General features: G+C 47.8%; 57 protein-coding genes and 1 tRNA gene (2 of these 58 only partly in view). 38 read left to right on the top strand and 20 right to left on the bottom strand.

All coding sequences use genetic code 11. The annotated features are described in order from the left end of the window. Window positions 1-625 carry the 5' portion of an amidohydrolase family protein gene (locus ICL80_RS04310; protein ID WP_194214884.1) on the bottom strand. Its footprint begins 617 nt before the window's first position, so the window shows 625 of its 1,242 coding nt (coding positions 1-625); it begins with the start codon at window positions 623-625; its stop codon lies beyond the left edge, outside the window. Further along, a complete protein-coding gene (locus tag ICL80_RS04305; protein ID WP_194214883.1) occupies window positions 622-1,998 on the bottom strand; it encodes an amidohydrolase in 1,377 nt (458 codons plus the stop codon). The genes ICL80_RS04310 and ICL80_RS04305 overlap by 4 nt, the downstream gene beginning before the upstream one ends. 229 nt (window positions 1,999-2,227) lie before the next feature. Here ICL80_RS04305 and ICL80_RS04300 point away from each other — a divergent pair, with 229 nt between their 5' ends. Together ICL80_RS04300 and ICL80_RS04295 are read left to right on the top strand one after the other, a co-directional pair. Beyond that, window positions 2,228-2,854: an FMN-binding negative transcriptional regulator gene (locus ICL80_RS04300; protein WP_194214882.1), complete on the top strand. Its 627-nt coding sequence runs from the start codon at window positions 2,228-2,230 to the stop codon at window positions 2,852-2,854. A 70-nt stretch (window positions 2,855-2,924) separates the two neighbouring features. Continuing rightward, window positions 2,925-3,680, top strand: a complete 756-nt coding sequence (locus ICL80_RS04295; RefSeq protein WP_194214881.1) for an AraC family transcriptional regulator — start codon at window positions 2,925-2,927, stop codon at window positions 3,678-3,680. 27 nt (window positions 3,681-3,707) lie between these two features. On the opposite strand, the gene ICL80_RS04290 is transcribed toward ICL80_RS04295, so the two are convergent. The 3 genes from ICL80_RS04290 to ICL80_RS04280 all read right to left on the bottom strand — a co-directional run bounded on the left by ICL80_RS04290 (window position 3,708) and on the right by ICL80_RS04280 (window position 6,952). Next, window positions 3,708-4,778 (bottom strand): PepSY-associated TM helix domain-containing protein, encoded by a 1,071-nt coding sequence (locus ICL80_RS04290; RefSeq protein WP_194214880.1) that lies wholly within the window; start codon window positions 4,776-4,778, stop codon window positions 3,708-3,710. Window positions 4,779-4,902: 124 nt separating this feature from the next. Then, window positions 4,903-5,931 (bottom strand): histone deacetylase family protein, encoded by a 1,029-nt coding sequence (locus ICL80_RS04285; RefSeq protein WP_194214879.1) that lies wholly within the window; start codon window positions 5,929-5,931, stop codon window positions 4,903-4,905. Between the two features lie 34 nt (window positions 5,932-5,965). Next, complete coding sequence (locus tag ICL80_RS04280) at window positions 5,966-6,952, bottom strand: alpha/beta hydrolase (RefSeq protein WP_194214878.1); 987 nt, start codon at window positions 6,950-6,952, stop codon at window positions 5,966-5,968. 346 nt (window positions 6,953-7,298) lie between these two features. Between ICL80_RS04280 and ICL80_RS04275 the strand changes: the two genes are divergently transcribed. The 6 genes from ICL80_RS04275 to ICL80_RS04250 all read left to right on the top strand — a co-directional run bounded on the left by ICL80_RS04275 (window position 7,299) and on the right by ICL80_RS04250 (window position 16,181). Continuing rightward, a complete protein-coding gene (locus ICL80_RS04275; protein ID WP_194214877.1) occupies window positions 7,299-9,539 on the top strand; it encodes a TonB-dependent receptor in 2,241 nt (746 codons plus the stop codon). Between the two features lie 367 nt (window positions 9,540-9,906). Beyond that, a complete protein-coding gene (locus tag ICL80_RS04270; RefSeq protein ID WP_194214876.1) occupies window positions 9,907-11,157 on the top strand; it encodes a thiamine pyrophosphate-dependent enzyme in 1,251 nt (416 codons plus the stop codon). A gap of 5 nt (window positions 11,158-11,162) precedes the next feature. Further along, window positions 11,163-12,179 carry an alpha-ketoacid dehydrogenase subunit beta gene (locus ICL80_RS04265; RefSeq protein WP_194214875.1) on the top strand — a complete coding sequence of 339 codons (1,017 nt, stop codon included), beginning with the start codon at window positions 11,163-11,165 and terminating at the stop codon, window positions 12,177-12,179. Window positions 12,180-12,192: 13 nt separating this feature from the next. After that, window positions 12,193-13,485: a dihydrolipoamide acetyltransferase family protein gene (locus ICL80_RS04260; protein WP_194214874.1), complete on the top strand. Its 1,293-nt coding sequence runs from the start codon at window positions 12,193-12,195 to the stop codon at window positions 13,483-13,485. 1 nt (window position 13,486) lies between these two features. After that, on the top strand, window positions 13,487-14,905 hold the full coding sequence (lpdA, locus tag ICL80_RS04255; protein WP_194214873.1) for a dihydrolipoyl dehydrogenase: 1,419 nt from the start codon (window positions 13,487-13,489) through the stop codon (window positions 14,903-14,905). 19 nt (window positions 14,906-14,924) lie between these two features. Further along, window positions 14,925-16,181: a valine--pyruvate transaminase gene (locus ICL80_RS04250; RefSeq protein ID WP_194214872.1), complete on the top strand. Its 1,257-nt coding sequence runs from the start codon at window positions 14,925-14,927 to the stop codon at window positions 16,179-16,181. Here ICL80_RS04250 and ICL80_RS04245 read toward each other — a convergent pair whose 3' ends face one another. Continuing rightward, window positions 16,182-17,156, bottom strand: coding sequence for an MBL fold metallo-hydrolase (locus tag ICL80_RS04245; protein WP_194214871.1), 975 nt, complete (start codon window positions 17,154-17,156; stop codon window positions 16,182-16,184). It lies immediately after the preceding gene. A 498-nt stretch (window positions 17,157-17,654) separates the two neighbouring features. Here ICL80_RS04245 and ICL80_RS04240 point away from each other — a divergent pair, with 498 nt between their 5' ends. Further along, complete coding sequence (locus ICL80_RS04240) at window positions 17,655-19,886, top strand: TonB-dependent receptor (RefSeq protein ID WP_194214870.1); 2,232 nt, start codon at window positions 17,655-17,657, stop codon at window positions 19,884-19,886. Window positions 19,887-20,216: 330 nt separating this feature from the next. Here ICL80_RS04240 and ICL80_RS04235 read toward each other — a convergent pair whose 3' ends face one another. The 3 genes from ICL80_RS04235 to ICL80_RS04225 form a co-directional block, all read right to left on the bottom strand. Next, window positions 20,217-20,927 carry a hypothetical protein gene (locus tag ICL80_RS04235; RefSeq protein WP_194214869.1) on the bottom strand — a complete coding sequence of 237 codons (711 nt, stop codon included), beginning with the start codon at window positions 20,925-20,927 and terminating at the stop codon, window positions 20,217-20,219. 156 nt (window positions 20,928-21,083) lie between these two features. Continuing rightward, the gene (locus ICL80_RS04230) at window positions 21,084-22,238 is read right to left on the bottom strand and encodes a FecR family protein (protein ID WP_194214868.1); all 1,155 of its coding nucleotides are present in this window, start codon (window positions 22,236-22,238) and stop codon (window positions 21,084-21,086) included. Then, window positions 22,235-22,768, bottom strand: coding sequence for an RNA polymerase sigma factor (locus ICL80_RS04225; RefSeq protein ID WP_194214867.1), 534 nt, complete (start codon window positions 22,766-22,768; stop codon window positions 22,235-22,237). The genes ICL80_RS04230 and ICL80_RS04225 overlap by 4 nt, the downstream gene beginning before the upstream one ends. Before the next feature lie 236 nt (window positions 22,769-23,004). Between ICL80_RS04225 and ICL80_RS04220 the strand changes: the two genes are divergently transcribed. The 5 genes from ICL80_RS04220 (at window position 23,005) to ICL80_RS04200 (ending at window position 30,089) form a co-directional block, all read left to right on the top strand. Further along, a complete protein-coding gene (locus ICL80_RS04220) occupies window positions 23,005-25,590 on the top strand; it encodes a TonB-dependent receptor domain-containing protein (protein WP_194214866.1) in 2,586 nt (861 codons plus the stop codon). Between the two features lie 84 nt (window positions 25,591-25,674). Beyond that, window positions 25,675-26,748 (top strand): alpha/beta hydrolase, encoded by a 1,074-nt coding sequence (locus tag ICL80_RS04215; RefSeq protein WP_228073809.1) that lies wholly within the window; start codon window positions 25,675-25,677, stop codon window positions 26,746-26,748. Between the two features lie 34 nt (window positions 26,749-26,782). Next, window positions 26,783-28,264 carry a serine hydrolase domain-containing protein gene (locus ICL80_RS04210; RefSeq protein WP_194214865.1) on the top strand — a complete coding sequence of 494 codons (1,482 nt, stop codon included), beginning with the start codon at window positions 26,783-26,785 and terminating at the stop codon, window positions 28,262-28,264. A gap of 423 nt (window positions 28,265-28,687) precedes the next feature. Next, complete coding sequence (locus ICL80_RS04205) at window positions 28,688-29,698, top strand: hypothetical protein (RefSeq protein WP_194214864.1); 1,011 nt, start codon at window positions 28,688-28,690, stop codon at window positions 29,696-29,698. 103 nt (window positions 29,699-29,801) lie between these two features. Continuing rightward, window positions 29,802-30,089, top strand: a complete 288-nt coding sequence (locus ICL80_RS04200; protein ID WP_194214863.1) for a type II toxin-antitoxin system HicB family antitoxin — start codon at window positions 29,802-29,804, stop codon at window positions 30,087-30,089. Window positions 30,090-30,230: 141 nt separating this feature from the next. Here ICL80_RS04200 and ICL80_RS04195 read toward each other — a convergent pair. Beyond that, window positions 30,231-30,315, bottom strand: a tRNA-Leu gene (locus ICL80_RS04195). Window positions 30,316-30,465: 150 nt separating this feature from the next. Between ICL80_RS04195 and ICL80_RS04190 the strand changes: the two genes are divergently transcribed. Genes ICL80_RS04190 through ICL80_RS04180 form a run of 3 tightly spaced genes read left to right on the top strand, consistent with a single transcriptional unit; the run spans window position 30,466 to window position 32,121 of the window. Next, window positions 30,466-31,047 (top strand): YqaA family protein, encoded by a 582-nt coding sequence (locus ICL80_RS04190; RefSeq protein ID WP_194214862.1) that lies wholly within the window; start codon window positions 30,466-30,468, stop codon window positions 31,045-31,047. 14 nt (window positions 31,048-31,061) lie between these two features. Further along, window positions 31,062-31,538, top strand: coding sequence for a disulfide bond formation protein B (locus ICL80_RS04185; RefSeq protein WP_228073808.1), 477 nt, complete (start codon window positions 31,062-31,064; stop codon window positions 31,536-31,538). A gap of 4 nt (window positions 31,539-31,542) precedes the next feature. Next, complete coding sequence (locus ICL80_RS04180; RefSeq protein ID WP_194214861.1) at window positions 31,543-32,121, top strand: demethoxyubiquinone hydroxylase family protein; 579 nt, start codon at window positions 31,543-31,545, stop codon at window positions 32,119-32,121. A 46-nt stretch (window positions 32,122-32,167) separates the two neighbouring features. Here the strand turns inward: ICL80_RS04180 and ICL80_RS04175 are convergent, their stop codons facing one another. After that, window positions 32,168-32,617 carry a hypothetical protein gene (locus ICL80_RS04175; protein ID WP_194214860.1) on the bottom strand — a complete coding sequence of 150 codons (450 nt, stop codon included), beginning with the start codon at window positions 32,615-32,617 and terminating at the stop codon, window positions 32,168-32,170. Between the two features lie 69 nt (window positions 32,618-32,686). Next, window positions 32,687-33,262, bottom strand: a complete 576-nt coding sequence (locus tag ICL80_RS04170; protein ID WP_194214859.1) for an HNH endonuclease — start codon at window positions 33,260-33,262, stop codon at window positions 32,687-32,689. Window positions 33,263-33,505: 243 nt separating this feature from the next. Between ICL80_RS04170 and gluQRS the strand changes: the two genes are divergently transcribed. The 8 genes from gluQRS (at window position 33,506) to ICL80_RS04130 (ending at window position 38,998) form a co-directional block, all read left to right on the top strand. Next, entirely contained in the window at window positions 33,506-34,369 is an 864-nt protein-coding gene (gene gluQRS, locus ICL80_RS04165; protein WP_194214858.1) for a tRNA glutamyl-Q(34) synthetase GluQRS, read from the top strand. Window positions 34,370-34,600: 231 nt separating this feature from the next. Further along, a complete protein-coding gene (locus ICL80_RS04160) occupies window positions 34,601-35,044 on the top strand; it encodes a MerR family transcriptional regulator (RefSeq protein WP_194214857.1) in 444 nt (147 codons plus the stop codon). 78 nt (window positions 35,045-35,122) lie between these two features. Then, window positions 35,123-35,335 carry an alkylphosphonate utilization protein gene (locus ICL80_RS04155; RefSeq protein ID WP_194214856.1) on the top strand — a complete coding sequence of 71 codons (213 nt, stop codon included), beginning with the start codon at window positions 35,123-35,125 and terminating at the stop codon, window positions 35,333-35,335. A gap of 50 nt (window positions 35,336-35,385) precedes the next feature. After that, the gene (locus ICL80_RS04150) at window positions 35,386-35,586 is read left to right on the top strand and encodes a twin transmembrane helix small protein (RefSeq protein WP_194214855.1); all 201 of its coding nucleotides are present in this window, start codon (window positions 35,386-35,388) and stop codon (window positions 35,584-35,586) included. Between the two features lie 2 nt (window positions 35,587-35,588). Beyond that, a complete protein-coding gene (locus ICL80_RS04145) occupies window positions 35,589-36,164 on the top strand; it encodes a cob(I)yrinic acid a,c-diamide adenosyltransferase (protein WP_194214854.1) in 576 nt (191 codons plus the stop codon). 160 nt (window positions 36,165-36,324) lie between these two features. Further along, window positions 36,325-37,071: an electron transfer flavoprotein subunit beta/FixA family protein gene (locus ICL80_RS04140; RefSeq protein WP_194214853.1), complete on the top strand. Its 747-nt coding sequence runs from the start codon at window positions 36,325-36,327 to the stop codon at window positions 37,069-37,071. Then, on the top strand, window positions 37,071-37,997 hold the full coding sequence (locus ICL80_RS04135) for an electron transfer flavoprotein subunit alpha/FixB family protein (protein ID WP_194214852.1): 927 nt from the start codon (window positions 37,071-37,073) through the stop codon (window positions 37,995-37,997). The genes ICL80_RS04140 and ICL80_RS04135 overlap by 1 nt, the downstream gene beginning before the upstream one ends. A gap of 125 nt (window positions 37,998-38,122) precedes the next feature. Next, window positions 38,123-38,998 (top strand): 3-hydroxybutyryl-CoA dehydrogenase, encoded by an 876-nt coding sequence (locus ICL80_RS04130; RefSeq protein ID WP_194214851.1) that lies wholly within the window; start codon window positions 38,123-38,125, stop codon window positions 38,996-38,998. An 80-nt stretch (window positions 38,999-39,078) separates the two neighbouring features. On the opposite strand, the gene ICL80_RS04125 is transcribed toward ICL80_RS04130, so the two are convergent. Then, window positions 39,079-41,040: a tetratricopeptide repeat protein gene (locus ICL80_RS04125; RefSeq protein ID WP_194214850.1), complete on the bottom strand. Its 1,962-nt coding sequence runs from the start codon at window positions 41,038-41,040 to the stop codon at window positions 39,079-39,081. A 189-nt stretch (window positions 41,041-41,229) separates the two neighbouring features. Between ICL80_RS04125 and ICL80_RS04120 the strand changes: the two genes are divergently transcribed. Then, complete coding sequence (locus ICL80_RS04120; protein WP_194214849.1) at window positions 41,230-41,892, top strand: hypothetical protein; 663 nt, start codon at window positions 41,230-41,232, stop codon at window positions 41,890-41,892. A gap of 68 nt (window positions 41,893-41,960) precedes the next feature. On the opposite strand, the gene ICL80_RS04115 is transcribed toward ICL80_RS04120, so the two are convergent. Then, on the bottom strand, window positions 41,961-42,773 hold the full coding sequence (locus tag ICL80_RS04115) for an FAD:protein FMN transferase (RefSeq protein ID WP_194214848.1): 813 nt from the start codon (window positions 42,771-42,773) through the stop codon (window positions 41,961-41,963). A 205-nt stretch (window positions 42,774-42,978) separates the two neighbouring features. On the opposite strand from ICL80_RS04115, the gene ICL80_RS04110 reads away from it, so the two are divergent. Then, window positions 42,979-43,653, top strand: coding sequence for a glutathione S-transferase family protein (locus ICL80_RS04110; RefSeq protein ID WP_194214847.1), 675 nt, complete (start codon window positions 42,979-42,981; stop codon window positions 43,651-43,653). 10 nt (window positions 43,654-43,663) lie between these two features. Here the strand turns inward: ICL80_RS04110 and ICL80_RS04105 are convergent, their stop codons facing one another. Continuing rightward, entirely contained in the window at window positions 43,664-44,245 is a 582-nt protein-coding gene (locus ICL80_RS04105) for a TlpA disulfide reductase family protein (protein ID WP_194214846.1), read from the bottom strand. Between the two features lie 24 nt (window positions 44,246-44,269). Between ICL80_RS04105 and argH the strand changes: the two genes are divergently transcribed. Genes argH through lysA form a run of 3 tightly spaced genes read left to right on the top strand, consistent with a single transcriptional unit; the run spans window position 44,270 to window position 47,133 of the window. After that, on the top strand, window positions 44,270-45,742 hold the full coding sequence (gene argH, locus ICL80_RS04100) for an argininosuccinate lyase (protein ID WP_194215760.1): 1,473 nt from the start codon (window positions 44,270-44,272) through the stop codon (window positions 45,740-45,742). Next, window positions 45,739-45,846 carry an LPS translocon maturation chaperone LptM gene (lptM, locus tag ICL80_RS18120; protein WP_228073806.1) on the top strand — a complete coding sequence of 36 codons (108 nt, stop codon included), beginning with the start codon at window positions 45,739-45,741 and terminating at the stop codon, window positions 45,844-45,846. The genes argH and lptM overlap by 4 nt, the downstream gene beginning before the upstream one ends. Before the next feature lie 18 nt (window positions 45,847-45,864). Beyond that, window positions 45,865-47,133, top strand: a complete 1,269-nt coding sequence (lysA, locus tag ICL80_RS04095) for a diaminopimelate decarboxylase (RefSeq protein WP_194214845.1) — start codon at window positions 45,865-45,867, stop codon at window positions 47,131-47,133. Here the strand turns inward: lysA and ICL80_RS04090 are convergent. The 3 genes from ICL80_RS04090 to ICL80_RS04080 are packed head-to-tail and all read right to left on the bottom strand — an operon-like array spanning window position 47,130 to window position 49,236. Further along, the gene (locus ICL80_RS04090) at window positions 47,130-47,522 is read right to left on the bottom strand and encodes a response regulator (protein ID WP_194214844.1); all 393 of its coding nucleotides are present in this window, start codon (window positions 47,520-47,522) and stop codon (window positions 47,130-47,132) included. The genes lysA and ICL80_RS04090 overlap by 4 nt on opposite strands. 39 nt (window positions 47,523-47,561) lie before the next feature. Beyond that, window positions 47,562-48,116, bottom strand: a complete 555-nt coding sequence (locus tag ICL80_RS04085; RefSeq protein ID WP_228073805.1) for a phosphoribosyltransferase — start codon at window positions 48,114-48,116, stop codon at window positions 47,562-47,564. A gap of 1 nt (window position 48,117) precedes the next feature. Further along, window positions 48,118-49,236: a zinc-ribbon domain-containing protein gene (locus ICL80_RS04080; protein WP_194214842.1), complete on the bottom strand. Its 1,119-nt coding sequence runs from the start codon at window positions 49,234-49,236 to the stop codon at window positions 48,118-48,120. A 124-nt stretch (window positions 49,237-49,360) separates the two neighbouring features. Here ICL80_RS04080 and ftsE point away from each other — a divergent pair, with 124 nt between their 5' ends. From ftsE to ICL80_RS04060, 4 genes are read left to right on the top strand one after another with little or no spacing between them, the layout of a single operon-like run. Then, complete coding sequence (ftsE, locus tag ICL80_RS04075; protein ID WP_194214841.1) at window positions 49,361-50,047, top strand: cell division ATP-binding protein FtsE; 687 nt, start codon at window positions 49,361-49,363, stop codon at window positions 50,045-50,047. A gap of 2 nt (window positions 50,048-50,049) precedes the next feature. Further along, complete coding sequence (locus ICL80_RS04070) at window positions 50,050-50,928, top strand: cell division protein FtsX (protein WP_194214840.1); 879 nt, start codon at window positions 50,050-50,052, stop codon at window positions 50,926-50,928. An 8-nt stretch (window positions 50,929-50,936) separates the two neighbouring features. Beyond that, window positions 50,937-51,503, top strand: coding sequence for a YdcF family protein (locus ICL80_RS04065; protein WP_194214839.1), 567 nt, complete (start codon window positions 50,937-50,939; stop codon window positions 51,501-51,503). A gap of 17 nt (window positions 51,504-51,520) precedes the next feature. Continuing rightward, window positions 51,521-52,495 carry a DUF2125 domain-containing protein gene (locus tag ICL80_RS04060; protein ID WP_194214838.1) on the top strand — a complete coding sequence of 325 codons (975 nt, stop codon included), beginning with the start codon at window positions 51,521-51,523 and terminating at the stop codon, window positions 52,493-52,495. Between the two features lie 19 nt (window positions 52,496-52,514). On the opposite strand, the gene ICL80_RS04055 is transcribed toward ICL80_RS04060, so the two are convergent. Beyond that, the gene (locus ICL80_RS04055; protein WP_194214837.1) at window positions 52,515-53,432 is read right to left on the bottom strand and encodes a prephenate/arogenate dehydrogenase family protein; all 918 of its coding nucleotides are present in this window, start codon (window positions 53,430-53,432) and stop codon (window positions 52,515-52,517) included. 4 nt (window positions 53,433-53,436) lie between these two features. After that, window positions 53,437-54,519: a histidinol-phosphate transaminase gene (gene hisC, locus ICL80_RS04050; protein WP_194214836.1), complete on the bottom strand. Its 1,083-nt coding sequence runs from the start codon at window positions 54,517-54,519 to the stop codon at window positions 53,437-53,439. 141 nt (window positions 54,520-54,660) lie between these two features. Here hisC and metX point away from each other — a divergent pair, with 141 nt between their 5' ends. The 4 genes from metX to ICL80_RS18235 form a co-directional block, all read left to right on the top strand. After that, complete coding sequence (gene metX / locus ICL80_RS04045; protein WP_194214835.1) at window positions 54,661-55,794, top strand: homoserine O-acetyltransferase MetX; 1,134 nt, start codon at window positions 54,661-54,663, stop codon at window positions 55,792-55,794. Next, the gene (gene metW / locus ICL80_RS04040; protein ID WP_194214834.1) at window positions 55,794-56,399 is read left to right on the top strand and encodes a methionine biosynthesis protein MetW; all 606 of its coding nucleotides are present in this window, start codon (window positions 55,794-55,796) and stop codon (window positions 56,397-56,399) included. Before metX ends, metW begins: the two co-directional genes overlap by 1 nt. Before the next feature lie 76 nt (window positions 56,400-56,475). Continuing rightward, on the top strand, window positions 56,476-56,889 hold the full coding sequence (locus tag ICL80_RS04035; protein WP_194214833.1) for a helix-turn-helix domain-containing protein: 414 nt from the start codon (window positions 56,476-56,478) through the stop codon (window positions 56,887-56,889). A 159-nt stretch (window positions 56,890-57,048) separates the two neighbouring features. Next, a protein-coding gene (locus ICL80_RS18235; protein WP_316242969.1) for a flagellin crosses the window boundary here: on the top strand, window positions 57,049-57,671 show its 5' portion. It continues 565 nt past the right edge of the window; only the first 623 of its 1,188 coding nucleotides appear in the window; the start codon lies at window positions 57,049-57,051; its stop codon lies off the right edge, out of view.

Below are 57,671 nucleotides of genomic sequence, written 5' to 3'. Positions count from 1 at the left end.
TTGTTGCCGCATCCGAGTTTTCTTCTACTTTCCCGGCCTTTTCAAAGGCACTATAGAGGTTCACCCATACGGCGCTGCGCGACTTATTGCTCGCCCCAACACCGCCAACCTTGGCAACAAGCATGGCTTTTGCTGTGCCCAGAATATTAAACCCGGCATTTAAATGCAGTAAAACCCCCATACCCGCAAAGCCTGACGCATCAGCAGTTGTTGGCATAACTGCCGCCCGCACAAGCCCTTCTGTTCTGGCAACATCCAGCAAAATGGAATTAGGGTTAAGCCCGTACTGAACATCAAAGGCGGCCCCGAGATTATCCCCCGAGCCATTTATATCGACAGTTTCTTTGGCAGAATTCACCTCAATCAAGCCCAAATCGGTTGCTGAGTTCATAAGGCCTGACGTCACAAACCTACCTGCTGCATCAATCACCGTTGCATTTTCAGGCACAGCAACATCTGGCCCTACAGCTTCAATCAACCCATCTTTCAATAAAATGGAAACTGGTTCGCTACCTTCTGCTGCCCCAAAAACAGCCGCATTCGTGACAACATATGTTTCTGCTTTTGTGGCACTCGACATAACCATACACGCACTCAGGAAAAGGCCTATAAGCTGTTTTTTCATGGCTTGTCCTCCGCTGCGGGCTGGCCCGTCATCATATCTGTTACCGGCCTGCGCTTGGGGTCTAGCCTGTCATATACAACAGCCCCATCAATGAAAACCTGATCAGCCCTGCTGTATATGCTGAAAGGGTCCCCTGACCATAAAACCACATCTGCATTCTTGCCTGTTTCAAGCGAGCCAATCTGATCCTCAAGACCCAGTATCTTAGCAGGGTTACTGGTTATCCAAGTCAGCGCGTGCGCAGTGCTAATTTCAAGACCCGCACGCCTGCCTGCCGCAATAGCTTTTGCGGTTTCAATGGGAAGCATTTGCCCAACAGAGGCAAAATCAGAGTGCATAGCAACACAAGCCCCAGCAGCATCCAGAAAAGCAGCATTTTCCTGAATCCCGTCTAATGCCTCAAGCTTATAACCCCACCAATCGCTCCATACAGCGCTGCAAGCACCATTTTCTTTCAATAGAGCTGAAATTTTATATGCTTCAACTGCATGGTGAAAAGCAGCGATTTTAAAACCAAACTCGTTGGCCATATCCATCATGGTTGCCATATCATCTGACCGGTAACAATGCACATGAACCTTAACATCGCCCTTCATAGCGGCGACGAGAACCTCAAGCCCCAAATCGCGCTGTCTTTTACCTGCCCTATACTCCTGCTCATATGCTTGTGCATCAAGCCAGGCTTGGCGCTGCATCGCAACATTGCCCATACGGCTGCCCGGCTCTTTGCCTTCATCGCCGTACCCCTTAGGGTTTTCGCCGCACGCCATTTTCAAGCCAAACGACGCACCCGGAAATTTCATTGCTTGCGCCGTGGGTGCTGGTACATTTTTCAGCACAACACCAAGGCCGCCAAAAAGGTTCGAGGAGCCGGGCAGTACCTGAAGTGTTGTAACACCACCTGCAAGGGTTGTTGCAAAAGACGGGTCCTGAGGCCAAATTGCATGCTCTGCCCTCACCTCAGGCTTTACTGCGCCTGTGGCTTCATTCACATCCCAGTTGCTTACATCGCCAGTAGAATACGGCATCGTGGCCGTGCCCAAATGGGTATGTATATCGATAAGACCGGGCGTTACATATTTTCCAGTACCATCTATCGTTAGCGTGCCATCGGGCACCTGAATGCCTTCGCCAATAGATTTTATCTTACCGCTCTCTAAAAGAATATCCGTATCCTGTGTCACACCCCCTAATCCGTCATAGAGAGTAGCGCCCCGAATAACGATTGGGCCAGAAGCGATAGGCTCATATCTACTGGGGTTTACATCCAACTGCGGTAGAGCTTGCTTCTGCTGAAAGGGCAACCCTTCATAAACCAGATAGGTACATAACGCACCTATTACAAAAACTGCTAGATATGTAATTTTATTCATAGGTTGCGCCCTGTCATAACTACCCTGCCCGTATTTGTATTTATTTATACTAACCGTACTCTTCGTATCGATTGCCTGCTTTTGACAAATGGTCATTAAATAGTGCAATTGGGCCAGACATTTTGGCCCAAAAAAGATAGTTATTGTCCTTTTATTAAAATCAGGACACGCCTCACCTATGATAGTATGATATTATTATATCCATAATTCATTTAGCAGGAACTCGTTTATGTACGCCCCGTCCCCCTTTTATTCTGAAGACCCGAAAATAGCCAAAACACTGGTCGATATGATTGTGATGGGCACATTGGTTACAGCAGAGATCTCCCTACAGGGTAGCCCGCTCCCTTTTATGATAGATATTGATAATACTGGCAACGGACGCTTGATTAGTCATATGGACAAGCGCAACCCGCTGTGGAAAGACCTTGAAAGTGGCAAGGAGGTTTTGGTCATATTCTGGGGGCCTAACGCCTATATTTCCCCCGCGCTTTACACAACAACCCCGCGCGTACCAACGTGGGTTTATGCAACAGTTCATATCAAAGGCACACCGCGCCTTATAAAAGATGCAGAAGGTGTTGACAAAATTGTGACAGACCTTTGTAATTATATGGAAAAACCCGATTCCGGCTGGAGCATCGAGCAGGTATCAGGGTATAAAAGCAGAATATTAAACGGCATTGTTGGTTTTGAAATAGATATAGCCGCTACTATGTCACAGGTAAGGCTGGCACAGCAAAATGACCAACCAGACATTGAAGCCTTATACAAAGGCCTTGCTTCTGGAAGCTCTGGTGACCGCCAAGTAGCTGAATTGATGAAGAAAATGAGTATTGTGGAAACAACCTTATAACAAGGCGCCTTCTTGCAAATATGGTTGGTAGAGATATTTCAAACCAGGCTTGATATAGGATGACTGCACGATGAAAAGTAGCGCAGCGCTAGATGTGATAAACAGGCCAGTTACCGCTTTAGAGGATGAATATCCCAAAGGCTATATCGATATCTGGCATCACCATAAACGCAGCCAGCTTGTTTATGCAATAAAGGGCATTCTCACAATTATAACAGATGACGGCAGCTATATTCTGCCGCCGCAGCGAGCACTGTGGATACCAGCCGGGGTTGAGCACATGGCAACCTGCCGCAGCGATGTTTCTATTCGAACACTTTATATAGAACCAGATGCGCGGGCAAACCTACCTAAAAAGTGCCGCGTCATTGAGGTTTCAGAGTTACTGCGCTCGCTTATTTTACAAGCCATGAAAATTCCTGCTGAATATAACCATGATAGCCGTGAAGGCCGTATCATGCGCCTTATTCTTGATGAAATTGAACTAATGCCCATCGAACCGCTTTTAATTCCTATGCCACAAGACAAGCGCCTATCAACGATATGCCAAAACTTTGTAAACGACCCAACGCAAAATCAGGCGCTTGAATATTGGGCTAAATCTGCTGGCATGAGCCTGCGCACTTTCACACGCCTGTTTCGGCAGGAAACCAACATGAGCTTTTCCACATGGCGCCAGCACGCGCGGCTTTTAGAGGCGCTCTCCCGCCTCTCTGTTGGTGAACCCGTTACCACTGTTGCCTTCGATGTAGGCTACAACAGCTCCAGTGCTTTTACCTCTATGTTTCATAAAACATTTGGTGTGCCACCTAGTAAATATTTCTAGGCAGCAACACCTCTCGCTCTTCAGTGCCTATGCTCTTTGTGGACGTCGTTTCCACCACAGAGCAATACCAACACCTGACATCACAAGCAAAATAATCCCTGTCACAAACGCCAGTATCCGCCCCGGCAGCCCAATGGCATTGCCAAGATGGATTGAAAAGAACGAGCTTAAAATGCTCGCCCTAACAGGAGCATTAAGCTGGTCATAATTTGCCAAAATGCTGCCATCAACAGCACTGATATATATTTTGGTATTACCAAAAATCTCTCGGATTTCACCGTCCTGCAATAGCCTTATCATATAATAAGGTTCCTCAACTGAGGGCGTGGATAGGATTGAAAGCCGCGCAGCCGGATATGTTTTCAAGGCAATGTGCATTGCATCTGCAATTGAGACAGTTTGCTTGCTTGCAAGATCAGGCACAGCGGGCACAACCGGGTCTGCCCACGGGTCACCAACCGCGCCCTTAACCTCTTCAAACCAGATAAGGAGCACACCCGTTGCAACAACAAGCACAGCTGGCACAGCAACGCACAAGCCCAAAAGCCGGTGCCAGTTATAAAGCTTGATACGAATAGGTACACCTAGAGAAAGCTTGAAAAAGCTGCCCCATTTTTTACGCTGCGGCCAAATCATCTGGATACCCAGAATAAGGTTAGTCAGCAGAAAAATGCCGCTAATACCAAGGATTGTAGGACCATATCCATCAATCAACAGGGATTCGTGTATATTAAGAATGAAGCTAAAAAAGTCATCCTTCATCATGCGGTCAGCCACAATTTCACCGTCTCCGTCAATGCGAACGGCACGGTACCCCAAATCATCAGATACCGTATTATGGAAATACACATCAAACCGGGTTGATTCCCTACTTGTTGTAAAGATAAAACCCGGCTCCCAGTCAGGATGCGCTTTATCAAAAGCGTTAAGACTTGCTTCAAATGCCTCAGGGTTTAAAGCTGCAAGCGGCTTGTCAATTTTTGCAGCAGTCATCTCTGGCGCAAAGACTGCAACCACCCCTGTAAGGATTTGCACGAGCCAAAGAACAGCAAGTGTTAAGCTGACATATTTATGAATTTTATAAGCCGTAGAACGCATACACCTCTCCTGAGTATGGAATTTGGTACATTCTAGTTTGCTGCGGCTATTTTGCTTGTTGTTTCGGGTCCAACTGCTTTGCGATTGAGCCAAAAAGTGGCCCAATATAACAAAGCATACAGATTTACGCCGTTTCAGCCTTAAAGCCACGGATAAAAGAAACCAGATTAAGTGGTAGTTGTTCTGTTAAATATCCACCCTCCTGAACCAACAGAGTGGGGTAGCCAGCCGCAGCAATTTTACGGGCAATCCGGTTAAATCCTTCTGTGGTTATTTTCAGCACACCGATAGGATCATGTTCGCTAGCATCCAAACCAAGAGCAACCACAAGTGCCGATGGCTTGAAATCCCTTATTCGATCAAGTGCTTTCTCAAGCGCCGCAAGATAAGCATCATCACCTGTTTTGTGGGCCAATGGCATGTTCACATTTGCGCCTTTACCAGCCCCTTCACCTGTCTCCTCCGCATATCCTGCATAATAAGGGAAGTAATTGGAAGGATCGGCATGGATGGAAACAGTGAGCATATCGCCGCGATTATAAAAAATACCCTGCGTGCCATTACCGTGATGGACATCAATATCAAGGATCGCCACCGGCCCGTTTTTTTGGGCGCCAATATAATGCGCTGCAATGGCCGTATTATTTAGATAGCAAAAACCGCCGGAACAATCCGCGTAGGCATGGTGCCCAGGCGGGCGGCACAGCGCATAGGCAACCCCGGTTGCCAGCATTTCGTCAGCAGCGGAAAGCGCAACCTGCGCTGCACCGTAAACTGCGTCCCACGTGCCTGCCTGAATTGCTGTTGAAGTATCTGCACTATAATAGCCAAGCAACCCTTCCAGACCAGTTGGTTTATGGTGCATGTGCAGACGGGGGAAATGGGTTGGAATAAATTCCGTACTGTCAGCGTTTATCTCTGCCCGCTTTGCCCAAAAGGTAGACAAAAAATCTACATAGTCTTTGGTATGAACCGCCAGAACAGGCGCAAGGCCATAGTCCTTTACCGGTCCTTCAGAAAAGCCAGCCGCCGTAAGCGCATCATGTAAAATCGTTGCCCGTATCGCACGTTCTGGGTGCGTAATTACCGTGCCTTTACGATAAAATGTTTCAGGGTCATACTTTTTATTAGTGTCAGAATAGAAAAAGCGCATACAAAAACTTCCAAAACGCTCGATAAAAGCGACCTTACATACCCAGTCTGTTTTTTAACCAATCAGCGGTTTCTTGCAAAGCAACATTTGCAATACCACCCAAGCTTGCTGTCTCCAAAAAGCCGTGTATGGCACCTTCATAAACAACAGCTTTTACATCAACACCACTTTCTTTAAGGCGCTTTTCCATCCGCAGGTTATCGCCGCATAGTATATCGCAGCCTGCAATCGCCATATAGACCGCAGGCATTTTGGTCAGATCAGCAAGCATAGGGGAAACAAACGGCTCAATACCGTCTTTTTGAATATCACCCAGATAGTTATGCCAAAACCAGATCATTTCCTCGGTTGTCAACAGGTATTCCACTTCTTGCGGCCTTACAACAGGATCAAGTGCTATCGCACTATCTACCACCGCATAGTTCAAAATCATTGCTTTAATCAGGCTTGCTTTACCTTGTTCCTGAAGCTTTAGGCATGTTGCCATACTCAGGTTACCACCTGCGGAATCACCGCCGATCGCCAGCTTGCCAGCATCAATACCAAGGTCTTGTGCATGCTCTGCACACCACAGAACGGCGGCCACGCTTTCATTAACCTGCGTAGGGTACCGGCTTTCCGGTGCAAGGCTATAATCAATACCAATAACACACACACCAGCGCGCGCTGCATACTCGCGCATTAGTCTATCGTGGGTATCAAGGCTGAACATAACCCAGCCACCCCCATGTAAATAAAACAGGCACGGCAATGTTTCATCCGTCGTTGGACGGTGCATTCTGATACGCACTTTTTTATCACCAGACACTGGCACAAACTGCTCGGTGGTTTTAACCATTTCGGGGCCACCACTTGAGAAGGGCTCACGTACCTGCGCAACAATATCGCGAACTTCTGAAAACGGAACACTATCCAAATCAGGGAACTGCGCGTAACGCTCCTTCATAATAGCCTGAAACTGCTCCATTTCCGGCGTGAGCATATTTTGTTTGACTTTCTGGCCCTTTAGGGGAGCTGACATACACAATTCTTTCTTCATTTAACAGACTATACCTACCAACAAGAAAGTGTCATGTTACCTTCTCCCCGGTGTGGCTCGGCACTATAATTACCTCGGCAACATACCTTTAGGCTGCACGAGATGGGCCTATGTCTATTTAGAATGGGCCACAATCTGGCCTTTCAAAATCCCGCATAATGCTACTTGGCCTGATTGAGCAACTAATTGACCCTAGAAAACGCTTTTTCGGCCAGAAGATAGCCTACTATATATGCACCAAGCGGCAGAGAGGGCGAATCAAACTCAGGCCCCGCAGTGCCGAATAAAGTAAATTATATTTACAATTAACAAACGGGAGGACAAAGCGATGCTTTGCTCAACAAACTGGAAAAAATTCTTGATGACTGGTGGCGCCTTGCTCGGTTATGCAGCAACAATACCAGCCACTATCGCCGCTGAAGCGGGAAAAGAAGACACTGTCTTTGAAGAGATTATCGTAACAGCCAACAAACGTTCTGAAAGCCTAAGGTCTGTAGCGGGCGCTATTAGTGCGGTTACTGGATCACAGCTTTCTGACATGGGCGCCGAAAGCCTGTCTGATTATATCACAACCCTGCCTGGCGTACACTTTAATGACTACCAGCCGGGTGTATCAGAAGTTATTATTCGCGGTGTATCTGCCTCTACATACCACGAGCAGGGCCAAACAACCGTTGGTTACTACATCAACGAAATACCGCTCAATGAAGCTGGTTGGCCGATCGTTATCCCTGACGTTGACACCTTTGACCTTGAGCGCGTTGAAGTTCTTCGTGGCCCACAAGGGTCCTTGTACGGTGCTGCAGCCCTTGGCGGCCTTGTAAACTATATTGCCAAAGAAGCAGATCCATCCGAATTTGATGCTGCGTTTGAAGCTTCTATCGGTAGCACACGTAATGCTGGCGAGCCAAACTACACAGCCAAAGGCATGTTTAATGCCCCCATCATTGAAGACAAACTTGCAGTGCGCGTTGTTGCCCTCGAGCGCTTTGATGCAGGCTTTATTGACAACATCGGCACTGGTCAAGACGGCGTAAACGACCTGTCTGTACGCGGTCTGCGCGGTTCTGTTGTGTTCACACCAAGTGACAAAACGAAGATCTCATGGATGACCATGTATCAGGAAACAAATCTTGATGATGCAACATACCTGACTGTCCCTACACTGACACGTAACACAGTTGTCGCTGAACCACACGAAACAGAAATGCTTTTGCACAGCCTTAAGATCGAACAAGACCTTGGCTTTGCGGACCTCACTGTGCTCGGCGCTCTAGCGAGCAAAGAAAGCTATATTGTTTTTGATTATTCAACATCAGGGTATCTGGTGGCTGGCGAGCCAACTTGGTCTGATGGCTTTGCTGAATCCGACAGCAAACATTTTGAAGCACGTCTAGCATCAAAAGAAAATGATAGCCGCTTTAGCTGGTTAGTGGGCGTTTCATATGCAGAAAGCACCAAGGATTCAAACGACGCTGTTTATCAGGCAGGGGCTGCTGATTACATTGATGCAAACCCTGACCTTTTCGGCGGCGTTTCCGGTTCCCTCGTGGCACCAAATGATTATATCAGCCAGTATGTCGTTGATCAGGAAAACGAAGACTTCGGCATTTTTGGTGAAGTGACTTTTGATGTAACAGACGCAATCAGCATCACAGCTGGTGGCCGCTATTTTGATGCATCCAGTGAAACACAGGTTATCATCCCACCAAGTGCTGCCTTTATCGGCTCAGTTGACGCAGTTGGTACACAGTTTGGTGGCCCTGAAAGCGCAGATGGCTTTACACCAAAAGTCACTGTGAAGTATCAGCCAAATGATGATTTCATGATCTTCGCACGCTATTCTGAAGGCTTCCGTATCGGCGGTGTAAACCCTAACGCAGGACGGTTACCTGCTGGCACGGTTGATGCAGCTTATGCACCCGATAATCTTGAAAACTATGAGATCGGCACCCGCTTTGATCTGATGGAAAACAGACTTAAGATTGACCTAACCGCCTTCCACCTCAAGTGGTCTGACATGCAGGTACGTCTGTTCACCCCGGCACCTTTCTTCTACTCTTATGTGGTGAACGCTGGCGGTTCAGAAATCAACGGTCTCGAGCTTTCTGCTATGTTCCGTGCTAACGAAGTCGTTGATTTCAGCACAAACATCACGTATCTGGATGCTGAAGTAAGCGAATTTGTGCCTGATACATTCGCCGCAAACGGCCTTGGTGGTTACCCTGAAGGCACAACACTGCCGGGTGCCTCAAAGTGGTCAATTGCCAACACGTTGAACTTCAACTTTGCTGATGTGGCCCTTGCGCCGCGTGTTAGCATCTCGCACACCTACCTGTCGTCTGCGCCTGTTGCCTTTGGGTCAGTGACACAGCGGGGCGGCTATCACCTCGTTGATGCACGGGCAACCTTGCAAGTGCAGGAAAATGTGGAAGTAGCCTTCTATGTAGAGAACCTGTTTGACAAATACGGCATTCTCAACGCGCCGTTCGGTGACTTTTATCCACAACCTCTTGGATCGATCACACGCCCACGTTCAATCGGTTTCAAGTTTAGCTGGCACATGTAAGGCTATTCACAAATAGCATATAAAATCACTCTATAAAAAGGGGGCCAATCGGCCCCCTTTTTTATGCCGCGCTATACCACCTTTCAGGCAGCCTTAATCTTAACCCCTCCCCACAGAAACACTCATGCCCGCGCGCCAGAGTCGCGCTTCCATATATTAAATATATAATGCTATATATTTTTATAATGTGTATTATTTATATAATTAAATAAATTATATAGTATTATATATACAATAATACCTCTCGAAACCTCACACTACGAATACTTTATTCTCGCGTTTTTCTCTATAATTACACAGACAGAAAACAGGCTACGAAACGCCTAGGCGTTCGCCTGTCACGGTAATGTTATGGGAGAATACCGCGATGACTGAAACAGACCAAAAAGCTGAGCCGGCATACAAAAGCCGGCTGTTTGTACCAAAGGCATCGTCACGGCCCGGCAGCCCTCCCGATTTCAGCACTTTAAACATTCCCGCAGCAGGTGCAGCCCCCAAGCCAGACATTAACTGCAATGCGCTGGATATTCAGGATCTAGCCTACAGCCTTATTCGTGTTCTTGACGACAAAGGCTGTGCAGTTGGACCGTGGCAGCCTGAAATACAAACGGACGAACTGCTTAAAGGTTTGCGTCATATGGTACATGTCCGTGCCTACGATGATCGCATGTTCCGCATGCAGCGACAGGGCAAGCTTTCCTTTTACATGAAATGCACCGGCGAAGAAGCAATCGCCGTGGCACAGGCAATGGCACTTGAAAGCGGCGACATGCTGTTTCCATCCTACCGGCAGCAAGGGCTGCTGTTTGTTCGCGAACGGTCGCTAGTCGACATGATGTGTCACTGTATCTCGAACGCGCGCGACAACCTTAAAGGCCGCCAGATGCCAGTTTTCTATAGCTGGAAAGAAGGTAACTTTTTCAGCATTTCCGGTAACCTTGCCACCCAGTATAGCCAAGCCGTAGGTTGGGCGATGGCCTCCGCCTATAAAGGGGAAAGCCATATTGCCAGTGCGTGGGTGGGCGATGGCAGCACAGCAGAAGCTGATTTTCACCACGCGCTTTTGTTTGCCGCCACCTATCAGGCACCGGTTATTCTGAATGTGGTCAATAACCAGTGGGCTATTTCTACCCCGCAGTCTTTTGCCTCAGCAGGTACAACCTTTGCCGCGCGCGGTATTGGCTTTAATATCCCGAGCCTTAGGGTAGACGGCAATGACTTTCTGGCCGTTTACGCTGTTACCAAATGGGCAGCAGAGCGTGCGCGCCTTGGGTACGGCCCAACCTTCATTGAGCAGTTTACATACCGCACGGAAGGCCATTCAACCAGCGATAATCCAGACGCTTACCGCGCTGCTGGTGAGGGCAAAGCATGGCCGCTTGGCGACCCGATTGAGCGCCTCAAGCAACATCTCATTAGCCTTGGTGTCTGGAGCGAAGAACAGCATACAGCACTCGCCGAAGAACTGGCCGCCTCCGTCACAAAAGACTGGAAAGAAGCAATTTCCTACGGCTCGCTGGATGAAGGCCCCCATTGGCCCATACCCACCATGTTTGAGGATGTGTTCAAGGAAATGCCAGACCACCTACGCAAGCAACGTCAGCAAATGGGGATATAGATAAAATGGCTAAAATGACAATGGTACAGGCCATCAACTCAGCGCTTGATTGCACAATGGCAAAAGACCCAAATGTATTTGTAATGGGGCAGGATGTTGGGTACTTCGGCGGCGTTTTCCGGTGCACAGAAGGCCTTTATAAAAAATACGGTGCGCACCGCGCAATCGACGCACCTATCGCAGAAGGTGGCATTGTAGCTGCTGCAATCGGTATGGGTGTGAACGGCCTACGACCTGTTGTTGAAATGCAATTCGCCGATTATATCTATCCAGCAATAGATCAGATTATCAGCGAACTAGCGCGGCTGCGGCACCGTAGCGGCGGGGAGTACTGGGCACCTGTCACCGTAAGGGCACCTTGCGGTGGCGGCATTCGCGGTGGCCAAACCCACTCGCAAAGCCCAGAGGGCATCTTTACCCATGTATGCGGCCTGAAAACAATTATGCCAGCCACGCCTTACGACGCAAAAGGCCTGTTGATTAGCGCAATCGAAGATGATGACCCGGTTATCTTTTTTGAGCCAAAACGCATTTATAATGGGCCTTTTTACGGCCATGGTAGTGTTGATCAGAAAAGCTGGAATGCCCACCCTGCTGGCGAAGTACCTGAAGGCCACTATACTATCCCGATTGGTAAAGCCTCTATCTGGCAGGAAGGGAGCGATGTGACGGTCCTTACCTACGGCACCATGGTGCATGTCGCAGAGGCTGCCATAAAGGCAAGCGGTATTAACGCCGAACTCATTGACCTTCGGAGCTTGCTCCCTCTCGACACAGAAACCATCACCGCCTCGGTTGCCAAAACGGGCCGCTGTGTCATCATCCACGAAGCAACCCGCACAAGTGGCTTTGGCGCTGAACTGGTCGCTGAAGTGCAAGAAGCGTGTTTCTGGCATCTAAAAGCCCCGATAGAGCGTGTCACCGGCTGGGATACACCCTACCCCCATGCTTTCGAATGGGAATATTTCCCCAGCCAAACCCGCATCATTGAAGCGCTACAGCGCACCCTTGAAACAAATTAAGAGGATAACAGCAATGGGACACTTTAGTTTTAAATTGCCTGACCTCGGGGAAGGTATTGTTGAATCTGAAATTACCGCATGGCACGTAAAGCCCGGTGATACAGTTGAAGAAGACCAACATATTGCTGATGTTATGACCGACAAAGCCAATGTTGAGGTTAGCTCCCCCGTGAGCGGCACAGTTGTTTCGCTTGCCTGTGTGGCGGGCGAAATTTTGGCAGTTGGCCGCGAAATGATCTGCTTTGAAGTAGAGGGCGACGGCAATGTTTCTGCTCCTGAAAAACCTGAGCCATCCACCAGCAAGCCTGCCGAACCTGATGTAAAGCCAGAGCTTGCCGCAGCACCTGCCCCAGTGAAACAACAAGCTATGCATCAAGAGGCAGCGGCTACAAAACCCGCAGGCCGCAAAACCCCTGAAACCGTACTGTTCGGCACCGGCGTGCTGGCTTCCCCCTCTGTTCGGCAACGTGCCCGCGATGAAGCGATTGATCTTGCCGCAGTGCCCGGCAGTGGCCCGGCTGGTCGTATAAGCCATAAAGACCTGGATGCTTTCATTGCAGCCGGCGGGGCGCTTGCTGTCCGGCCCGGTAAAACCAAACGCCAAGGCCACACGGATGTAAAAATCATTGGCATGCGCCGTTTGATCGCACAAAAAATGCAGCAGTCCAAACGCACTATTCCGCATTATTCTTATATTGAGGAAATAGACGTGACAGGGCTTGAGGAGCTGCGACAGCATCTTAATGCCACCCGCGCAGAAGGCCTACCAAAGCTGACGCTATTACCCTTCCTAGTACAGGCACTTGTTAAAATTCTGCCACGTTTCCCGCACTGCAACGCACGCTACGACGACGAAGCTGGAGTATTAGCTCAGTTTGAAGCGGTCCACGCCGGCATTGCAGTTATGACAGATGCAGGCCTGATGGTGCCCGTTATAAAGCATGCTGAAAGTCTGAGCATTTGGCAAGTTGCCGCAGAAATCGCCCGTGTGTCAGATGCCGCCAGAAATGGCACCGCCAAAACCGATGAGCTAAGTGGCTCAACCATTACCATCACCAGCCTTGGGGCGATTGGCGGCGTTGCCACAACACCTATTATCAATGCCCCTGAGACATCCATTATCGGCGTTAACAAAATACAGGAAAGGCCCGTCGTGAAAGACGGCACGATTGTCATTCGCAAAATGATGAATCTGTCTTCATCATTTGACCACCGTATTGTCGACGGGTTTGACGGTGCACAGCTGGTGCAGGCTTTAAAGCACATTCTTGAAACCCCCGGTGCCATCTTTGTTGAGGAAGCATGATATGAGTAATAAAAAATCCTGCACATTACTGGTGGTGGGCGCTGGCCCTGGCGGGTATGTTGCCGCCATTCGTGCTGGCCAGCTTGGCCTTGATACCATTATTGTTGAAGCAGACCGCGCGGGCGGCACCTGCCTGATACGGGGCTGTATTCCATCAAAAGCTCTCATTCATGCTGCAACACGGTTTGAAGAACTCTCCAGCCATGCTGACAGCGCCAAGCTTGGTATATCGCTTGAAAGCACACCAAAGCTTAATGTGGAACAGTTGATGGACTGGAAAAGCGGCATTGTTGACAAACTAAATGGCGGCGTTGAGGCCCTTCTTAAAAAAGCAGGTGTTGAACTGGTTAAAGGCTGGGCAACATTTTCTGACGCCAAAACCTGCACTGTTGAAACACCTGAAGGCCCCCTGACGATTGAGGCTGAACACGTGTTGCTCTCGAATGGGTCAAGCGCTGTTGAATTGCCAAACATGCCTTATGGTGATGCTGTTATTTCATCCACCGAAGCGCTAAGCCTTGCAGCACTACCAGAACATCTGGTTGTTATTGGTGCTGGTTATATTGGGCTAGAGCTTGGCATTGCATATAGAAAACTGGGGGCGAATGTCACCTTCCTTGAAGGCAGGGATCGTATTTTGCCGCTGTACGACAAGGAAATGACCCGCCCGATCGAGGCATGGCTCAAAAAACATAAAACCCCTGTTCTGGCAAATGCCAAAGTACAATCTGCCAAAACAGAGAATGGCAAAGCCTCTGTGGTTTATACCGGTGCCGACGGTGTGGAACACACCCTTGTTGCAAATAAAGTGCTGGTTACCGTCGGCCGTGCGCCAAACACCAAAGGCTGGGGCCTAGAGACCATGTGCATTGACATGAACGGTGCCTTTATCAAGGTTGACCAAATGTGCCGCACTGCCATGAAGAATGTATGGGCAATTGGCGATTTGGTCGGCGAACCCATGCTGGCACACAAGGCATCAGCACAAGGCGAAATGGTTGCAGAGATTATTGCAGGCCACCGCCGGGCATTTGATCCGGTTGCCATACCCGCCGTATGTTTCACTGAACCCGAAATCGTAGGTGTTGGCCTGACACCTGACGAAGCAAAGGCCGCCGGGCATGATGTCATTGTTGGCAAGTTCCCATTTGCCGCTATTGGCCGCGCCCTCACAATGGAAGCTGGTACAGACGGCGGCTTTGTACGCATCACCGCCCGCAAAGAAGACCATGTTATTTTAGGCATCCACGCAGTTGGGGCCCATGTATCAGAACTAAGTAACGAATTTGCTTTAGCTCTTGAAATGGGCGCACGCCTAGAGGACCTTGCCCACACCGTTCATGTGCACCCCACGCTCGGCGAGGCAACGATGGAAGCATCACTTGCAGCCCTCGGTAAAGCCATTCATATAACAAACTGACGCAACAAGGATATTCGCTGTGAAACTTTCAGCTTTTGGTAAAAAATTCACTAGCCCATCTGGCACTGTTGAATTGATGCTTGATCTTGGTACTGCCCTTAATGAAAACCCGGATATGATTTTTATGGGCGGCGGCAACCCCGGTCACATTAAGGAAGTTGAAGCTGCATTCCAGCAACGACTTGAAGCCATTCTTGCCAACCCCAAACAAAGGCATAGCTTGCTGGGTATTTACCAGTCTCCCCAAGGGGACAAAGAGTTCAGGCAGCAGATTGCTGCGTTCCTTAACAGCCAGTTTAACTGGGGCCTTACCGAGCATAATATTGCAGTGTCAAATGGCAGCCAGTCGGCTTTTTTCATACTCTACAATATGTTTGCTGGCACCATGCCAGATGGACGTAACACCTCCATCCACCTGCCTCTTACACCAGAATATCTCGGGTATGCTGATACCGGACTTTCGGAAAGCTTTTTCACGGCAACAAAACCAAATATTGAGCTACTCGATGATGCACTGTTTAAATACCGGGTAGACTTCTCCAGCCTAAAACTCGATGCAAGCACCGCTGCCCTCTGTGTATCACGCCCGACAAACCCAACAGGTAATGTACTAACAGACAATGAAATCCTGCATCTTGATGCCATGGCAAAAGAACAGGATATTCCCTTCATTATTGATGGGGCATACGGCCTGCCATTCCCTAATATTATGTTTACCGATGCCACCCCTTACTGGAATGACAATATCATTCTGGCACTGAGCCTTTCTAAGCTTGGCCTGCCGGGTGTGCGTACCGGCATTGTTGTTGCCCGTGAAGACATCATTCAAGCCTTCACAAACGCCAACACTATTGTAAACTTGGCGTGCGGCACACTGGGGCCTGCACTTGCTAAAGCCATGTTTAAAACAGGCGAAATTCTGTCGCTGAGCGAAAAATATATCACCCCGTTTTACAAAGACCGCGCAAGCCAGACAGCGAAATGGTTTAGGGAAAGTCTTGAGGGGCTGCCTTTCCGCATTCACAAACCTGAAGGCGCCATCTTCCTGTGGCTTTGGTTTGAAGGGCTGCCTATTACCAGCCAAACACTCTATGAGCGCCTTAAAAAACGCGGCGTCCTTATTGTGCCGGGCCATAACTTTTTTGTTGGCCTCGGTGACGACTGGGCGCACAAGCATGAATGTATAAGAGTATCCTATGCGCAAGACCCACACATTGTGCAGGAAGGCATTCGCATCATCAAAGAAGAAGTGGCGAAAGCCTATGAAGAGGGCTGATTAAGGGGCTGGATCTGGTGCATGTTGCACAATAATAGTATCACCCACAATAATTTGCATCAGGTCATAACCAACCTCAACAGCACCGCCGTAACCTTTGCGGGTTTCATCAAGAAGGGTTTGGGCAAAAGCACCGTCATTTCTGGTGTGATAATATACAGCAAGTCGCGGGCGGGTTTGGGCAAATAGCTTTGCCGCTTGCCCTGCTGTTGTGTGGTAACCAACAATTCTTGCAACCTGTTCCGGTTTAAAGTGGCTTTCAAGATACGCTATCAGAGCTGGTGACATCACCTCCTGCACAATAACATCAGCCCCTTTCCCGTATGTATATAAACTATCTGTAAGCGTGGTATCGCCTGAAATCATAACCACCTTACCCTTATATTCAACACGGTACCCCCATGCAGGCTTAACAGTCGAGTGGTCTACCTCAAAAGCTATTACCCTTAACCCGCCGTTATCATACACAGTACCATTATGGGTAATATCAGCAAAAGCGTCATCAAGGCCAGAACGGGTTGCTGGCACACCGTCTTCATAACGCTTGTTGATATCATACTGAAATGTCTTCGCCATATTATGCATCATCTCTGTGGTTCCCTCAGGTCCCCAAATGGCCAAAGGTGCCGTTCTGCCCTGCACCCAACCATTGAGCCACAGGTCATCTATGCCCACAATATGGTCTGAATGTAGGTGCGTTACAAACAGGTGGTTAACTTTTGGAATTAAAGCCGGGTCAACCTCAGCGAGGCGGGTGGTGCAGCCACGACCACAATCAAACAACAAGGCCTGATCCCCAGCCTGCACCAAAATAGCAGTACCAAACTGCGTAGCGCTGGGAACCGGTGTTCCTGAGCCTAAAATTGTGAGGGTAAGACCTGCCTTTTCTTCCTCGCCTGCATGCACCCTTAAAAGGCCAGACGCACAACACAAAAAAGCCAAAACCTGAAAAATAACTAAAAATGCCACACGCATAGTAATGAACCCGTTCTATCTATAACCACCTTAGCCACACCTTTTATACGACATGACAAAGGTGTAGGCATTATAAACCATGTTTTACAAAAAGTGTATTCACTTTATAAAAATAACTTACCCGCCGCACCCAACGCACAACTCCTTATAATGATAATCACACTGCCAACATAACGCCATTAATTACTGTATATAAAGGATTTATTGTAAAAAAAATGAAACGTCAGACTATGATGATGGTGTTTTTTCAATGAATAAATTAAACTTAATCAAACCACATTCATAAAAACTGTATCCATTTATTGCTTGACTAAATATGTAAATAGAGTATCTACTAACAGCAAGGATACCTGAAAGCCCTCTATCGTTATGAGGGGTTATCAAAAGAGTGCATGATAAACCTTGGGGAAGAGGTAATGCGCTTGAATTCTTGGGGAAGAAACTGCGCGAAAAACTTAGGCATGAATTGAGCCCGTGCATCCAGTTTAGGGGAAAAAAATGAGAATGAGCATCCGTCCAAGTGTTATGGTGTTAGCGCTGCTAGCGCCTGCTACTTTACAGGCACAAGACACTGGGTCCAAGGCCCTTTTCAGCATTGAAGAAATTGTTGTGACCGCCGAAAAACGCGAAGCCAACCTGCAAAATACAGCTGTAGCAATTTCAGCCTTCAGTGGCGAAACACTGGAGCGCCGGGGCATCGATGATGTATCAAATCTGCAGTCTTATATTCCAAACCTGCATGTCGGGCAGGAACAGGACGGCTTCAAAATTGCCATGCGCGGTATTGGCCTTCAGGGTACAACATCCATCTCTGATTCAGGCGTTGCCTTCTATAACGATGGCTTCTATATCCCGCGTCCTGCTGGTGGTAGCGCTGTGTTTTATGACATTAGCCGCGTTGAGGTTTTGAAAGGCCCACAAGGCACCCTTTATGGCCGTAACGCAACCGGCGGTGTGGTGAATGTTATTTCCAACGCGCCCAGCGACGAGTTTGAGGGCGAAATGGGCTTTAGTTACGGCAACCGCGATCTTGTTGAAATGCGCGGCATTTTAAACATACCGCTCAGTGAAACTGTATCCAGCCGCTTCTCCCTCGTACATACAGAAGAAGATGGTTACGTTAAAAACAACTCTGGCGCGCCCGGCACAAGGCCTTTTTATGGCACAGACGGCGACCTGACTATGCGCGGGCAGCTACAGTATGATAATAAAGAAGATCTCAAGATACTTTTGGCACTGAACTATAGCAAACTGAACGGCACAGGTATTGCCATGAAGTACCTTGAACGTAACATAGGTGGCCCCGGCCCAACACAGGCCCTACTGGCAACTGTACCAACAGACCCTGCTGATCCACTTGTAAACAACAGCGAAATTTCGGGCTATAATGATACCGAAACCACCTATGGCTTCCTGCGCGTTGAAAAGTCTTTTGGCGGTGTGGATGCCTTCCTGCAGGCCGGTAAATTCTGGCAGGACACAAACATTCTGCAAGACTTTGACGGTTCCCCTGTGGAGGTGAGCCTCTTTAACAAAGATCAGGAAAACGAAGCAGAAAGTGTTGAGTTCCGTTTAGCGTCGAACACAGACGGCCCCCTTGAATGGATGCTGGGTGCTTATTATTTCTCTGAAGACACCTATATTTTCCGCCGTGTGCGCCTAAACGGCCTTGTCGGCGGCGGCACTGTTTTTATCAACCTGCCAGATTTTTTACTCGATGAATACGGTTCAGGCTCAACAAAAGCCGCCTTCAGTAATGTAAAATATGCCCTATCAGACACATTCCGCCTGTCAGGCGGTATTCGCTACACGAAAGATAAAAAAAGCGGCTCTAAAATTACCCGTGGTAACTTTGGGGCGCCGTTCCCACCAGACCTGATCGATGTTGAAGTTGATTTCTCGCAGGTCACATGGAAAGCAGGCATTGAATGGGATGCCAGTGAAGATGTCTTTGTGTATGCCAGTGCTTCAACAGGCTATAAGGCTGGCGGCTTTAATATTTCGTCAAGCGGCGCACCATACGACGCTGAAACGGTCGACGCTTATGAAGTAGGCATTAAATCCAACCCCTTTGACGGACGGATGCAGATCAACGCTGATGCCTTCTATTACAGCTATAACGATATGCAGCTCACCACCCTTACAACGGTGAACAATGCTCCCGGCCAGCTAACAACAAACGCTGCAGGCAGTACCTTATACGGTCTGGAAATTGACACCCAGTTCGAGATTACAGAAAACCTGCTGATGAATGCGGCCTACTCATACATTAGTGCCAAATTCGACGAATATTATAATACTGATCCCCGTGACCCTAACCCGGTTTTCAACCCGGGTGACCCAGAGGGCTTGGGCCGGACAGACCTTGCAGGTAACACAGTTCCATATGTGGCCAATCACACAATCAGTGTTGGCCTACAATACGGTATTGAACTGGGTGATAAAGGCAGCATTGTTGCAGCGATCAATTCATCATGGCACAGTGAGCTCTTTATGCGCGAATATAATGATCCGCTTATTGACCGGCAGGCCCCTAACACCAAAACCGATGCTACAATAACCTATTATGCTGGCGATTCTGGGCTATCCATTACTGGTTATGTCACCAACATTGAAAATGATACCGAACTGAATAACATTTTCGTAAGCCCCGGCTTTGTTGGCCTTAGTGCGACAGCATCTTACACCAAACCAAGAAGCTTTGGCGTGCGGCTGGATTACGAGTTTTAATTATACCTTGCTTTCCTCCCTATTCACCCCGCCGCGTATCAAGCGCAGGCGGGGTGTTTTTATGCCACGTTTAAAAACACCTGCACGAAAACCTAGTCGACCTGAAAAGAGACAACGCCTTTATGGTGCCGTGTGGACTCAGTATCTCACTGTATCATTGGGAATAGCATTTTCGGGGAACACCCCTGATAAGAAGGTGCGGCCACAAAGCGCACGATTGGGGGTCGAGTAGTAAAACTACTGCTCTGTGACCGCATTCGGTATATGTATACTCAGTGGAAACAATTCAAGCCTCGGCGTATAATATGGCCCTTGCACCCCAAAGACAGCTCAATAAAACGGGCAGGTATACTTAAGGTCATACAATTTCATAAGAGCATTGAAGGCCTCGACCTTATTTTGCCGACAATAGCTGTTCGCCAAATTTAAAATAATGGGCATATTCTCGGCGCTGTCCGGCCCCATTAGCTCTTTGCTAAGATCTAGCATCTCAAGTAACGTCTGCTCTTCAAGGCTACGCTGCTGCAACAGGCCATAAAGCGAAAAAAGCTGCTCCATATAATGGAGGCGTTTAAATTTGTCATCTTCGCTATCAGAAAGCAGCGCAATATTTTCCTGAACAACCACCACCGCCGCGCTATAGTCTTTCTTGGCAATGAGCAGTTTGTAATACAGCAGCCTGCTAAGTTCTGAAATATGATGCCGGGGGCCAAGGCTGGTTTTAGAAAGCTGGTAGGCTTTTATAACTTGATCGCTAACTTCAAGCAGGCGGCCTGCTTTATCATAATACCGATTAAGGGTTTTCAATCGGTTTAAATAATCTTCGTCAGTCTCTCCATATAAGGCAGAGGCACCCTCCAGCATTTCCTCACCGTAGCGGATAGCTTTTGTCCAGTTTTTCTGCGTTGCAGCCCGGTCAGCCTTAACCGCCAAGCGGCCAACTTTTTCTTCAGACCAGTCAGGCTGGCCGGCCACTACTGTTACGGAGCAACAGCATAAGAGAAGACATAGAAATGGAAGCCGCAGCCATCCTTTTTGCACAATCACATACCCTAAATATGTTCAAAGCCCTGTGGCACTTTAGGGATTTTATTCCGTAAATAAAAGCGGTTACTCAGGTAGAAGCTACGATAAAACTTTAGCCGACATACCAAAACAACGAATAGTAAATGCAAGGGCACACTCAAAACACCGATGCTAAACCTTTTGCTCGGCCACCTTAGGTTTTAGCATTTTTCGAAGCTGTATCTCATGTTCAGAGGTGCGCACGGCTTCAATACTACCTGTTAACTTCAAAAAGCGGATAAACGCTTCCGGGTCATCGGCGTCAAAAACACCATCAAATTCAACCTTCGAGATAAGCGGATCAGCAATAACAATTTTCACTTTGTTATACCGGTTGAATTCCCGCGCGATTGCTTCAAGCGGAGCCGCTTCAAACACCAATCGCCTGTTGCGCCACGACATAATATCATCTGTTGCTCGCATTCGAACTGGCGCAATTGTGCCGCTTAAACCAACGGCGGCTTCTTGGCCCTTTGTAAGATACAGCTTTGCCTGATGTTTTTTTGCAGACCCGATTTTATCAAAATCCTGCATACTTTCAGAATCTATAGTCTGCGCTGATGCGGTTTCACCAATAGGCGAAACTGCAACCCTGCCTTCCACAACCGCAACATCTGTTTGGTCGTGCCGCCTGTATACATTAAAAGTAGTGCCAACTGCTTCTGCGATCGCACCACCCGCATAAACCCTGAAAGGCCTAGTTGGGTCATGTGTAACCTTGAACAGAGCCTCGCCTTCAATCAGCTGTATAGCACGTTCATTATCCTTATAAAGAACAGCAACTTTTGAGTTTGTATTCAGATAGATTACCGAACCATCGATGAGAGAGACACTGCGCTGCTCACCTACCACCGTGCTATAGGCAACTTCCTGCTCTGCTATATCCGGTGCTGTTTGCCAAAACGTGGTGGCCGACACAGCAACAAATAACAAAGTTGCTGCAATAAGCGCCAAGGGTTTCCATACCTTGCTAAAAGAACGCACCGGCACTGCATCCTTATGATCAAAAATCTGTTCCTCTGCGCTTTTACGGAACAGCGGTACGACACTGGGTGCTTTCTCGGCAAGAAGCAGATCAATAGGTAATCGCTCTGATGTTTCAATATCTGCAAGCGCGTGAAAAGTGGTTGCCGCAAATAGGAACTCGCGCACATTTTCAGGGGAAGCCTGAAGCCAATCAGCCAGTTCTTTTTGCTCCGGCACACCAAGCGGTGCGCCATCAAGCCGCACAACCCAGTCGCTTGCTTCTTCAATTATAGCTCGCTGTTTTGTGGATATTTTGCTCATTGGTTTTTCTCCACCCAGCGAATTCGGCATTCGGTTAACGCGCGTGTCAGATATTTATGGACGGTATGGGGTGAAATCTCAAGCCGTTCGGCAATTTCAGCATGACTAAGGCCATCTCGTTTACGGAGCATTACTACTTCTCTATATAGCGGGGGGAGTTCGGCAAATATATCTTCTAGGTTTTTGAGTTCCTGCTTTATGTAAACAGTATGCGCAAATGCACCCTTGTCACCTTCTTCATTGGTCTCAGCGATATCCTCAATCGCCACTTCTTTTGGCGCCTGAGCCTTTTTAAGGAACATTTCACCAACCAGATTAGACGCTATGCGAAACAGATACGCTTCAGGGTGCCGCACCAGTTCAGGCTTTTCAATACGAATAAGGCGCAAATAAGCCTCTTGCATCAAGTCCTGCGCTTCATCATGGCTGGATAGTTTAGACATGAGAAACCGGTGAAGCCGCGGTGCATAGGCTTTCCATACCGGCCAGTGTGGGTGCATTTTCTGGCTTATGTTCCGCGTTTTTGACACGTCTTCCTGCTCCGGCCTCAACTGTTATAGCAAACTCATAACATCCTTCTTAGTGAAAGAGCGGTCCCTTGGCCTAACTTGGGTACTTTTTTGATCAATAAGTTTTCCGCGCCCAGTCTCGCTAGTCGCCATCCAAAAATTATTATAGGCTTTTTGTACCCATTTTTCCATCACCGCCTGCTCTTTCATCCTAAGGCGCATAAGGAAGCGCCAGAACATATTAGGAGAGGAAGAAAATGAAGAAGCTTAGAAAATTTAGCGCGGTGAGTTTGGCCGCTATATCTATTGCGCTGGGGGCAGCATCTGTACAGGCTGTACAAACAAAACAGTCAATCCCGCTTAACATGCAGCAACAACCCCTCATGACAGCGCTGCAAAACCTATCCAGTGAATATGGCATACAAATCGCTTCATTTTCTGAGGATGTCGCCGGAAAAACCGTTGGCACCCTGTCTGGTAACTACACGCTGACCAGCGCCCTTTCAGCTGTTCTTAAAGACAGCGGCCTACGGTATATTCAGGTTGATGACCGCACCATTGCTGTTGGTACACTAGCGCGCCTCACTGACCAATATTCAAGTTCCTCTATCCAGACAATCGCCTTTAACACTGCTGCTGATTATGAAGAAGGCCTTGCCGTTTCTGATGATGATGAGAGTATGGACACGGTTACCAATAGCCATATCCAGTTTGAAGAAATTATGGTTACAGCCACACGGCGGTCCACGGGTGTTCAAACAACAGCCTTAACCATCAGCGCCTTTGGCGGTGAGGAACTTGAAAAAAAAGGGTATAATAGTATCAGCCAGTTTATTGATACTGTACCGGGTGTAACAGCTACAACTGAAGGCCCCAATAGAAACCGGGTCATTATCCGCAACATTGCAACATCCACACAGGAAAGTGGTAGTTCAACCATTGCGACCTATTTTGACGACTTTGCACTTAGTGCCGTATCCGGTGGTGCCGCGGAAATACGCCTTGTTGATATGGAGCGCGTAGAAGTACTGAAAGGCCCACAAGGCACCCTTTTTGGCAGAAGTGCCATGGGCGGTATTGTTCGCTATATTTCTAACAAGCCCGACCCAAAGGAGTTTGCGGCCGGATTTGATATGTATCTCTCTGATGTAAATGACGGCGGCGAAAACTACGGTGGCCATGGTTATGTTAACGTGCCTTTGTCTGACAAAATGGCACTTCGCGCGGTTGGTTACTATTACGACAATGCCGGTTTCATTGATAATGTGGAATTAGGGAATAAGGATGCCAACGATGAGGAAACATACGGTGGTCGCCTTGCGTTCCACTGGGACATTACAGACAAGTTTTCCACAGATCTAACATATCTTTATCAAAAAATTGATGCCGGCGCGAGTTTTGTAACCACAACACGAGACCCCGGTGACCTGAGCATAGCAGGTGATGAAGGGCCTGATATTCCCTTTGATGTAGAAGCCCGCACAGGTATTGGCGGTATTGACCGCAGACACACTGACTCTCAGGAATTTTTAAATCTGAAGCTGGAATATGATTTTGATGCCTTTATCACAACATTACTCGCAACCAGAAATACCCTAAAAACAGGCTTCGCCTTTGACCAAAGAGAATTTGTTGATATTCGGTCTGGGTGCGTATGTGATTATCTTGACCCAGATTCCGGCAGAGTATCTGGTGACGCACAAACAGACATTCTGGAACTGCGCCTAGTTTCGTCAAATGACACAAAAATAAACTGGATTTTAGGTGCTTACTATGAAGACAGTGACACCTTGGCAAACCAGCTCATAACCTATTATGGCCCGACCCAGTATCTATATGGTTTTATTCCTATTCTGGACGGCGAAGAAACAATTGACTATACAGCCACCGCCCACAGCAATGAAAAAGCTGTGTATGCCGAAGTAGGCATGGACCTAACAGCCAAAACCAGTTTCAAGGTTGGCTATCGTCGGTCCCACATTAAATATGACACCATTGATCTCAAGCAAGAAGGCAGCTTTGTTGTTCTTACGGGCGCAGATGCGCTTCTGGGCATTCCCTTTGAAACAAAAGAAAATGTAAACACTTATAAGTTCAGCCTTGAGCACCAAATAAACGACGATATTTTTGCCTATGCACTGGCTACATCGGGGTACCGTCGTGGTGGCTTTAACAAACCTACAATTATTAGCCCTTTTTCAACCTATAACTCAGATAGCCTGTGGAATTATGAATTGGGCCTGAAAACCAAATGGTTTGATGGACGGCTGGTTGCAAACCTGTCTGCTTACTTGATTGAATATACCGATATCCAGCTTGTAGTTCAGGACCCGGTAACATTTGCACGGTCCACCCAAAATGCCGGAAAAGCTGAAATTCCGGGTATTGAACTGAGCCTCGCATATCAAGTAAATAACTATCTGGATATTGCCTTTAATGGTTCCCTAAGCGACCCGAAATTGAAAGAAGATGTGCCCGGCGGGGTCACAGGTAAAAAAGGCGACCGGCTACCCGGTTCCGCAAAAGAGAACTTCTCAGTGTCTTTAAACTGGGAAAGCCCCATCTTCAGCCAGCATACTCTCTTTAGTAACCTTACCTACAAATATACTGGCGAGCGTTATAACGACTTTAACCTCGACCTTGACATAGCACTGCCTTCTTATGATCTGGTTGATTTCCAGATAGGCCTGCGCAGTGATGAGGGGTACAGTGTATCTCTGTTTGCTCACAATCTGTTTGATGAGGCCTATATTGGTTATATTGACCGTCAGGGTACAAGCTTTGAATCTGCCTCAACAAACACACCAAGAACTATTGGCCTGCGGTTGAAATACGACTTCTAAATATTGCCGCTGTCTGACGAAGGAAATTGCTTGCCCCAAACAGGCAATTTCCTTTTTCTTCAATACACAAGGGGGAACATAGTGATGATGAATAGATTTATAAAATATCCTGTGGTGATTGCCGCACTCTTATTGCCTAATATGACACAGGCCCTTAGCGCCGCAGAAGCCTTTGCAGACACACCCGAAAACCACAATATTGTAGAGCAAAGCTATGCTGCCTATCAGCGCATTAGCAAAGAACACGGCAAATTTATCGATGTGAACGGCATTCAGATGCACTATCTGGAGTGGGGCGACGAAACCGGCATTCCGCTTATTTGGTCACATGGGTATACAAGCAGCGGGTATGAGCTTGCAGGCGTTGCAGAGGGACTCGTTAAAGCTGGCTATCATGTGTATGCCATCACATACCGGGGGCACGGCCAAACGCAGGTACGTGACTATAATTTCTCACTCGACACTATCGCAGATGATATTGCCGCGATGATGGATAAGCTTGGCATTGACAAAGCTGTCATTGGCGGACTGTCGCTTGGCGGCGGCGTTACAACGGCATTTTATGACCATTACCCTGAGCGCGCGCTTGCAATTGTTTTGGAAGACGGCGGCGCCGATGCTGTACAGGCACGCTCAGAAAAAATGTACCCTATTATGAAAAAGCTTATAGATGACAACCCGGCACCGCCTGAACCTGTTTTCGACACACGGTTTAGCGCCTTTCAGTATGTTGCTAATATATATGTACCCGGGTGGGGCGGTAAAATACCTGAAGGCATAGCGCCAGCTTTTCATAGCTGGATCATGAAAAATGATGCCGGCAAATTTGTGCCGCACTATAAGGATGCCAAGCTTTTAGACTTTACAAACCCTGCCGCAAATGATCCCAGTGCAGGCTATAAATTACCGCTTCTTGCTCAGTCGTGGCGCCGGGTAAATCCTTTCATTACATACCGTAATCTCAGCGTTCCCATGGTTATCATTAACCCAACAGGCGATATGTTTGACCCTTCAGATGATTTTGAAGCACTGCGCGCGCAGCACCCTAGCCTTATCACCGTGATTGATTATCCCGATACCCCTCATGCAGCGCACCCTATGCGGCCAAACTGGTTCATTCGGGATTTAACAGCGCTCAAACAGAAATTTATAAAATAATACCACGCAGCATTTAAGGAAGGACCATACAAAAATGTCCAGGAACACGGGCAATCAGCCCACTTCATTTTATAAAAGCTTATTAGTCTTCGGGCTTCTTGCTGGTTTGGCTTCAGGCCCTATGGCCCTTGCTGCGCCAGAGGCTCAAGAAAGGGGGCCCCAAGCCGCTTTTTCCCTTGATGAAATGGCCGCCGGCGCAGCGGCTAAATTAGCCTGCTCTGGTGTTTTTGTTATGGGGCGCACGGAAGCAGATGTCATTGCCCGCGACCTGAGGCCTTTTGAATACCCCCTTTTAACCAAAACAGAATTCGAATTTGATAAAGACCTGAAAACGGCCAGTGCAATTTCAGGGACCGCTAAACGAACTGCTTTATACCGGCCCGGCCTAGGCTGTACATTAATGGTTGATACAGACAGGGATACCCTTCTAGCCCAATCAGCTGACATTGAAGTAAAGCCTGTGCACTATACAAATGAACCTTGGCCCGCAGGCGACCAGGTTGTGATCAGCCAAAAAGACCCAGCTATTGACTGGGTACAGCTCGATCAGGCAGTATCTGATGCGTTTACAGATACAACAGAAGGCCAAACGCTGGATACCCGCGCCGTTCTGGTTGTGTATGACGGCAAGATTGTTGCTGAAAAATATGCTGATGGCTTTGACAGCAACAGTCGGTTTCTTGCATGGTCAGCCAGTAAAAGTGTTACGAGCGCCCTTATTGGTACCATGGTAACAGACGGGCAGCTAGCGCTTGATGCCCCCGCCCCGGTTGCAACATGGTCAAACCCAGATGACCCAAGGCATGCCATTACCCTGCATCATTTACTGAATATGGCAAGCGGCCTCGAGTTTTCTGAGCCATATACACTGGGCCACGACAGCACCACCATGCTTTTTAATAAAGCTGACATGGGTGGCTATGCCGCAGACAAGCCGCTTGAGCACGCGCCAAATACAAAATGGTACTATTCCTCTGGCACAACAAACCTGCTTGCAAAAATTCTATCTGAAAAAGCGGGTGGCTCTGTAAAGGCGCTTTACGATTATTCTTGGGAGCAGTTTTTTGGCCCAGTGGGCATGCACAGTGCCATTTTTGAGCCAGATGTGAGCGGTAGTTATGTTGGGAGCTCCTATTTCTATGCCACAGCAAGGGATTGGGCGCGCTTTGGCCTGCTTTACCTGAATGAGGGCCGTGTGGGTGGCCAGCAAATTCTATCAAAAGAATGGGTGGAAGCTACTAAAACACCAACACCCCTCGCGCCGCGCCATCAGTACGGCATGCAGTTCTGGAACAATGGCGGTACGCCCATGCCGGCAGAAGGCAGAATGTTCCCTGACCTTCCCGCCGATACCTTTATGGCTCTGGGTCATAATACACAGAGCATTGCCATGATACCGTCCAGAAAAGCTGTCATTATCCGGTTTGGCTGGACAACAGGAAAAGAACCATATGGGATGAACTCTCGCTTTGCAGCCATTTTGAAAGCACTACCAGCTGCAAGCAACGCAGAGTAAAGCGCGGCAGAATAAACAACCGCTAAAACAGGTAGGGCAAGCCCTATATCAACCACACTATAATCTACATTATAGTGTGGTGATCCCTGCGATATATAAGGCAGGCGCTGCGATAATATTAGAAAAGTGGTGCCCCCGGTCGGCACCCTGAATTTCTTATATATCAATGAGTTACACTATACCATGGCACAATCTTGGCACACAGGATTTTTGAAATTATCTTTATATTTCAATACGTTAATTTATTCGCAGCTTTTTCTATTTTTAAAACCTTGATACAAACTGTGACTTAAGAACTATTTACAGAAGTATAATTAACGTTCGATTCTTAAATGACGGCACCAAATATCTAGCTTTACTTATTGCTAAAGTTGAATTTACTCTCTTATCCAATATTTTACTTAACGATGGGGGAGAGTAGAATTGGTTAGAATTCAGTCCGAAGAAGAAGCATTCAGACTTCTCGATGAAATATTATCCGGCAAACGTGATAAGCTGCCATCAGTATCAGAACTCAAAATAGATGATTGGGCCACATCGCGTATATATATGCCGAAAGTTCCAATAGATGGCTCTCTTAATGCACCTATGATGGCTGCATGCGTAGAATATCAGCAAGCAATATACAGAATTGTTGCAGACGCCAAGTATAACACAAAAGACTTAAGGTATCTTCACACTCGCGAAAAAGCAGCCTTTCAAGTCACTTTTGCAGTAGGGGCTGGAAGCACAAGCATAAGAGATAATCTAAATGAGCTAATTAATAATTTAGGATCTGAGGTAATTAAGAATATGGACTCTGAAGATATTCTCATTCTCATCCTTGGTGTTGCCCTTATTTTTGGAGGGTACAGTGCCTTTAAGCTATGGTTAACATGTAAAAGCGATATACAAAAAGAGACCTTAAAAGATAATCAAGCTGTCAAACAACTTGAAACTTTCACTCGACTCTCAGAGCAAGAGACTAAAAGAGCTGAAATACTGGATCGTGCACTCCAAAAATCACGTGTGTTAAGAGATACTAATGAAGAGGCCGAACGTGTTCGTGATGAATACCTAAAGGCTATTGAAGCCACAGAAGATACTGAAATTCAAGGCACCATGATTTCCAAATCCCAAGCGCACACCTTGCGTAACCCAACAAAGCGCACAGCTGAAAAATATATGATGACAGATGTCTTTAGGGTTTTAGTGCTAGACACGTCAGATCCAGATACTACTAGCGTGAAGATCGAAAGTGTAAAAACCGGTCAAAAAATTTCAGCCTCCTTTGAAGATGGCATTCTAGAACAGAATGGCCTAGATTTACTCACATACGCAGCAGCCCACAGGAAAACTGTTTGGATTAAATTACAGATTCGTGCTCTAGATGGAAAAATTCAAAAAGCTGGTATAGGTGAAGTCCGCAGACCTGATTATTCAGAGGATGAATAACTCATAAATACGAGACATAAGTACTTAAGCAATGCTCAAAAGCGTTTAGAAAAGACCATATATATTTTGATACAATTTTCCGGCAACAATCGGAGAAATTACTATGAAAACTGAAACTCAAAAAATTTCTTACTATGCAATCCTAGAGAAAGGCGAGACCGGCCTAGGAGTTATTTTCCCCGATGTACCTGGATGCATATCTTATGGCGATGATATAGAGGATGCAAAAATAATGGGTACAGAAGCGTTATCTTTGCATTTTGACGACTTTGATAGCGCAACGGATATCTTGCCGCCTAAGCTTTGGAATGGCTCCATAGAAACCATACCCAATGAATTTTCTAATATCAACATTGCCGATATAGTTCTTATTTCAATTCAACTGCCATGAGGGCACAATCTTGGCACACTTAGCTTTTACAACACGCATAGCGAAGGCACCAACCCCTACAAACCCCACATATATGGAATATGTAATTATTTATACAAAAATATTAGAATTTAATTCTAAAAAATAGCCATTTATTAGCAATGGTGCCCCCGGTCGGACTCGAACCGACACTCCCGAAGGAACCGGATTTTGAATCCGGCGCGTCTACCAGTTCCACCACAGGGGCACTGCAAGGAATTGCTTGGTAAAGTGGGCGGCATAATAGCTTCAATTACGGGAAGGTCAAGCGTGGAAACACAGCTTATGTGTGCTTTAAAGTCCTTCATTGTGCCGGAGCAGCGCTTTTGATATGCCTTCATGCATAAGGGAGCCCTGTATGCTGAAAAAATTATACAACTGGATGATAGAAAAAGCCCAAAGCAAAGCGAGCGAGCGCTGGCTGGCCGCTGTCTCTTTTGCAGAATCAAGCTTTTTTCCTATTCCGATTGACCTTATGCTCATCCCGATGATTTTGGCGAACAGGCTGAAAGCATGGCGGCTGGCTACTATCACCCTTATTGCCTCAGTGCTGGGCGGCATGGCAGGTTATATGATTGGTGCCGTGTTTTTTGAGACAATTGGTCTGCCGATTCTTGATCTCTATGGCTATGCGGACAAGTTTGACGAATACCGGCAGTATTACAATGAATATGGCATTCTGATTGTACTAATTGCGGGCTTCACGCCGCTCCCATTCAAGGTAGTAACAATCGCAAGCGGTGTTATTGGCATGAACCCGCTGGTTTTTTTCCTAACTTCTGTGCCCGCACGCGGGGCGCGCTTTTTTCTGGTTGCGGCGCTCTTGTGGAAATACGGCGAACCGATCAGAAGCTTTATTGAAAAACGCTTGGGGCTGGTGTTAACTGCTTTTACAGTCCTTGGCATTGCCGGTTTTTTAGCACTTAAATTTGTTGGGTAATGATGCTGCAAAAATTGAAAAACTTTACTCTGAATGACCCCGTTTTGTTTGCGGGGCTCATTGCCGCTCTTGTTCTGGGCGCGGCCTTTACGTTCCAGTTATTTGGGTATCCACCATGCGAGCTATGCTGGTGGCAGCGTTACCCTTACATGGCAATTATGGGGGTTTCCATTGTTGGCACGGCTGTTCGTGCGCTACCACGCCGGGTCTTACTAGTGGTACTTGCTCTACTGTTCCTGACAGATGCAGGCATTGCCGGGTTTCATGCTGGCGTAGAACAACGCTGGTGGGAAGGGCTTTCCACCTGCTCAGGCTATGTTGACATAACCGATAATATTGATGATGCCCTTAAATCTATTATGAACGCGCCCTTGGTGCGGTGCGACGATGTGGCATGGTCCTTGTTTGGCATTTCCATGGCAGGCTATAATCTGTTTATTGCCGCTTTCATGGCATTTTTTTGCATCTTCAGGCTAAAAGCAGTAAAGTAAAGCAATGGAAAAACATACGCCTCTAACAACCAAACAAAAACCCGCCCGTCCTTTGCCCGGTGACCGCCCAAGTGCGGCTGAAACAAACCGGATGATACGCGTGGATCATGCTGGCGAGTTTGGTGCAGTGCGCATCTACGCGGGCCAACGCGCCGTTATAGGTGAGCGACACAGTAAATCTGCGCTGTTAAAACATATGCACGAACAGGAGCAGGAACATCTGGCTCGGTTCGATAAATTCATTACAGAACGCGGAGTTCGCCCCACCCTGCTTGCGCCTTTCTGGAATATTGCAGGTTTTGCCCTTGGGGCAGGCACAGCTTTGATGGGTGAAAAAGCCGCCATGGCCTGCACGCAAGCCATAGAAGAAGTGATCGACGAGCACTATCAGGAACAATTAGATGCCTTAAACGGTGCAGACCCGGAACTTGAAAGCATGATTGAAAAATTTCAAGCCGAAGAAGTAGAGCACAAACGTATCGCGGAAGAGCACGGCGCAGAACAGGCCCCCGGATACCCAGTTTTATCCGGCCTTATAAAAGCAGGCTGCAAAACAGCTATCTGGTTTTCAAAGCGGCTTTAAAAAGCAGAGCAACCCACCCCAGGCTGCCCTGTAATTTACTATTTGGCTATACTTTTACCGAAAATAAAGAGCCATCTTCACCAATAAGACCTGCTTCCTGCAGCGCGGCAGAGAGTTCTTGCTCTTCCTCATCACTTAAATTGGTTAGATCATAATTTTCAATGATTGATTGTAATTTTTGCAGCCCTTCCTTATCGAGTTTCTCGATACCGCCTTCTGGTGGCGGCGCGGGCTTATCTGCTGGCGGTTCAATACCTGCTTGCTTGCCCAATTCACGGGCGTCAATGCCATACTGCTCCAGTTCTGTAGCCAGTTCTTTTCCGGGTTTTATGCCCGCCTCTTTAAAGGCGTTGACAATTGTCTGCGCATCTTCTTCGGTCAGATTCTCTGTATTATAGGCCGAGAGCGTTTCTGCTATCAGGGTTTTCTGATTATCACTTAACGGGGCGCTTGACGGTCTACCACCGCCAAAGCCCTGAATAGAGGAAATATCCATTGTTTTCTCCCATCATTGTCGGCACCCGAAGGTGGTACGATGGAAAACGGAAAACCCTTTTAAAAACTCTTAACTTCTATCCAGTTCAGCATCCCAATATAAATAATCCCGCCAACTTTCGTGAAGATAGTTCGGCGGGAATAAGCGGCCATTGGCATTCAGTTCGTGATTAGTTGGCCTATAAGGCCAACGCCTTGGATGCATGCCCGCTTCTTTAGGCGTGCGGCCGCCCTTGCGCATATTACACGGTGCACAAGCTGCTGAAATATTACTCCAGCACGTGCGCCCACCTTGCGACCGCGGGATAATATGGTCAAAGGTTAGATCTTCCGCTGACCCACAAAACACACATGAAAACCTGTCCCGCAAAAACAGGTTGAACCGTGTAAAGGCAGGATATTCTGGCTGTTTAATATAGTCTTTAAGGGCAATAACGCTAGGCAGACGCATCGACATGGAAGGCGACCTAACTTCAGTATCATATTCAGAAACAATGCTAACACGGTCTAAAAACACAGCTTTAAGGGCTGTCTGCCAATGCCATAAGCTTAGTGGAAAATAACTAAGCGGCCGATAATCGGCATTCAGAACAAGAGCCGGGGTTGCCTCCGGCGATGGCTGGTGGGGTGTGAAATTAACACCCATAGAAACGTCCCCCGTCATCTACGGCAAGACCAGCATCTGGTACCGGCCCCACCTCTGTGGCCTAACTCGATACATACAGAATCAAGATACAGTGTTACGCTGTTATGACAAGGGATTATATTGTGTTATTATTTTTAAATAAATATTTTTCTATGTCCCAATACCCCGTGTAATTTTAGGAAATAGGGGCGTGGCCATAACAAGCTTGTTTCCAATTCACCTTGGTTTACTTATGATAGCTGTATGTACAGAGCCGTATCTGAAAAAACACCCGTTATCAGCCGCTTTGCCCCAAGCCCGACAGGCTTGTTGCATATGGGTCATGCCTATTCGGCAATCCTCGCATACCGAGCTACCACAGAATACGCTGGCCGGTTTATCCTGCGGATAGAAGACATTGATACAAACCGCTGTAAACCAGAGTTTATCGATGCCATATATGAAGACTTAACATGGCTTGGCCTTCAGTGGGAACAACCTGTCAGGCTTCAGTCTGAACATTTTACAGACTATCAAGCAGCGCTGGACGTTCTGAAAGAAAAAAAGGCTGTTTACCCCTGTTTTTGTACCCGATCAGAGATTATAGCCGAAATTGAGAAGGCCCAAAGCGCGCCGCACGGCCCTGACGGCCCATTGTATCCGGGGACCTGCAAGCATTTAACCCAGCCTGAGCGTGATGTGCGGATCAGATCAGGAGAAGCACATGCCTGGCGGCTTAACCTGAATACTGCGCTTTCGGTCATAGGCCCGCTGCCAGACTGGTGCGACAGAGAAAAGGGGCCTATTAAAACAACACCTTCACTTTTAGGGGATATTGTACTGGCTCGGAAAGATACGCCGACCAGTTATCACCTTTCTGTCGTCGTGGATGATGCGCACCAAAACATAAACCATATCGTACGAGGCAATGATCTCTTCCATGCTACCCACGCACATATTGTTTTACAAAAACTGCTTGGGTTGCCGACCCCAACATACCACCACCATAGTCTTCTGACTGATAAAAATGGCGAACGCTTCGCTAAAAGAAACAGGTCAGCCACACTCAAAAGCCTTCGGGAAACAGGCATGAATGCAGCTGACCTGATCGCACAAATCGGTTTATAGTTTTTAATCTTTTACAGATTTACACTGACAATCTGCACAGGTGCATTCAGAGCCGCACTCACAGACTTTTACCTTACTGTCCGTTGAACATGTGCAAGGATTGCAGCAACATTTTTTTGTATCTTCACTCATCATATTTCCTTTCATATAGATGCTGTTTTATTCTCAGCCATTTCATGCTACAATCTGTAGTAACTACAGATTCAAGAGAAAAATGAGCAAAGGTAAAAAATGCGACTTTCCATCGGCAAACTGAGCACAAAAACCGGGGTGAATATTGAAACAATTCGCTATTACGAACGCGAAAGCTTGATGCCGGCCCCCTTTCGCACAGATGGCGGCCACAGAATTTACGACGAAGCACACATGAACAGGCTCACTTTCATCCGCCGATGCCGGGATCTTGGATTTCCGATCGAGGATATTCGCAGCCTACTTGGCATGGCCGACAAAGATGAACACTGTGCAAGCCTGCGCCCGCTGGCTCAGTCGCACCTTAAGCTTGTGCAGGCTAAAATTTCAGCGCTCCATGAAATGGAAGGCGCCCTTAAAGGCATTCTGGATGGCTGCGAAGACTGTTCCGCGCCAGAATGTACTATCAGTACGGCACTTTATGGCTGCGCCGCGCGTTCATGTGCCTGCTGTGGTCGCAGTGATATAACACCTGTGACATAAAGCCACTGTTCATCGCCCCATATAACCCGTATCAGAAGATCATGATATGTGATTATATAAGAAATAGACTGGATACATATGCAGACATTTGACAGCAACGGAAACGAACTCGCCGACGGTGATAATGTTACTCTGATTAAAGACTTAAAAGTCAAAGGGACATCAACCACCCTGAAGCGGGGAACAATGGTAAAAAGCATCCGCCTAACCAATGACGAAGGCGAAGTGGAATGCCGAATTGGTAAAACAACCATTGTGCTAAAAACTCAGTTTCTGAAAAAAAGCAATTAATGCCAAACCGTCTGCCCTTAATCATGACTAAAACAACCTGAGAAAAGCCCATGAAAGTTCTTTTTACACTCGCCATACTCTCCGCCATTGCAACCCTTGTTGTGCTGATCATGGGGGTAATGACCATGGGCCGTGACAAAGGCGCTAATAAAAACCGCGGCAATAAAATGATGCGCCTCAGGGTTTTCTTCCAGTTTACCACCCTTGTCTTTTTGCTTCTCGCAGCATTAGCAGCATCAACAGGGTCGTAAACATGGTAAAGCTTGGCAGAATTTACACACGCTCAGGGGATACCGGCAAAACCGGCCTTGTTGGCGGTACGCGCATATCAAAGGCTTCAGCCCGCATCGAAGCTGTAGGCACGGTTGACGAAGCAAATGCCACCATCGGTGTTGCCCGTCTGCATACAAACGGCGATATAGATGAAATGCTGGCCCGCATCCAAAATGACATGTTTGATCTCGGCTCTGACCTTGCAAACCCCAGAGAAGATTTTTCTGAAGATGGTGGGCAGCTCAGAATCACGGCAGGCCAAGTTACGCGCCTTGAAAAAGAAATTGATTCCCTAAATAGCGAGCTTGCCCCCCTTACAAGCTTTACTCTTCCCGGTGGTAGCCCGGCAAGTGCCCATCTGCATATTGCCCGCACTGTTACAAGACGCGCCGAGCGCTGTGTCATAACTCTGTCAGAACAAGAAGCTATTAATATATATGTGATAAAATATTTGAATCGTTTATCAGACCACCTATTTGTACTGACAAGGTACCTTAATAATAAGGGAGCTGACGACATTTTATGGATACCTGGCGCCAGCCGCAAACATAAATAGCGTTAGTGCAAACCACCTTGTACACACTGCATTGACTCGGGTTTCAGCTTGGTATAACGCTGTGTACCCTTGAATTTTAAAGGTGCTAGCCGCATTTTGGCTAGCCTTCGAGAGAAAAGTTCCAGACACATTACTGGACACAACCGGGAGATAAAGCCCCATGAAGATCATGGTGCCCGTTAAGCGGGTGGTAGATTATAACGTGAAGGTACGCGTTAGATCAGATAATAGCGGCGTCGAGCTTGCGAATGTTAAGATGTCGATGAACCCCTTTGACGAAATAGCTGTAGAGGAAGCAATCCGGCTCAAGGAAGCTGGTAAAGCTGAAGAGATTATAGTTGTTTCGGTTGGACCGTCAGCGGCTCAGGAAACGATCCGTACAGGCCTTGCGATGGGTGCAGACCGGGGTATTCTGGTCGAGCATGACGGCGCGGCAGAGCCGCTTGCGATTGCTAAGCTTTTAAAAGCGATTGTTGGCGAAGAAAACCCGGATATTGTGCTTCTTGGTAAGCAGGCGATTGACGGCGATAACAGCCAGACAGGCCAGATGCTGGCAGAGCTTCTTGGCTGGCCGCAAGGCACATTTGCTTCTGAGGTTGCGCTTGCAGACAGCGGCGTGAATGTCACGCGCGAGATTGACGGCGGCCTTGAGACAGTAAAACTGAACCTGCCCGCAGTTGTAACAACTGACCTCAGGCTGAATGAGCCACGCTATGCGTCCTTACCGAACATTATGAAGGCAAAACGCAAACCGATCGACATGAAGAAACCGGAAGACTACGGTGTTGATATGGCTGCCCGCCTCACAGTGCTGAAAGTGGAAGAGCCACCGAAGCGCGAAGCCGGCATTATGGTCGACAGCGTAGAAACACTGGTCAGCAAACTTAAAGAAAAGGGAGTAATCTAATGACCGCTCTCGTTTATGTAGAACATGATAATACAGAAGTGAAAGATGCAACCTTTGCAACAGTGACCGCTGCCAAGGCCTTTGGTGATGTACATGCTATTGTTATCGGTAGTGGCTGCGCAGGTGTTGCTGACGCTGCGGCCAAGATCGACGGCGTTGGTAAAGTGCTGCTGGTGGATGCAGAAGTATATGCCCACCCTCTGGCCGAAGAACTTGCGGCTGTGGTTCTGTCTGTGGCAGGTGATTACAGCGCCATTCTGGCACCCGCCACAACAACCGGTAAAAACTTCCTGCCACGAGTGGCCGCTAGCCTCGACGTAGCGCAGATCTCTGAGATTGTGGAAGTGGTAAGTGCAGACACGTTCAAGCGCCCGATCTATGCTGGAAATGCGATTGCAACGGTGCAGTCTTCTGACAAAGTGAAGGTTATCACAGTGCGGGCAACAGCTTTTGAAAAGGCTGCGGCTGAGGGTGGTTCGGCGAGCGTCGAAACTATCGCTGCTGCTGCCACGGTTGGTGTATCCTCGTTTGTGGGGGCTGAGCTTTCTAAATCAGACCGTCCTGAACTGACATCAGCGAAGATCATTATCTCTGGTGGTCGCGGCATGGGGTCTGGTGAAAACTTCAAAATCATTGAAGCTGTTGCAGACAAACTGGGTGCGGCCGTTGGTGCATCGCGTGCAGCAGTAGACGCTGGCTTTGTACCAAACGACTATCAGGTTGGCCAGACAGGCAAGATTGTAGCGCCTGAGCTTTACATCGCAGTTGGCATCTCTGGTGCTATTCAGCACCTTGCAGGCATGAAAGATAGCAAGATCATCGTCGCGATCAACAAAGACGAAGAGGCACCTATCTTCCAGGTTGCTGATTACGGCCTTGTTGCTGACCTTTTTGATGCAGTACCTGCACTCGAAAAAGCTCTGTAAGTCTACCAAATAAAAAAGGGCATCGCTTATGGTGCCCTTTTTTTCTATACTGGCTAACAAAGTAAAAAAACGCGGACAAAAAGCCTTCATAAAAATATAAATTTAAAACGTCCCAAGGGTAAAAAATGGTTGAAACAGTAGGTATAATTGGCGCAGGCCAAATGGGTAACGGGATTGCACATGTCTGTTCAATCTCTGGATTAAAAGTTGTTTTAAGCGACATTTCAATCGAACGTTGCCAAGCGGCTATCGACATCATGAAAGGCAACATGATGCGCCAAGTTAGCAAAAACAAGCTGTCTGAAGCTGATATGAATGCCGCTATTGCGCGTATTACCCTTGCTGATAACCTGAAGGCACACAGTAAATGCGATCTGGTGATTGAGGCCGCAACAGAAAACGAGCAGGTTAAAACCTCCATTTTCAAAGAGCTTTGCCAGCACCTGAAACCAAACGCGATGGTCGCTTCTAACACGTCCTCTATTTCCATCACCCGATTAGCCGCAAGCACAGACCGGCCAGAAAAGTTCATGGGTGTTCATTTTATGAACCCTGTACCACTGATGAAACTGGTCGAGCTGATCCGCGGGATCGCAACGTCAGATGAAACATACGAACGCTTTAACACCTTCACAAAAAAACTGGGTAAAGAGACAGCACTTTCTGAAGATTTTCCTGCCTTTATTGTTAACCGGATTTTGATGCCCATGATTAATGAAGGCATCTATACCCTTTATGAAGGCGTTGGCTCTGTTGACTGTATCGATAAAGCAATGCGGCTTGGGGCAAATCACCCCATGGGCCCACTTCAACTGGCGGATTTCATCGGCCTTGATACATGCCTCTCCATTATGCAAGTTCTATACGAAGGGCTTGCGGACAGCAAGTATCGCCCGTGTCCGCTTTTGGTGAAATATGTGGAAGCCGGATGGCTTGGCCGTAAAACCGGTCGTGGTTTCTATGACTACCGCGGCGAAGGCGACCCGGTACCAACACGCTAGCACAACGCGCATTTATCCAAAGTAAAAGGCCCCACTTGGGGCCTTTATTATTTATATATACAGATTGAAAAATTTCAGGCTTATAAACCCTGCTCTTTTGTCAGTGCCAATTTATATTCGGCAATATTAGCATTGAGCATTTTCATAAGCTCTTTATTTTCTTTCAGGACGGGGCTGGCAATCGCAAGTTTGAGGGCAGACTCTGCTTGTTTAATTGCTTCCTTATAAGCACCTTCACGCGCCAATGCTTCACCGTAATCAGCGGTTATTGTCACAGAGTTTGGTGCTTGCTTATGAGCTTGCTCCAATGCGCGCCGGGCATTCGAGTGCTGCCCAAGCTCAAGGTATGTACGGCCAAGCATATCCAGCAACTCAGCGTTATTCTCATAGCGCTGAGTTAGAAATTCAAGGTCTTCTAGCGCATTATTAAACTGCCCAAGCTGCATATTGGCCGAAGCCCTATTCTTAAAAGCTGATGTATAGTCTGCGTTCAGCTTGATCACCCGGTTAAAAGCTTCGACAGCTTTTGCAGGGTCCCCAGCCCTAAGAGCCGCGACACCTTCAATATTACTGGCAAGCGCACTGTCTGGCATAATATCCCGCAACTGCGCCGCAGTTTGTATTGCGCCGTCATAGTCGCCTTGTTCCAGCTCCATTCTGGCAACAGCTTCATACTGAATTTCCAGCGGTATTACACCCTTTGGCAAGGCCGCCATTTTTGCAAACGCCTCATCAATATTACCGGCCTCATAATCAGCAAGAGCTTCATTAAATTTCAAGTTGGCCAGTAATTTTTCGTAACGGTCAGGCTCGTTTTCTTTCAGGGCCTCAGGTAGCTTTTTCGCCGCTTCTTCAAAATATTTCTGGGCCTCTGCCGGTTTTCCGATGGCGTTTGCCACAACACCCGCCTGAGCAAATCCGGAGCCGTCTTTTTCGCCTTCCTGCAACAAGGGGGACAAAAGCGCCAATGCCATTTCAGGGAAGCCAACATGGCGAAGGCTATCCGCAGCCATAATTCTGATCATGCGGTCATTCGGGCGCGATTTCAGATATATTTGCAAATAATCAGCAGCATAACCATACTTCTTAAGGCTGTACTCCACCATACCATACAGTTTTGCCGCAGATGGATTAGTCCGCAGTAAATTACCTGCCCTTAAAAGGGTTTCTTCTGCCCCTGCCCAATCACCTTTTTCTGCCTGAAAATAGGCGATGTAAAATTTGACCATTGAATTATTTGGCGCAATAAGGGCGACCTTATCCAGCAGTTCTTGGGCATCTTTATTCCTACCTGCATCCAGATAGGCACCGATCAGCTCTATCTTCGAGTATGTATATTCGTCGTCAATCTCGAGTGACTTCTCAAAATGCTCAACCGAATCATCAATCTCCCCCTCTAGGCGGGAAACATTGCCAAGGACAAAATCAGGGATAGGTGTATCAGGATTCTTTGACAAGGCTTCTTTAGCTTCTGCTCTGGCCTTTTCAAGGTTGCGCTCATTAAACTCGAGCAAGGCAAGTGCTGTATTCACCCGAAAACTGTCTGGCGCAATCTCCGCCGCAAAACCGTAAAACCGACGAGCATCATCTGGCTTATGTTCAGCAAAAGCGATCTGCCCTTGCATTAACAAAGCGTCCAGCGCATCAGGCCCCGTCATGGCAACAATCTGAAGTTCTTCTTTTGCGTCTTTAAGCCGGCCTTGAAGTAAATAAGAAGAGGCCATTTTTGTTGCGGTAAAACTACGCAGACCCCCTACGCTACGTGCCTTTTCAACGGCTACCTGAGCCCCGGCACCATTCAGAGCAGCAATATATATATCTGCAAGAACCAGGAAATCATCAACGCCCGCCATTTGAAGCTGTTCTCTTGCCCGAATGACTTTAACAGCTTTAGCCTGCTTACCTGCTTCAACAAGCTTTACCAAGGCCGCTTTGTCGTAAGATTCCAAATCCCCCAGCGAATCATCAGAGGAATTATTACCGCCGCAAGATGCCAAAAAAAAGCATAATGGAATTAAAAACCACTTACTGGTCAACTGCACTGCGCCACCTTGCCTATTGAAATAAAATATTTATACTTATTGTACTTAAGCCAAAAATGCTGACTAAAATGATCTATATATTTTACTTTAGACTATGAATATATAAATTTAAATAAATTTTATAGAACTTCTCTATTTTTTGGTGTATTACTTTAAAAAATTTATTGCTTTTATGTAAAGGGCATAGTGATGAAGAAATATTTAGCGCCTGTACTTAAGTTTGCTGCCGCAGCATCTTTAGCTGTAGCTTTTGTGTCTAACTCAGCTTCTGCTGGTTATATAATTGGCCATATCAATGCAGAAGAGTCTCTGAGTGACACTGTTGAGCTTGGCACAGAATTGACACTGAATGCCTGTGGTTCAGGTCTGGCAACCAGCCTCAACCTCGACGCGGTTAGCTACGACAGCTACTACGATGTTTGTGGCGGTATCAATAACCTTGCTAACTTCACATTTAACTGGACTGTATATTTTGACAGTAACAACAATGGCACTCTTGACAACATAGAACGGTATGTTCTGCCCAAGATTGTTTATACTGTCGCAGGTGTTGCCATTTCCACAGTAGAAACAGGCATAAGCAACTATATCTCTACAGTTGGTACATATTTTGTGGGCCTGAACGTGACTGTGAACCCTGATTCTACAGAATTGTTCCTGTATGATGGCAATAGTGGTTTCATTGAAGGCGGCGCGAACTATAACTCAGATTCAACTCCTGATCTGTTCTCACTGACAGTAACCCCTTCTTCTGTTCCAGAACCTGCTGCAGCCTTCCTGCTGTTACCTGGCTTGATATTCATGGCGCGCCGGCAACAGCGCCGCCGTGCAACCGCCCGCAGTGCAGCATAAATAGCATAACGTGCTTTGAATATTTAAAGCCCCGCTTTACGCGGGGCTTTTTATTTGGCTAGATGACATTAACTTTTATAAAATTGCTTTTCTATTTTGTTTTCCGGCACAGGGAAAATAGCTGTTGCAGCTCCAAACAGCCTCAAAAGTTGCTCTCCATATGCAGGCTCTAGTGCCAACACTTTTGTAAGCGCATCAGCAACTGCACACGATGTAGCCCTAATCACTATATTCTGATTACCCCACTCTTCGGGGCTCACCACAAGCCCTTGCTGCAAATCAACAAGTTTACTCATACCAAAATACGGCCCAAATCCGGCTATTGCACTGTCTATAAGCGGAATTGGTATAATAGCTGGTTCTATATCAGAGCACAGCCCCGCCAACTGGGGCGATGATGACTGTGCAAATTCAATCCGCCATTCACTACCGCCATACGCCTTGATACAGCCCCCTATATCTACAAGGCCAGCACCAACGCCTGATTCCATCAATGATCTTACCATTACATCCGCTGCATACCCTTTTATGAAGCCTCCAAAAGAAAGAGAGAGTCGCTTACGCAGTAAAACATGGCCTGCACGAGAGAGGTCTATATCTGTCCAGTGCGCGTTGCCGCATGTACTGGCCGCAGCAACGTCAAATATACCATCTGTATGGTAGGCAATATCGTTAGCAAGCAACAACATGGCTCTCAAGTCCGCCGATACAGGGATATAACGCCCAAAGCCACTAGAGCATAAAGCCATAAGCTCACTATTTGCACTGTCTCGTGAGATAATTGCCTCTAGGGAAGATGCCGCCTCAAATGCGGTTCTAACGGCCCTATCAAGGCATTCTCGTGATTTACCAACAACAACCACTTGGGCAATACGCCCCAAAAGTGCCTACTTTTTTGTTACTTGAATGCAATTACAAGCCATCAATATCCCCTTATGTGAATCGTCTTTCAATGACTTTATTAATAATGATTATTAATATCAATTAATTTATCAAAAAACATTGTTCTCACGGTTAGAAGGAATCACTCGATAGATGGTTGCTGTGACGGTAAGCTATTCATGGTTCGTATAATGGGGGCCTATTATGGCAAATAAAACACTCGTAATCGGTAACAAAAACTATTCCAGTTGGTCGCTCAGAGGCTGGCTAGCGCTGCGCCACAGCGGCCTTGAATTTAAAGAGATTAAGCTGCAACTGGACACCCCGTCCTTTCACCGCGAAATCAAGAAGTATAACCCTGCCGGTAAAGTACCAACACTGCTGGATGGTAACATCCGGGTATGGGATTCTATTGCAATCATAGATTACTGCGCGGTTGTCGCACCAGATAAATTCTGGTGGCCAAAAGATATGAAAAGCTTGGCGCTTGCCCGCAGTATCACCGCCGAAATGCACAGCGGCTTTCCGCATGTACGAAACCACTTGCCTATGAATATGCGCCTGAATTGGCATGGTACATTTGGTGATAAAGTTCAGGCAGACATTGACCGCATTGATGCCATTTGGTCTGAATGTCGAGCCGCATCACATACAAAAGGAGATTTCCTTTTTGGCGGCTTTTCTGCAGCAGATATGATGTATGCTCCGGTTGTTAGCCGGTTTCTTACCTATAATGTACAGCTTGGCACTACGGCAAAAGCCTATGTAGATGCTGTACGACAGCATCCCTACATGAAGGAATGGTACAGTGAAGCTGCACAAGAAAAAGACATTGTACCGATGGATGAAATCGACCCGGGCGCTAAGCAGCTAGGCTAAGCCCCGCTGCCTAGCTAACCGCTTCTTTTAACGCCGAGAATAGCTCTAGTGCCTCGGGCGCATCCCATTTTAAAGGCCCCAGGTATTTGGCCAAGACCTGTCCATCCTCATCGATAATAAGGCTGGTAGGCAGTGCACCACCCGCCAAATCCGCAGCAATCTTCATCGTTGGTTCAGCGTATAGGTTCAGCCCCTCGATACCCCATTCAGCCAGTGTTTCACGAATCTCTGCAATGCCGCCGCGGTCAACGGAAATAGCCACCACTTCAAAACGATCGTCACCGAGCTGCCGTTGGAGATTTGCAAGCTCTTTCATCTCAGACCGGCACGGCGCGCACCAGCTTGCCCAAAGGTTCAAGAGAATAACCTTGCCTTTCATCTCTGAAAGTCTGATCGGGCTACCATCTGCCTGCATGATCATGTGATCTGAAATCATGGTCTTTTCATCTGGAACAGACAGATTTGCCATTTCGCCTTTTAAATATGGCTGAATAACGCTATCAAGCGTTGCCGGGGCAATAACCAGCCGATAAGCTGCAGCCCCGAGAAGAAGAATAACAAGTGCAGGTACGATAAGAGCCTTTTTAGGCATTCCTGTCTCCAGATGGATAAGATGATGAATAGCCAAGACAATAGTGATAGCAAGCCGAAAGGCAAGCAAAGCCCGGATCAACTTTCCGCGACTGCGGCAAAAAACCACACATCTGGCGCAGGCCAAAGCATGTGGGGTGGCCGCTTTGGTGGTGGGCCGTCTGCCATCATGCAGGAAATTAACGCTTCTATTGATTTTGACAAACGCCTGTACCGTGAAGATATCGCTGGTTCAACAGCGCATTCTGAAATGCTGGCGGCACAGGGTATTATCAGCGTGGCTGATAAAGATGCCATTCACAAAGGCCTGACGCAGGTGCAGCGCGAAATTGAAGCTGGGCAGATGGTTTTTGACCCAGCTCTTGAAGACATTCATATGCATGTAGAATCACGTCTGCGCGAACTGGCGGGTGACGCCGGTGCCCGGCTTCACACAGGCCGGTCTCGTAATGATCAGGTCGCAACAGATTTTCGCCTGTGGTGCCGCACAGCCATTGACCAGTTAGATGCAGCTTATAAAGCACTATTAACTGCAATAGTTGACCAGGCTGACACGCACGCAGGCGCCGTTATGCCGGGCTTTACACACTTGCAAACAGCGCAGCCCGTAACCCTTGGTCACCACCTGATGGCATACTATGAAATGTTTACACGTGACAGGGCGCGCCTCAGCGATTGCCGCAAACGGCTGAATGAAAATCCCCTTGGTGCAGCCGCCCTGGCGGGCACCAGTTTCCCAATAGACCGGCACCAGACATCAGACCTTTTAGGTTTTGATAAACCCATGGCAAACTCACTTGACGCTGTATCTGCGCGGGATTTTGCCATGGAGTTCCTGTCTGTCATGTCGATCGGTGCAGTGCACCTGTCGCGTCTTGCTGACGAAATTGTGCTATGGGCAACCTCTGCATTCCGGTTTCTTGAGCTTTCTGACGGCTTCTCAACTGGATCGTCCATTATGCCGCAAAAACGTAATCCTGATGCAGCCGAGTTGGTACGCGCCAAAGTTGGGCGTATTACAGGTAGCATGACCGGCCTTATGATGGTGATGAAGGGGTTGCCTCTTGCCTACTCAAAAGACATGCAGGAAGATAAAGAACCTGTTTTTCAAGCCGTAGATGATTTTGCCCTGTGCCTCGCTGCCATGACCGGCATGATGATCGACCTGAAGCCTAACACCAAAAATATGGCTGCTGCTGCAGGATTAGGCTTTTCTACAGCGACAGACCTGGCTGACTGGCTGGTACGTGTTCTTGGTCTACCTTTCCGTGATGCCCACCATATAACAGGGGCAGTGGTGAAGGCTGCTGAAACCAAGGGTGTTGATCTATCTGACCTGCCCCTTAAAGACATGCAGGCTATTGAACCACGCATAACGGCAGACATTTTCACTGTACTCACAGTTGAGGCTTCTGTTAGCAGCAGAACTTCTTTTGGTGGCACAGCCCCTGAGAATGTGAAAAAAGCAGTAGGCGCAGCGCGGGAGACACTGAAATGAAAAAGCTATTTCTAGCCCTGCTCATTGCGGCAACAACTTTTTCAGTTTCGGCATGCGGTAAAAAGGGCGATGTTAACCCACCCCCAAGCCAGACTACAGAATAGTAAACAAGAGTAAACTTTATGGATCACTTCCACTATAAAAACAGTGAGCTTTCTTGCGAAGACGTGGCTGTTAGCGACATTGTAGCCTCTGTTGGCACCCCTGTTTATATTTATTCAACAGCAACGATTGTTAGACATTACCGGGTGTTTGCTGATGCGTTTAAAGGCCTTGATGCCCTTGTATGTTTTGCTGTGAAAGCAAACAGCAATCAGGCAGTGCTGGCAACCCTTGCCCGCGAAGGTGCTGGTGCTGATGTGGTAAGCGAAGGTGAATTACTGCGCGCCCTGAAGGCAGGAATCCCCGCTGACAAAATTGTATTCTCTGGCGTAGGTAAAACACCGCGTGAAATGGCGCTTGGCCTAAAGGCTGGCATCAAGCAGTTTAACATAGAGAGCGAAGCAGAGCTTGAAGCCCTTAACACAGTTGCAGGCGAAATGGGCCTTGTGGCACCTGTTTCTGTTCGGGTAAACCCGGATGTTGATGCCAAAACGCATGCTAAAATTTCCACCGGTAAATCTGAGAACAAGTTTGGCATTCCGTGGAACCGGGCACACAGCATTTATGCCCGCATCAAAGCCCTGCCCCATGTTAACGGCAAAGGCATTGATGTTCATATTGGATCACAGCTTACTGAACTGGAGCCCTTTAAACTTGCGTTTACTAAAGTTGTGGAGCTGGTAAAGGAATTGCGCGCTAAAGGCCACGACATCACGCACATTGATTTAGGTGGCGGCCTTGGTATTCCATACGAATTGGGTAAAGAAGCCCCACCGTCACCTGATGCTTACGGTAAGATGGCACGCGAGGTACTCGCTGGTATTGACTGTAGCCTGATCTTTGAACCGGGGCGATTGATTGTTGGAAACGCTGGTATTCTGGTAAGCGAAATGGTGTATGAAAAAACCAGTGGCAACAAAGGGTTTTATATTATTGATGCTGCCATGAATGACCTGATACGCCCCGCCATGTACGACGCCTACCACGATATTATTCCGGTTAGCCTTGCTGAGACACAAGATAAAGTTTCAGTCGACTTTGTTGGCCCTATCTGTGAATCAAGCGATGTTTTTGCAAAAGACCGACTAACAGCACCCCTGAAAGCCGGTGACCTGATCGCTATAAAATCAGCTGGGGCTTACGGCGCTGTCATGTCTGGCACCTACAACACAAGACCCCTGATCGCGGAAGTAATGGTGAATGGTAGCGACTATGCCGTTGTTAGAAAACGCCAATCTCTAGAGGAACTTTTATCACTGGATAGCGTACCAGATTGGCTTACAGACTAGGCTGTCTGATCGCTCTTTTCTATTACTTTGGATTTTTTCAAAGCGTCACTCACAGCAGTTAGAAGCTGCTCCAGATTAAACGGCTTTGCAAGCAAGCCTTCAATCAGTAAAGACAGGTTATGCGCTCGCTGGCGCTCGTCGGCATAGCCTGTCATGAGAAGTATCGGTACATGGGGCCGAGTGGCACGCACTTTCAGCGCCAAGGAGATGCCATCCATCATCGGCATAGCAATATCACTTAAAAGCAGATCAAAGTGATGCTCGTTCATAATGCTAACGGCTTCTGCACCGTCGCAAGCCGTCAAAATACTGTAGCCATGCATGGTTAACGCGCGACTGACAAAATCACGAACTGATTCTTCATCCTCTACAACCAGAATACGCGCCACAAAATTTCCTTCTTATGGGTACGTTTTGCCTGTCATTCCTCATGCACGGCCCATTTTGCCTATAAAAGGTAGCTCCCGGTACCTATAAGCAATATCCATTCCATATCCGATCACAAAAATGTCAGGGCATTCAAAACCAATAAAATCAGGTTTTACTTTAGTTTTTCGGCCACCGCTTTTGTCCAGAAGAACAACGCTAGTGATAGATGCAGCCCCTAGTTTTTTGTAATGCTCATATGCAAATGAAAGCGTTTTTCCATCATCAAAAATATCATCAATCAATAAAACATCACGGCCTTCAACCGGCAGATTAGACGCGGCCAGCAGCTTAACAGTGCTGGTTTTTTGGTCTTTCTCAAGCTGGATAAAATCCATCTCCATAACGCAGCCCCGGCTAGACATAGCCCGAACCAGATCTGCCGCGAACATCATGGCACCATTCATTAAAACTTGTGCGACCGGCTCTTCATCAAACCAGCGCGTTAGCCGCAACGCCAAGTCTTCAACCTTTTCTATAATATCATCCGCTGTAAAAACAGGTTCAATACCGTGGTGGGCATCACCTGCCTGATTCCAGTTGAAAAAATGATCCATATTAAGGGTACTCACCACTTGTGCCTGAACGTGATCCATCAATTACGGAAACAGCAACATTGGCAATGCCAACGGGAACATCCCGCATACTGGTAAAATAAGCCCTGCCTTTACTGCGAATGATAAGCCCCACAGGGTCCACCACCCATTCATCCAGAACAGCGCCGTCATTATCCACAATCTGAACAAGCACCTGTGGAACATTAGCCCCAGTAATGCCCAGATTTTCTACATAGCCCTGCACCATCAGCTTTTCTTCACCGTCAACAAGCTCAATTTTCGTGCGGGTATTATCAAGTTTGGCTGAGATATATACCTCAGCCTCCGTCAGGGGCGGTGTTACCTTCTCACCCTCTTCCGGCATGTATAAATCTTTTTCATCCATGCTACCAAAAAACGTGTAGAGCGGCTCAATCCCAGGGAACTTATAGAGCATGCGCTCTTTTTCAAAAACCAGAACATAGAATGTAATAAGCCAGAACAGCAAAAGGGCAATCCAGCCACCCATAATCAATTTATGCTGACGATCCGCTGATTCTCTGGCATTTTGTCGACGCTGATCCGCACGGCGCTTGGCCAAAAAGTCATCACCGTAATCTTCATCATCCTCATCAACTTCCGGGTCATCACTTGGCTCATCCATATCTCGAGCAAAATCATCGCCCATGTGCGCGCGCACAGCAGCACTCACACCAAAGTCATCATCAGAGCTTAGTGGCGGGCCAGAGGAACTGCCGTCCTCGTCAAAAATGTCATCCTCTACTGGCGGTGCGCTTATGGCAGGTTTGTCTACAACCCCCTTCACTGTACGGCGCAGTGCTGCGGTTTCTTCAGCAGTTTTTGCATCTAAAGTGCCATCAAAGTTTTGAACTGGCGCAGGCTTTGGTTTTGGGGGCGGTGTAGTTTTTACAATAGCCGCGGCAACCGCTACCTGTTGTTTTGCAACGACAACGGGGTCTGCGTGCCAGCTATGTGAACATTTGGCACAGCGAACCTTGCGCCCACCCGGAGGTAATGCACCGGTAGGAATTTTAAATTTTGCGTCACATGCCGGACAAGCAAGGATCATAAATTCGCCTAAACTGTCAGTGGTTCCCCCAACACTCTGGAAGAACTTCATTTTTCATCTTATGCAAGTCTATATGATTCCTACTAAAAAATACAAGCATGAGCTTCATATGAAGCTGGGACTAGACGATTTATCTGCCGTATGCAATTGTGGGCACAACAAGTCAGGAGCTTCCATGATTAGTTTTGAGAATGTCGGCATGCGCTATGGAATGGGCAATGAAGTGCTGACGGATGTTAACTTTTCCCTTGACCGGGGATCCTTCCATTTTTTGGTAGGACCGTCCGGAGCAGGCAAAACTACACTCCTGAAATTGCTATATTTAACACACCGCCCTTCACGTGGTTTGGTAAACTTTTTTGGTAAAGATCTCGTCTCATTAGAACGCGGCGCGCTGCCCCGCATTAGGCGCCGGATTGGTGTTGTGTTTCAGGATTACAGACTCCTTGACCATATGACCGCCTTTGAAAATGTTGCCTTGCCACTACGCATTCAGGGTGCCAAACGCGCCCAAATTGCTGATCATGTTGAAGAGCTTTTATGCTGGGTAGGCCTGGAAGGCCGCATGCATGCTCGCCCTGCTACACTATCAGGCGGCGAAAAACAAAGGGTTGCCATCGCCCGTGCCATTATTAACAAGCCTGACCTTCTAGTCGCAGATGAGCCAACGGGTAATGTTGATTCTGAAATGTCACGACGATTAATGCACCTGTTTGTAGCGCTGAACAAAGAAGGTACAACAACAATTGTTGCGACCCACGACGAAGGTTTGGTGCGAGCGGTTGGCGCCCCCGTGCTTCGACTCGACAAGGGCACCCTTACGCATGAACCGGGCGGCAAGCCTGTTGACCCCGGGGCCTGATTATGTGGAATCGCACCTTACAGTTTTTACCCGAACAAAACCTGCGGGAAGGCCTTTTACCTTGGGTTATTGGCGTTATGTTGTTTCTTTGCACCCTATCGCTCGCGGGCGCTCTTGCCATTGGTAATGGCCTTGAAGAATGGAGCAAAAGCCTGACATCCAGCCTAACTGTTCAAATAGTTGTGGAAGATACAAAAGAGCGGAATGCTCAGACTGATTCTGCTCTCACGCTAATACGGGCAACACCGGGCATCGAATCAGCCGAAGTCATGGCAAATGCCGAAGTCATGGCGCTCTTGTCACCGTGGCTTGGGGACATGCCCATTGATAGTGGCTTGCCTGTACCAACTCTTATCGAAATACGCCTTGCTGAAAACGCCAATGTTAACACCGCTGCCCTTGCAGAGCGCCTGAAGGCAACAGCCCCCGGTGCCCAACTTGATGACCATCAGGAATGGATGTCACAAATTCTCGATCTGGCCTCTGTTATCCAGCTTTTGCTTTCTGGTGTGGTTATCATGGTGCTTCTTTCAACTGTAGCGATCGTTATTTTTGGCTGTAGGGCCGGCCTTGCAACGCACCGTGATATAATAGAAATAATGCATTTTCTAGGCGCGGAAGACAAGATGATCGCACGCGCCTTTGATATACGATATATGGCACACGGCCTTAAAGGTGGCTTCGTTGGGGTGCTGCTTGCTGCGGGGTCACTGTGGCTATTGTCTGCGATGGCTGAAAAAATGGGCCAAGGCCTGATCACTGCCAGCATGCCAGAAATTACCAGCCTGCTATGGCTGATTATATTACCGCTAGGTGCTTCATGCCTCACCATGATGACAGCGCGGCTTACTGTTCGCCGTGCGCTTCTGGACATGATGTAGAGGCACCCGTGGCAAAAAAAATAAAAAAACCAATACTGCGCATAACCTCACAAATTGGCCTTTACCTGCTGATTGCATGGGTATTAGGCTTTGGCTTTTTTATGACACAGTTACCTGACATAGTACCTGAAGATGGTTTATCGGCAGATGCTATTGTTGTTTTAACGGGTGGTGCTGGTAGGCTGGAAACCGGAGCCCGTCTTATGGAAAAGCGTGCTGCAAAACGAATGCTGATAAGCGGTGTACACCCTGATGTAACCTTGAATGAACTGCCTGCTATTTCTGGTGTTAGCCCTGATATTTTTGCCTGCTGCGTAGACCTTGATTACATTGCTGACAGCACCTTTAATAATGCCCGTGAAGCCGCTGTGTGGGCGCGGCAAAACGACTATAAAAAGCTTGTGATCGTCACCTCTGATTATCATATGCCCAGAAGCATGTCTGTGTTTCGTCGGGCAATGCCGGAAATGGATATGGTCGCCTTTCCGGTTAAAACAAAAACATCACCGCTCGGCATTGCCAAAGAATACACAAAATATCTGATAACACTTATGACCGAAATAGTCGGATTTTAAAAGAACAGGAGCGACTCGTGCTAAATCAATTTCGTCTGATCATTGGTGTTTTGGTGGTTGCAGTTCTCGTATACTGCGGGCTTTGGTATACAGCTGCCTTTCAGGCCGAAAAAGATGTAACACGCATGCTCGCAACATGGCGTGACCAAGGTATTTTCATTCAGCATGGCAGCGTCAAACATGGTGGCTTCCCCTACCGGATAACGGTAACAGTTGATAGCCCCACCATTGCAACAAGAACCAAAGGGCTTACTGTATCTGCATCAAGCATAGAGTTAATAAGCCACCTGTGGACTCCCAATCACTGGCTTGCAGAAACAGTTGGTTTAAAAGTGCGCGCCGCACAGGATAATTTTGATATTACAGCAGATACACTGCTGGCTAGTTACCGCCTGCATAACGACGGTAAGGCGGTTGTGGCGTTTGACAGTACGGCAGCAAGTGGCCTGATCGTAAACCAGTTTCTTGGCAGAGAAATAAAAACGGTAAAAGACTGGTCTCTGTTTTTACGTTTTAGTACTGAGGCTCAAAATACTGATGATGATGGTGGCCTTTACGGTGCCCGTATACTGGACTTTAAGGCCGGTGCAGAATGGCAAATAACTGAAGACACACTGGAAAAAAGAGGGGATGCCGCCCTCATGATAGAAGCTGGCGTTAACGGGCCAGCCCTTGATGATTGGTCGAAGGATCAGCTGACCGCATGGGCCTCTGAAGGTGGCCTTATGGAGATCAGCCGTTTTGAATATACCGCAGCAGGCGCAAGAGTAACAGGTAATGCAAGCTTGACACTGGATAGCAATTTCAAGCCCCTAGGCAGCGCCAGCGTAAAAATTACAAACACAGAAAACCTGAACAGCACCCTGGCTGCGCTTGGCATTACCCCTCTTGAGGGCGCCCCGGCAAACAGCGAGCTAAGCCTAATGGCCCAGAACGGTGAACTGATTGCAGACACAACTGTTGTTGCAACCTTGAAACCCGTCATTCAATAACGCTAAACTAACGGTGCCATCAATCCTTGTGCGGCCGGCCAAAGTCAGCTTTTGCATCATCTTGCCCCGCATCAATAATTTTGCGGCGAATCTCGCGGGTACGGGTGAAAAGCTTATAGAGGGCATCACCGTCTTCCCAGCGTATGGCGCGCTGAAGCGCCGTTAAGTCTTCACTAAAGCGGCCCAGCATTTCCAGAACAGCGTCTTTGTTGTTCAGGAAAACATCGCGCCACATTGTAGGGTCAGACGCTGCAATCCTTGTAAAATCACGGAAACCGCCTGCCGAGTATTTAATAACCTCAGAGCTTGTTACCTCTTCAAGGTCAGAAGCTGTACCCACAATGTTATAAGCAATAAGGTGCGGCACATGAGAGGTAATAGCCAACACCAGATCATGGTGCTCTGCTTCCATAATCTCGATCTTGCTACCAAACTTTTCCCACAGGGCCGTTAACGCTTTTAGGGCGACTTTATCGCAGTCTTCAGGGGGCGTTAAAATGCACCAGCGGTCCTCAAACAGGCTTGCAAAACCTGCAGATGGCCCCGACTGTTCTGTGCCCGCAACCGGATGACCCGGTATCAAATGCACGCCCTCTGGCATAAAGGGTTTAAGCGCCTTGAAAACACTAGCCTTAACAGAGCCAACATCAGTTACAATCGCACCCGTCTTTAGCGCTGGCGCCATCATCTCGCCGATAGCTGCCATTGCCCCAACCGGCACTGCCAGTATAACCAAATCGCTATTTGTGACCGCTTTTACCAGATCAATCTGGTAAATATCTGCAAGCCTCAGGGCTTTAGCCTCGGCAAGTACATCTTTATCCTTATCACAAAGCACAAGTGTCGCGGTTGCTGCACAGCGTTGAATAGCGCGCGCAACAGACGAACCAATAAGTCCTGCACCTATGATAGTGATCTGACCAAACTGAACCGACATGTATCTACTTTCCCAGAAACTCTTTAATCAGTGCTAACACACCTTTTGTCTGTTCTTCTGTGCCAATGGAAATGCGCAGATGATCAGGCAGAAAAGATAATGCCCGCACGATGTAACCATTTTCCAGCAAAAACGCATTACATGCCTCAGCACAAAGATTGCCAGATGGAAACTCAACCAGCACAAAGTTCGTCTGACTTTCCACCACACCAAGGCCAAGCGCCTTCAATTCTGCTGTCAGCCAGTCACGCCATTTGGCATTGAAGGCAACAGATGCCGCCAAATGCGCCTGATCTTCTACAGCAGCTATCGCTGCAGGATGACCGGGCACACACACATTAAACGGCATTCGAATGCGGTTCAGCACATCAATAACCGCGTCAGGGCCATAAGCCCAACCGATACGCAAGCCTGCAAGCGCATACATTTTCGAGAACGTGCGTGTCATGATCACATTTTCATGCTTTTCAACCAGCGTTTCCCCAGCACTGTAATCGTCTGCGGTTGCGCATTCACCGTACGCTGCATCAAGTACCAGCAACACATTTTCTGGCAGGCCTGCATGCAAGCGCTCAATCTCGCCCCACGGAACATAAGCCCCCGTTGGGTTATTTGGGTTATCAATAAAAACAAGTTTGGTTTTTGGGGTTACCGCGGCCAGAATACCGTCAACATCTGCTGCCCAGTTCTTATTGGGAACAGATACACCAGTTGCCCCGGCCGCCCGCGTTTGAATGGGGTACACAGAGAAACCGTAATCACTGAAAATAACTTCATCACCCGGGCCAGCAAAGGTGTGGATCAATAATGTCAGAATTTCATCTGATCCGGTGCCACAGATAATTTTTTCAGCGTCAATACTGTGAACACGGGCAATAGCCGCACGCAGATCAACCGAGTTAGCATCGGGGTAGCGCAGCAGTTGCTCTGTCGTGGCCTGGAAAGCTGTAAGCGCATGAGGGCTTGGCCCAAACGCTGATTCGTTAGATGATAGCTTTACCGGGTTGTCGATACCTTCAACTTTTGACTGGCCGGGCACATACGGTGCCATTTCCAAAACCCAGTCGTGTGCCTTAGGGGCTGCCATTATATTCTCCGCACAAACAGTAGTAAAATAGGCCATAGAACTAGACGCACGGCACAATAAACGCAAAGGAAAGTTGCAAGAACGTTGACAATATCACCAAGTGGGGCTTTTCTGTGCCACCGTTATGGTTAGGAGACACGAGTGCAAGGCCGCGAAGGACATACAGCAACCCTGTTTAGAAAGGACCCGCTCAAGCTTGATAGCGGTGCCACCCTTTCCCCTGTCAATGTGGGATATGAAACATACGGTAGCCTTAATGCAGACAGGTCCAATGCGATTATTATTTGCCATGCCCTGACGGGCGACCAGTATGTTGCAAGTACGCATCCTATTACCGGTAAGGAAGGTTGGTGGTCACGCCTTGTTGGCCCCGGCAAGCTGTATGATACAGACAAATATTTTATCATTTGCAGCAATGTTCTTGGCAGCTGCCTTGGCACAACAGGCCCGTGGGAAGAAAATCCCGCGACAGGTAAGCCATGGGGCATTGATTTCCCGGTTATAACGATCCGCGATATGGTGCGGGTACAAGCGGCCCTGCTGGACCATCTGGGTGTCGAAACCTTGCTCATGGCTGTTGGTGGCTCCATGGGGGGAATGCAGATTTTGGAATGGCTTTGTACATTCCCTGAACGCGTGCACAGCGCCGTTATACTGGCAGCAGCAGCCCGCCATACAGCGCAAAATATTGCCTTCCATGAGGTTGGTAGGCAAGCCGTAATGGCTGACCCAAACTGGCACGAAGGCCGCTATTATGACAAAGCAGCAAAGCCCGACAAAGGCCTTGCCGTTGCCCGCATGACAGCACACATCACCTACCTGTCAGAAAACGCCCTAACAGAAAAGTTTGGCCGCAACCTGCAATCACGTGAAGCGATCAGTTTTGGCTTTGAAGCAGACTTTCAGGTTGAAAGCTACTTGCGGCATCAGGGGTCTACATTTGTTGACCGGTTTGATGCCAATAGTTACCTTTATATAACACGGGCTATGGATTATCTGGATATTGCAGACCGTCACGGTGGTCGCCTATCTGATGCCTTTAAAAAGGCGGCTCATGTAAGATGCTGTGTGATCAGTTTTTCAACAGACTGGCTATACCCGACTAGTGAGAATAAAGCCGTTGCCCATGCCCTGAATGCTGCAGGCGTGCCTGTTAGTTTTGCGGAAATTGATTCGCCCTACGGCCATGATGCCTTTTTGCTCGATGTGCCACAGATGGACCATATGCTAACAGGCTTTTTAAGTACTGCCGCGAAAACACGAGGGTTAAAATAATGGCAACTATTGACCAACGGCCCGACCTGAAACTGATTGCAGACCTCATTACGCCCGGTAGTCGCGTCTTGGATATTGGCTGTGATGACGGCACCCTTTTGGCTTATCTTGTTGATAAAAAAGAGGTGGATGGCAGGGGCATGGACTTACGCCAAGAAGGTGTGAACCAGTGTGTCGCAAAAGGCCTGTTTGTTATTCAAGGCGATGCTGACCATGATCTGGCAGAATATCCTGATAACAGCTTTGATTATGTGGTTCTGTCAAAAACACTGCAAGCCATGTACCAGCCCCGCGAAGTGTTGCTCAACCTTCTGCGCATTGGCAAACAAGCTATTATCACTATTCCAAACTTTGGCCAGTGGAGAGTGCGTCTAAGCCTGATGCGACGGGGCAGAATGCCTGTTACCAAATCGCTTGATAAAACATGGTATAACACCAGTAATATCCATTTCTGCACCATTTTAGACCTGTTTGATCTTGTAGAGCAGGAAAGCATTACCGTGCGGGATTTTGTTCCCTTCAAAGCAGATGGCACTCGGCTGCATATGGGCCGCGCGCGGGCGAACCTGTTGGCTGATCAGGCCCTATTTCTGCTAGAGAAGTAATACGCACTCCTAAATTGGCCCACTCTTTGCTTAACTCATTCCATGTTTTCAATATGGTAGAAAGTGAAGAGAGGCTATGTTTATTGCATTGGATATTTTAAAAAGTTCTGATGATAATGCATATGAATTTCTGCCTGACCATACCAGCCCATGCGGCACCCAATATGCCCCTGCTTCCTTGATAAAAGTGGTAGATGAAAGCTTGCGAGATGCCAATTTAAGCCCCACCAAAATTGCAAAAAAGCTAGGAATGTCAAGAGCTTCCCTTTACCGGGCCACGGCCCCTTTTGGCGGCGTACAACGTTTCATCACAGATCGCCGCCTTGCGCTCGCACATGCTATTCTCACAAGCGGCGATCATAAAAACTACTCCATAACGGACCTCGCCTATGACCTAGGCTTCAATGCAGAGTCTACCTTTCGCCGTGTTTACAAGCAGCAATACGGCATGTCCCCACGTGCCACCAAACAGGCAAGTCTTGCCCGTTAAGTGACTCTGTTAGCTACTAAAAAACACCGCACATCTTAAAATTGAGACGCATTGAGCGGACTCTTGCTATTATTTCATTATATAGTTCTAGCTGGTTCAAAAGGAGCCATGGAATTGTTGACCCGATTCACTGCGTAGAAACGCAAAGAGGCATAGAAGATGTCGTTCAGTGTGAACACCAATGCAGGTGCGCTTGCCGCCCTTCAAAACCTGAATAAAACGTCCACATCGCTGGACGTGACACAAACCCGTATTAACACGGGCCTCAAGGTTTCTTCCGTAAAAGATAATGCTGCCGTTTATTCTATCGCCCAAACCCTGCGTGGTAACGTGGCTGGTCTGAATGCTGTAAACAACTCACTTGATCGCGCCCGATCCGTGGTTGATGTTGCGCTCGCCGCAGCCGAAGCAACGTCCGACCTCCTCATCGAGATGCGCGAACTTGCTGTAGCCGGTTCCGACGCGGGCCTTGATGCAGACAGCCGCACGGCCATGAGCGAGAAATATACTCAGCTCCGCGACCAGATCGAATCCATCGTGAACAACGCAACCTTTAATGGGCGCAACGTTGCTGACGGCACCAACGCAATTTCTGCCATCACAGATGATAACGGCACCAGCACCATCAGCATTGCCGCAAGCGACCTGACACTCAGCACGCTCAGCCTAGAAGATTCCAACCTGATCACATACGGCGCGGCACTTCCAAGCGGCACACCTGTTTCGCTTGCAGGTACAACAATCGCCGCCTCGTCAGACTCAGAATTTCGCGCCGCGCTTGT

Source organism: Kordiimonas pumila, from assembly GCF_015240255.1.
GTDB classification, from domain to species: Bacteria; Pseudomonadota; Alphaproteobacteria; order Sphingomonadales; family Kordiimonadaceae; genus Kordiimonas; species Kordiimonas pumila.
Note: the sequence above shows the minus strand (reverse complement) of the source record. Positions and strands in the feature narration are given on the sequence as shown.

Excerpts from the sequence above, each read along its gene's own strand:
- ICL80_RS04305 (WP_194214883.1), bottom strand. The coding sequence starts at position 1,998 with ATGAATAAAATTACATATCTAGCAGTTTTTGTAATAGGTGCGTTATGT.
- ICL80_RS04300 (WP_194214882.1), top strand. The coding sequence starts at position 2,228 with ATGTACGCCCCGTCCCCCTTTTATTCTGAAGACCCGAAAATAGCCAAA.
- ICL80_RS04295 (WP_194214881.1), top strand. The coding sequence starts at position 2,925 with ATGAAAAGTAGCGCAGCGCTAGATGTGATAAACAGGCCAGTTACCGCT.
- ICL80_RS04290 (WP_194214880.1), bottom strand. The coding sequence starts at position 4,778 with ATGCGTTCTACGGCTTATAAAATTCATAAATATGTCAGCTTAACACTT.
- ICL80_RS04285 (WP_194214879.1), bottom strand. The coding sequence starts at position 5,931 with ATGCGCTTTTTCTATTCTGACACTAATAAAAAGTATGACCCTGAAACA.
- ICL80_RS04280 (WP_194214878.1), bottom strand. The coding sequence starts at position 6,952 with ATGTCAGCTCCCCTAAAGGGCCAGAAAGTCAAACAAAATATGCTCACG.
- ICL80_RS04275 (WP_194214877.1), top strand. The coding sequence starts at position 7,299 with ATGCTTTGCTCAACAAACTGGAAAAAATTCTTGATGACTGGTGGCGCC.
- ICL80_RS04270 (WP_194214876.1), top strand. The coding sequence starts at position 9,907 with ATGACTGAAACAGACCAAAAAGCTGAGCCGGCATACAAAAGCCGGCTG.
- ICL80_RS04265 (WP_194214875.1), top strand. The coding sequence starts at position 11,163 with ATGGCTAAAATGACAATGGTACAGGCCATCAACTCAGCGCTTGATTGC.
- ICL80_RS04260 (WP_194214874.1), top strand. The coding sequence starts at position 12,193 with ATGGGACACTTTAGTTTTAAATTGCCTGACCTCGGGGAAGGTATTGTT.
- lpdA (WP_194214873.1), top strand. The coding sequence starts at position 13,487 with ATGAGTAATAAAAAATCCTGCACATTACTGGTGGTGGGCGCTGGCCCT.
- ICL80_RS04245 (WP_194214871.1), bottom strand. The coding sequence starts at position 17,156 with ATGCGTGTGGCATTTTTAGTTATTTTTCAGGTTTTGGCTTTTTTGTGT.
- ICL80_RS04240 (WP_194214870.1), top strand. The coding sequence starts at position 17,655 with ATGAGAATGAGCATCCGTCCAAGTGTTATGGTGTTAGCGCTGCTAGCG.
- ICL80_RS04230 (WP_194214868.1), bottom strand. The coding sequence starts at position 22,238 with ATGAGCAAAATATCCACAAAACAGCGAGCTATAATTGAAGAAGCAAGC.
- ICL80_RS04220 (WP_194214866.1), top strand. The coding sequence starts at position 23,005 with ATGAAGAAGCTTAGAAAATTTAGCGCGGTGAGTTTGGCCGCTATATCT.
- ICL80_RS04215 (WP_228073809.1), top strand. The coding sequence starts at position 25,675 with ATGATGAATAGATTTATAAAATATCCTGTGGTGATTGCCGCACTCTTA.
- ICL80_RS04210 (WP_194214865.1), top strand. The coding sequence starts at position 26,783 with ATGTCCAGGAACACGGGCAATCAGCCCACTTCATTTTATAAAAGCTTA.
- ICL80_RS04200 (WP_194214863.1), top strand. The coding sequence starts at position 29,802 with ATGAAAACTGAAACTCAAAAAATTTCTTACTATGCAATCCTAGAGAAA.
- ICL80_RS04190 (WP_194214862.1), top strand. The coding sequence starts at position 30,466 with ATGCTGAAAAAATTATACAACTGGATGATAGAAAAAGCCCAAAGCAAA.
- ICL80_RS04180 (WP_194214861.1), top strand. The coding sequence starts at position 31,543 with ATGGAAAAACATACGCCTCTAACAACCAAACAAAAACCCGCCCGTCCT.
- ICL80_RS04175 (WP_194214860.1), bottom strand. The coding sequence starts at position 32,617 with ATGGATATTTCCTCTATTCAGGGCTTTGGCGGTGGTAGACCGTCAAGC.
- ICL80_RS04170 (WP_194214859.1), bottom strand. The coding sequence starts at position 33,262 with ATGGGTGTTAATTTCACACCCCACCAGCCATCGCCGGAGGCAACCCCG.
- gluQRS (WP_194214858.1), top strand. The coding sequence starts at position 33,506 with ATGTACAGAGCCGTATCTGAAAAAACACCCGTTATCAGCCGCTTTGCC.
- ICL80_RS04160 (WP_194214857.1), top strand. The coding sequence starts at position 34,601 with ATGCGACTTTCCATCGGCAAACTGAGCACAAAAACCGGGGTGAATATT.
- ICL80_RS04155 (WP_194214856.1), top strand. The coding sequence starts at position 35,123 with ATGCAGACATTTGACAGCAACGGAAACGAACTCGCCGACGGTGATAAT.
- ICL80_RS04150 (WP_194214855.1), top strand. The coding sequence starts at position 35,386 with ATGAAAGTTCTTTTTACACTCGCCATACTCTCCGCCATTGCAACCCTT.
- ICL80_RS04145 (WP_194214854.1), top strand. The coding sequence starts at position 35,589 with ATGGTAAAGCTTGGCAGAATTTACACACGCTCAGGGGATACCGGCAAA.
- ICL80_RS04140 (WP_194214853.1), top strand. The coding sequence starts at position 36,325 with ATGAAGATCATGGTGCCCGTTAAGCGGGTGGTAGATTATAACGTGAAG.
- ICL80_RS04135 (WP_194214852.1), top strand. The coding sequence starts at position 37,071 with ATGACCGCTCTCGTTTATGTAGAACATGATAATACAGAAGTGAAAGAT.
- ICL80_RS04130 (WP_194214851.1), top strand. The coding sequence starts at position 38,123 with ATGGTTGAAACAGTAGGTATAATTGGCGCAGGCCAAATGGGTAACGGG.
- ICL80_RS04120 (WP_194214849.1), top strand. The coding sequence starts at position 41,230 with ATGAAGAAATATTTAGCGCCTGTACTTAAGTTTGCTGCCGCAGCATCT.
- ICL80_RS04110 (WP_194214847.1), top strand. The coding sequence starts at position 42,979 with ATGGCAAATAAAACACTCGTAATCGGTAACAAAAACTATTCCAGTTGG.
- ICL80_RS04105 (WP_194214846.1), bottom strand. The coding sequence starts at position 44,245 with ATGCCTAAAAAGGCTCTTATCGTACCTGCACTTGTTATTCTTCTTCTC.
- argH (WP_194215760.1), top strand. The coding sequence starts at position 44,270 with ATGAATAGCCAAGACAATAGTGATAGCAAGCCGAAAGGCAAGCAAAGC.
- lptM (WP_228073806.1), top strand. The coding sequence starts at position 45,739 with ATGAAAAAGCTATTTCTAGCCCTGCTCATTGCGGCAACAACTTTTTCA.
- lysA (WP_194214845.1), top strand. The coding sequence starts at position 45,865 with ATGGATCACTTCCACTATAAAAACAGTGAGCTTTCTTGCGAAGACGTG.
- ICL80_RS04085 (WP_228073805.1), bottom strand. The coding sequence starts at position 48,116 with ATGGATCATTTTTTCAACTGGAATCAGGCAGGTGATGCCCACCACGGT.
- ICL80_RS04080 (WP_194214842.1), bottom strand. The coding sequence starts at position 49,236 with ATGAAGTTCTTCCAGAGTGTTGGGGGAACCACTGACAGTTTAGGCGAA.
- ftsE (WP_194214841.1), top strand. The coding sequence starts at position 49,361 with ATGATTAGTTTTGAGAATGTCGGCATGCGCTATGGAATGGGCAATGAA.
- ICL80_RS04070 (WP_194214840.1), top strand. The coding sequence starts at position 50,050 with ATGTGGAATCGCACCTTACAGTTTTTACCCGAACAAAACCTGCGGGAA.
- ICL80_RS04055 (WP_194214837.1), bottom strand. The coding sequence starts at position 53,432 with ATGTCGGTTCAGTTTGGTCAGATCACTATCATAGGTGCAGGACTTATT.
- hisC (WP_194214836.1), bottom strand. The coding sequence starts at position 54,519 with ATGGCAGCCCCTAAGGCACACGACTGGGTTTTGGAAATGGCACCGTAT.
- metW (WP_194214834.1), top strand. The coding sequence starts at position 55,794 with ATGGCAACTATTGACCAACGGCCCGACCTGAAACTGATTGCAGACCTC.
- ICL80_RS04035 (WP_194214833.1), top strand. The coding sequence starts at position 56,476 with ATGTTTATTGCATTGGATATTTTAAAAAGTTCTGATGATAATGCATAT.